The organism is Micromonospora sp. NPDC051543 (assembly GCF_044454415.1).
Classification (GTDB): domain Bacteria; phylum Actinomycetota; class Actinomycetes; order Mycobacteriales; family Micromonosporaceae; genus Micromonospora.
The window spans coordinates 73,409-128,636 of sequence record NZ_JBITDT010000003.1; the positions used below are offsets into that span (position 1 = coordinate 73,409).

At 71.4% G+C, this 55,228-nt stretch carries 54 protein-coding genes (1 of these 54 only partly in view); 17 read left to right on the forward strand and 37 right to left on the reverse strand.

Annotated features, from left to right (window positions below; genetic code table 11):
• Positions 1-289: 289 nt before the first annotated feature.
• Complete coding sequence (locus ACIA3K_RS06045; RefSeq protein ID WP_396799444.1) at positions 290-637, reverse strand: GlsB/YeaQ/YmgE family stress response membrane protein; 348 nt, start codon at positions 635-637, stop codon at positions 290-292.
• A gap of 112 nt (positions 638-749) precedes the next feature.
• On the opposite strand from ACIA3K_RS06045, the gene ACIA3K_RS06050 reads away from it, so the two are divergent.
• Positions 750-1,403 carry a hypothetical protein gene (locus tag ACIA3K_RS06050; protein ID WP_396799445.1) on the forward strand — a complete coding sequence of 218 codons (654 nt, stop codon included), beginning with the start codon at positions 750-752 and terminating at the stop codon, positions 1,401-1,403.
• 27 nt (positions 1,404-1,430) lie between these two features.
• Here the strand turns inward: ACIA3K_RS06050 and ACIA3K_RS06055 are convergent, their stop codons facing one another.
• From ACIA3K_RS06055 to ACIA3K_RS06070, 4 genes are all read right to left on the reverse strand, one after another.
• Positions 1,431-1,796: a VOC family protein gene (locus ACIA3K_RS06055; RefSeq protein WP_396799446.1), complete on the reverse strand. Its 366-nt coding sequence runs from the start codon at positions 1,794-1,796 to the stop codon at positions 1,431-1,433.
• Between the two features lie 130 nt (positions 1,797-1,926).
• Complete coding sequence (locus ACIA3K_RS06060; RefSeq protein ID WP_396799447.1) at positions 1,927-2,499, reverse strand: TetR/AcrR family transcriptional regulator; 573 nt, start codon at positions 2,497-2,499, stop codon at positions 1,927-1,929.
• A 157-nt stretch (positions 2,500-2,656) separates the two neighbouring features.
• Positions 2,657-3,559 carry a hypothetical protein gene (locus ACIA3K_RS06065; RefSeq protein ID WP_396799448.1) on the reverse strand — a complete coding sequence of 301 codons (903 nt, stop codon included), beginning with the start codon at positions 3,557-3,559 and terminating at the stop codon, positions 2,657-2,659.
• A complete protein-coding gene (locus ACIA3K_RS06070) occupies positions 3,556-3,957 on the reverse strand; it encodes a hypothetical protein (protein ID WP_396799449.1) in 402 nt (133 codons plus the stop codon). Before ACIA3K_RS06070 ends, ACIA3K_RS06065 begins: the two co-directional genes overlap by 4 nt.
• Before the next feature lie 73 nt (positions 3,958-4,030).
• Between ACIA3K_RS06070 and ACIA3K_RS06075 the strand changes: the two genes are divergently transcribed.
• Positions 4,031-6,829 carry a CHAT domain-containing protein gene (locus ACIA3K_RS06075; protein ID WP_396799450.1) on the forward strand — a complete coding sequence of 933 codons (2,799 nt, stop codon included), beginning with the start codon at positions 4,031-4,033 and terminating at the stop codon, positions 6,827-6,829.
• Positions 6,830-6,833: 4 nt separating this feature from the next.
• Here ACIA3K_RS06075 and ACIA3K_RS06080 read toward each other — a convergent pair whose 3' ends face one another.
• The 3 genes from ACIA3K_RS06080 to ACIA3K_RS06090 all read right to left on the reverse strand — a co-directional run bounded on the left by ACIA3K_RS06080 (position 6,834) and on the right by ACIA3K_RS06090 (position 9,180).
• Complete coding sequence (locus ACIA3K_RS06080) at positions 6,834-7,952, reverse strand: tetratricopeptide repeat protein (RefSeq protein WP_396799451.1); 1,119 nt, start codon at positions 7,950-7,952, stop codon at positions 6,834-6,836.
• 97 nt (positions 7,953-8,049) lie between these two features.
• Complete coding sequence (locus ACIA3K_RS06085) at positions 8,050-8,634, reverse strand: dihydrofolate reductase family protein (RefSeq protein ID WP_396799452.1); 585 nt, start codon at positions 8,632-8,634, stop codon at positions 8,050-8,052.
• A gap of 27 nt (positions 8,635-8,661) precedes the next feature.
• A complete protein-coding gene (locus ACIA3K_RS06090) occupies positions 8,662-9,180 on the reverse strand; it encodes a pyridoxamine 5'-phosphate oxidase family protein (protein ID WP_396799453.1) in 519 nt (172 codons plus the stop codon).
• A 75-nt stretch (positions 9,181-9,255) separates the two neighbouring features.
• On the opposite strand from ACIA3K_RS06090, the gene ACIA3K_RS06095 reads away from it, so the two are divergent.
• Positions 9,256-9,930, forward strand: coding sequence for a winged helix-turn-helix transcriptional regulator (locus ACIA3K_RS06095; RefSeq protein WP_396799454.1), 675 nt, complete (start codon positions 9,256-9,258; stop codon positions 9,928-9,930).
• Between the two features lie 72 nt (positions 9,931-10,002).
• Here ACIA3K_RS06095 and ACIA3K_RS06100 read toward each other — a convergent pair whose 3' ends face one another.
• The 3 genes from ACIA3K_RS06100 to ACIA3K_RS06110 form a co-directional block, all read right to left on the reverse strand.
• Positions 10,003-10,491 carry a DUF3592 domain-containing protein gene (locus ACIA3K_RS06100; protein ID WP_396799455.1) on the reverse strand — a complete coding sequence of 163 codons (489 nt, stop codon included), beginning with the start codon at positions 10,489-10,491 and terminating at the stop codon, positions 10,003-10,005.
• 189 nt (positions 10,492-10,680) lie between these two features.
• The gene (locus tag ACIA3K_RS06105; RefSeq protein WP_396799456.1) at positions 10,681-11,829 is read right to left on the reverse strand and encodes a helix-turn-helix domain-containing protein; all 1,149 of its coding nucleotides are present in this window, start codon (positions 11,827-11,829) and stop codon (positions 10,681-10,683) included.
• Positions 11,816-11,977, reverse strand: coding sequence for a hypothetical protein (locus tag ACIA3K_RS06110; RefSeq protein WP_396799457.1), 162 nt, complete (start codon positions 11,975-11,977; stop codon positions 11,816-11,818). The genes ACIA3K_RS06105 and ACIA3K_RS06110 overlap by 14 nt, the downstream gene beginning before the upstream one ends.
• Positions 11,978-12,455: 478 nt before the next feature.
• Here ACIA3K_RS06110 and ACIA3K_RS06115 point away from each other — a divergent pair, with 478 nt between their 5' ends.
• Complete coding sequence (locus tag ACIA3K_RS06115) at positions 12,456-13,706, forward strand: helix-turn-helix domain-containing protein (RefSeq protein ID WP_396799458.1); 1,251 nt, start codon at positions 12,456-12,458, stop codon at positions 13,704-13,706.
• Here ACIA3K_RS06115 and cutA read toward each other — a convergent pair.
• The 6 genes from cutA to glgX form a co-directional block, all read right to left on the reverse strand.
• Positions 13,627-13,956 carry a divalent-cation tolerance protein CutA gene (cutA, locus tag ACIA3K_RS06120; protein ID WP_396799459.1) on the reverse strand — a complete coding sequence of 110 codons (330 nt, stop codon included), beginning with the start codon at positions 13,954-13,956 and terminating at the stop codon, positions 13,627-13,629. The genes ACIA3K_RS06115 and cutA overlap by 80 nt on opposite strands.
• 425 nt (positions 13,957-14,381) lie before the next feature.
• Positions 14,382-15,701, reverse strand: a complete 1,320-nt coding sequence (locus ACIA3K_RS06125; protein ID WP_396799460.1) for a hypothetical protein — start codon at positions 15,699-15,701, stop codon at positions 14,382-14,384.
• Entirely contained in the window at positions 15,688-16,875 is a 1,188-nt protein-coding gene (locus ACIA3K_RS06130) for an ATP-binding protein (protein ID WP_396799461.1), read from the reverse strand. Before ACIA3K_RS06130 ends, ACIA3K_RS06125 begins: the two co-directional genes overlap by 14 nt.
• Before the next feature lie 338 nt (positions 16,876-17,213).
• Positions 17,214-18,938: a malto-oligosyltrehalose trehalohydrolase gene (gene treZ, locus ACIA3K_RS06135; RefSeq protein ID WP_396799462.1), complete on the reverse strand. Its 1,725-nt coding sequence runs from the start codon at positions 18,936-18,938 to the stop codon at positions 17,214-17,216.
• Entirely contained in the window at positions 18,935-21,241 is a 2,307-nt protein-coding gene (gene treY, locus ACIA3K_RS06140) for a malto-oligosyltrehalose synthase (protein WP_396799463.1), read from the reverse strand. The genes treZ and treY overlap by 4 nt, the downstream gene beginning before the upstream one ends.
• A gap of 1 nt (position 21,242) precedes the next feature.
• Positions 21,243-23,360: a glycogen debranching protein GlgX gene (gene glgX / locus ACIA3K_RS06145; protein ID WP_396799464.1), complete on the reverse strand. Its 2,118-nt coding sequence runs from the start codon at positions 23,358-23,360 to the stop codon at positions 21,243-21,245.
• A 312-nt stretch (positions 23,361-23,672) separates the two neighbouring features.
• Here glgX and ACIA3K_RS06150 point away from each other — a divergent pair, with 312 nt between their 5' ends.
• Both ACIA3K_RS06150 and ACIA3K_RS06155 read left to right on the forward strand, forming a co-directional pair.
• Positions 23,673-25,118 (forward strand): glycosyltransferase family 4 protein, encoded by a 1,446-nt coding sequence (locus tag ACIA3K_RS06150; RefSeq protein WP_396799465.1) that lies wholly within the window; start codon positions 23,673-23,675, stop codon positions 25,116-25,118.
• Positions 25,119-25,266: 148 nt separating this feature from the next.
• Entirely contained in the window at positions 25,267-25,911 is a 645-nt protein-coding gene (locus ACIA3K_RS06155) for a maleylpyruvate isomerase N-terminal domain-containing protein (RefSeq protein ID WP_396799466.1), read from the forward strand.
• 973 nt (positions 25,912-26,884) lie between these two features.
• On the opposite strand, the gene ACIA3K_RS06160 is transcribed toward ACIA3K_RS06155, so the two are convergent.
• From ACIA3K_RS06160 to ACIA3K_RS06175, 4 genes are all read right to left on the reverse strand, one after another.
• Positions 26,885-28,168, reverse strand: coding sequence for a citrate synthase (locus ACIA3K_RS06160; RefSeq protein WP_396799467.1), 1,284 nt, complete (start codon positions 28,166-28,168; stop codon positions 26,885-26,887).
• Between the two features lie 211 nt (positions 28,169-28,379).
• The gene (locus ACIA3K_RS06165) at positions 28,380-30,410 is read right to left on the reverse strand and encodes a sulfatase-like hydrolase/transferase (protein ID WP_396799468.1); all 2,031 of its coding nucleotides are present in this window, start codon (positions 30,408-30,410) and stop codon (positions 28,380-28,382) included.
• Positions 30,403-31,830, reverse strand: coding sequence for a methyltransferase (locus tag ACIA3K_RS06170; protein ID WP_396799469.1), 1,428 nt, complete (start codon positions 31,828-31,830; stop codon positions 30,403-30,405). Before ACIA3K_RS06170 ends, ACIA3K_RS06165 begins: the two co-directional genes overlap by 8 nt.
• A gap of 14 nt (positions 31,831-31,844) precedes the next feature.
• On the reverse strand, positions 31,845-31,994 hold the full coding sequence (locus ACIA3K_RS06175) for a hypothetical protein (protein WP_167517342.1): 150 nt from the start codon (positions 31,992-31,994) through the stop codon (positions 31,845-31,847).
• 190 nt (positions 31,995-32,184) lie between these two features.
• Here ACIA3K_RS06175 and ACIA3K_RS06180 point away from each other — a divergent pair, with 190 nt between their 5' ends.
• Positions 32,185-33,033: an arginase family protein gene (locus ACIA3K_RS06180; RefSeq protein ID WP_396799771.1), complete on the forward strand. Its 849-nt coding sequence runs from the start codon at positions 32,185-32,187 to the stop codon at positions 33,031-33,033.
• Between the two features lie 5 nt (positions 33,034-33,038).
• On the opposite strand, the gene ACIA3K_RS06185 is transcribed toward ACIA3K_RS06180, so the two are convergent.
• From ACIA3K_RS06185 to ACIA3K_RS06205, 5 genes are all read right to left on the reverse strand, one after another.
• The gene (locus ACIA3K_RS06185; RefSeq protein ID WP_396799470.1) at positions 33,039-34,268 is read right to left on the reverse strand and encodes a glycosyltransferase; all 1,230 of its coding nucleotides are present in this window, start codon (positions 34,266-34,268) and stop codon (positions 33,039-33,041) included.
• Positions 34,265-36,424: an ArnT family glycosyltransferase gene (locus tag ACIA3K_RS06190; protein ID WP_396799471.1), complete on the reverse strand. Its 2,160-nt coding sequence runs from the start codon at positions 36,422-36,424 to the stop codon at positions 34,265-34,267. Before ACIA3K_RS06190 ends, ACIA3K_RS06185 begins: the two co-directional genes overlap by 4 nt.
• Before the next feature lie 44 nt (positions 36,425-36,468).
• Positions 36,469-37,980, reverse strand: a complete 1,512-nt coding sequence (locus ACIA3K_RS06195; protein WP_396799472.1) for a sensor histidine kinase — start codon at positions 37,978-37,980, stop codon at positions 36,469-36,471.
• On the reverse strand, positions 37,958-38,704 hold the full coding sequence (locus ACIA3K_RS06200; protein ID WP_396799772.1) for a response regulator transcription factor: 747 nt from the start codon (positions 38,702-38,704) through the stop codon (positions 37,958-37,960). The genes ACIA3K_RS06195 and ACIA3K_RS06200 overlap by 23 nt, the downstream gene beginning before the upstream one ends.
• Before the next feature lie 101 nt (positions 38,705-38,805).
• Entirely contained in the window at positions 38,806-39,036 is a 231-nt protein-coding gene (locus tag ACIA3K_RS06205) for a hypothetical protein (protein WP_396799473.1), read from the reverse strand.
• A gap of 193 nt (positions 39,037-39,229) precedes the next feature.
• Here ACIA3K_RS06205 and ACIA3K_RS06210 point away from each other — a divergent pair, with 193 nt between their 5' ends.
• The 3 genes from ACIA3K_RS06210 (at position 39,230) to ACIA3K_RS06220 (ending at position 41,753) form a co-directional block, all read left to right on the forward strand.
• Positions 39,230-40,162: a serine/threonine-protein kinase gene (locus ACIA3K_RS06210; RefSeq protein ID WP_396799474.1), complete on the forward strand. Its 933-nt coding sequence runs from the start codon at positions 39,230-39,232 to the stop codon at positions 40,160-40,162.
• 61 nt (positions 40,163-40,223) lie between these two features.
• A complete protein-coding gene (locus ACIA3K_RS06215) occupies positions 40,224-40,649 on the forward strand; it encodes an OsmC family protein (RefSeq protein ID WP_396799475.1) in 426 nt (141 codons plus the stop codon).
• 252 nt (positions 40,650-40,901) lie between these two features.
• Positions 40,902-41,753, forward strand: coding sequence for a hypothetical protein (locus ACIA3K_RS06220; protein WP_396799476.1), 852 nt, complete (start codon positions 40,902-40,904; stop codon positions 41,751-41,753).
• Positions 41,754-41,760: 7 nt separating this feature from the next.
• Here the strand turns inward: ACIA3K_RS06220 and ACIA3K_RS06225 are convergent, their stop codons facing one another.
• From ACIA3K_RS06225 to ACIA3K_RS06245, 5 genes are all read right to left on the reverse strand, one after another.
• Positions 41,761-42,294 carry an ATPase gene (locus ACIA3K_RS06225; protein ID WP_396799477.1) on the reverse strand — a complete coding sequence of 178 codons (534 nt, stop codon included), beginning with the start codon at positions 42,292-42,294 and terminating at the stop codon, positions 41,761-41,763.
• 109 nt (positions 42,295-42,403) lie between these two features.
• Positions 42,404-42,847 (reverse strand): response regulator, encoded by a 444-nt coding sequence (locus ACIA3K_RS06230; RefSeq protein WP_354861669.1) that lies wholly within the window; start codon positions 42,845-42,847, stop codon positions 42,404-42,406.
• Between the two features lie 70 nt (positions 42,848-42,917).
• Positions 42,918-43,265 (reverse strand): STAS domain-containing protein, encoded by a 348-nt coding sequence (locus tag ACIA3K_RS06235; RefSeq protein WP_396799478.1) that lies wholly within the window; start codon positions 43,263-43,265, stop codon positions 42,918-42,920.
• 111 nt (positions 43,266-43,376) lie between these two features.
• Positions 43,377-44,423: a B12-binding domain-containing protein gene (locus ACIA3K_RS06240; RefSeq protein WP_396799479.1), complete on the reverse strand. Its 1,047-nt coding sequence runs from the start codon at positions 44,421-44,423 to the stop codon at positions 43,377-43,379.
• Positions 44,420-46,186 (reverse strand): SpoIIE family protein phosphatase, encoded by a 1,767-nt coding sequence (locus ACIA3K_RS06245; RefSeq protein WP_396799480.1) that lies wholly within the window; start codon positions 46,184-46,186, stop codon positions 44,420-44,422. Before ACIA3K_RS06245 ends, ACIA3K_RS06240 begins: the two co-directional genes overlap by 4 nt.
• Positions 46,187-46,413: 227 nt before the next feature.
• On the opposite strand from ACIA3K_RS06245, the gene ACIA3K_RS06250 reads away from it, so the two are divergent.
• Positions 46,414-46,770 (forward strand): STAS domain-containing protein, encoded by a 357-nt coding sequence (locus ACIA3K_RS06250; protein WP_396799481.1) that lies wholly within the window; start codon positions 46,414-46,416, stop codon positions 46,768-46,770.
• A gap of 58 nt (positions 46,771-46,828) precedes the next feature.
• A complete protein-coding gene (locus tag ACIA3K_RS06255; protein WP_396799482.1) occupies positions 46,829-47,158 on the forward strand; it encodes an STAS domain-containing protein in 330 nt (109 codons plus the stop codon).
• Positions 47,159-47,239: 81 nt separating this feature from the next.
• On the opposite strand, the gene ACIA3K_RS06260 is transcribed toward ACIA3K_RS06255, so the two are convergent.
• Positions 47,240-47,554 carry a hypothetical protein gene (locus tag ACIA3K_RS06260; RefSeq protein WP_355052350.1) on the reverse strand — a complete coding sequence of 105 codons (315 nt, stop codon included), beginning with the start codon at positions 47,552-47,554 and terminating at the stop codon, positions 47,240-47,242.
• Between the two features lie 201 nt (positions 47,555-47,755).
• Here ACIA3K_RS06260 and ACIA3K_RS06265 point away from each other — a divergent pair, with 201 nt between their 5' ends.
• From ACIA3K_RS06265 to ACIA3K_RS06275, 3 genes are all read left to right on the forward strand, one after another.
• Positions 47,756-48,730: a DUF2267 domain-containing protein gene (locus ACIA3K_RS06265; protein WP_396799483.1), complete on the forward strand. Its 975-nt coding sequence runs from the start codon at positions 47,756-47,758 to the stop codon at positions 48,728-48,730.
• An 82-nt stretch (positions 48,731-48,812) separates the two neighbouring features.
• The gene (locus ACIA3K_RS06270) at positions 48,813-49,595 is read left to right on the forward strand and encodes a spermidine synthase (protein ID WP_396799484.1); all 783 of its coding nucleotides are present in this window, start codon (positions 48,813-48,815) and stop codon (positions 49,593-49,595) included.
• 60 nt (positions 49,596-49,655) lie between these two features.
• Positions 49,656-50,729, forward strand: coding sequence for an AI-2E family transporter (locus tag ACIA3K_RS06275; RefSeq protein ID WP_396799485.1), 1,074 nt, complete (start codon positions 49,656-49,658; stop codon positions 50,727-50,729).
• Here ACIA3K_RS06275 and ACIA3K_RS06280 read toward each other — a convergent pair.
• From ACIA3K_RS06280 to ACIA3K_RS06290, 3 genes are all read right to left on the reverse strand, one after another.
• A complete protein-coding gene (locus ACIA3K_RS06280) occupies positions 50,700-52,001 on the reverse strand; it encodes an NAD(P)/FAD-dependent oxidoreductase (protein WP_396799486.1) in 1,302 nt (433 codons plus the stop codon). The genes ACIA3K_RS06275 and ACIA3K_RS06280 overlap by 30 nt on opposite strands.
• 127 nt (positions 52,002-52,128) lie before the next feature.
• Positions 52,129-52,680 carry a GNAT family N-acetyltransferase gene (locus ACIA3K_RS06285; RefSeq protein ID WP_396799487.1) on the reverse strand — a complete coding sequence of 184 codons (552 nt, stop codon included), beginning with the start codon at positions 52,678-52,680 and terminating at the stop codon, positions 52,129-52,131.
• Between the two features lie 82 nt (positions 52,681-52,762).
• Entirely contained in the window at positions 52,763-53,479 is a 717-nt protein-coding gene (locus tag ACIA3K_RS06290; RefSeq protein ID WP_396799773.1) for a VOC family protein, read from the reverse strand.
• Between the two features lie 154 nt (positions 53,480-53,633).
• On the opposite strand from ACIA3K_RS06290, the gene ACIA3K_RS06295 reads away from it, so the two are divergent.
• Positions 53,634-53,924, forward strand: a complete 291-nt coding sequence (locus ACIA3K_RS06295; RefSeq protein ID WP_396799488.1) for a hypothetical protein — start codon at positions 53,634-53,636, stop codon at positions 53,922-53,924.
• Here the strand turns inward: ACIA3K_RS06295 and ACIA3K_RS06300 are convergent.
• Together ACIA3K_RS06300 and ACIA3K_RS06305 are read right to left on the reverse strand one after the other, a co-directional pair.
• Positions 53,911-54,099, reverse strand: coding sequence for a DUF397 domain-containing protein (locus ACIA3K_RS06300; protein WP_396799489.1), 189 nt, complete (start codon positions 54,097-54,099; stop codon positions 53,911-53,913). The genes ACIA3K_RS06295 and ACIA3K_RS06300 overlap by 14 nt on opposite strands.
• Positions 54,090-54,875, reverse strand: coding sequence for a Scr1 family TA system antitoxin-like transcriptional regulator (locus tag ACIA3K_RS06305; protein WP_396799490.1), 786 nt, complete (start codon positions 54,873-54,875; stop codon positions 54,090-54,092). The genes ACIA3K_RS06300 and ACIA3K_RS06305 overlap by 10 nt, the downstream gene beginning before the upstream one ends.
• 222 nt (positions 54,876-55,097) lie before the next feature.
• Here ACIA3K_RS06305 and ACIA3K_RS06310 point away from each other — a divergent pair, with 222 nt between their 5' ends.
• Positions 55,098-55,228 carry the 5' end (the start) of a hypothetical protein gene (locus ACIA3K_RS06310; protein WP_357121764.1) on the forward strand. It continues 163 nt past the right edge of the window, so only the first 131 of its 294 coding nucleotides appear in the window; it begins with the start codon at positions 55,098-55,100; the stop codon falls past the right edge of the window.

Here is a 55,228-nt window from a genome sequence, read left to right on the forward strand (position 1 = left end):
GCCAATCTGAAGTCTAGCCACTCCCCACCGACCAGCGAAGGGACCACTCGGGCGAGTGGTCCCTTCGCCGCATCCCGCCGCGGCGCGCCCGCCCGTCCGCTTGCCGATCCGCCCACTCGCACGCCAAGATCCGCGCAATTTCCCTGTTACTGCTGCCTCCGCCACCCGGGAGACAGCAACATCCCTGATGTTGTCCGGATCTTGGGGGCGGATCAGCGTGGCGGGGGCACGCTGATCGGCGAGCGGGGAGTCGCCGACCTGGTCAGCCCGCCTGGCGCAAGGATCGCAATCACGACTCGCGCTTGGCCCTGGTGCGCCGGGGCCGCCGACGAGGGGTTTCGTCGCCGCCGGCAAGCCGGGTGAAGGTCAGCATGTTCGCCAGCGCCACGGCGATGATCGCGAGGCCGACCTGGATCGCGAGCACGATCCAGTCCCAGCGCAGCACCCACACCTTCACGCCGGCGTCGTCGTCGACGTGCAGTGCTCGGGCCACCACGGTGCCCAGCACCGCCGAGCCGACGCCGAGAACAAACGTGGCGAAGATGCCGATCCGCTGCCTCCCCGGCAGGATGAGCCGGCCGAGCAGGCCGACGAGTGCGCCGATGAGCACTGCGCCGAGATAACCGGTTACCAACATTGCTGTCTCTCCCCTTCCAGCAGTGTCGGGATACATGCCCGGATCTCACGTTCGCGGAAACCCGACCCCCGATACGCTGACGGGCCTTTCACCCCTTGAGCGAAGGACGTCCATGGCCCGCCCCTACCGCCCCGGACCGAAGCAGTTCGTCTTCACCGCCGGTGACGGCACCACGCACCAGGTCTCGGTGAGCGACCCGCAGGAGGCCTACGTGGCGTTCTCCGCGTTCTTCCGGGGCCGCGAGTCCGCCACGTACACGATCAGGGACGAGCCGGCGCGGCAAACTCTGGTGCTCCTGCCCCACTTGGGGGTGATCTCCCGGGTCGAGGATGCGGACCCACCCCGCTCGACACACCTGCGGATCGACCGGGCCAACCGCTACCTGCCGAGCGCGATGCTGTTCTTCGAGAACGGCTGTCGCGGCCTCGACCACTTCGGCCAGTGGTTCGCCGACCTCGCCGACCTTGACGCGGCACCGGAGGCCCGCGGTGCCGCCCGTGCCGCCACGATCACGACGGAGGCGGCGGCGCTCGAAGAGGTCGGCCGGATCTGGGCGGACTCGGGCTACGTCGACCCCAGCGACAGGTACTACGTCTTCTTCGACGGGCACGACATCGACGACGACCGCGCCGAGCGGGCCACCCTGCTCCCGCTGATCGGATTCCTCGGCCTCGAACGGGTCGACACCCCGGCCGGGGCCGCCGGCGGCGAGGTCTGGGTACGCACCGACCCACGCCTGGTCGCCGAGTGTGCCCGCTGGTCGTGAACGGTCAGCCCGACCAGCGTCGCCCGGTCAACGGCGTAGACAGAAGGGATGGCCGGCCGGGTCGCGCAGGACGCGATAACGGTCCGGCGCGAACTGCTGCTCTTCCTTGACCGCGCCGAGTTCGATCGCGCGGGCCTCAGCGTCGTCGAGGCTGGCGGGGTCGTCGGCGGCCAGGTCGAAGTGGATCTGCTGCGACCGCTCGCCCGAGGGCCAGGTCGGTGGCTGGTAGTCGTCGACGCGAACAGCCCCGAGCAACAGCGGCCCCGCCTTGACCGCACAGAAGTCCGGTGTCCGGACCGCGACCTCACCATCGAGCATGGCGGCCCAGAAGCGGGCCAGGTCGGCCGGGTCGGGGCAGTCCAGGTTGATCGCGGCGATGTGAGCTACCGGCATGGCTCCTCCAAAGAGCGGGACACTGATCAACCCTAGCACCAAAACGACGGTTCGCTCTTTTTCTAAGCCATCCCGACGAGGCCGCCGCCCGGCACTCCCCGGCGCGGTGATCATGAAGTTATTGCCACTGTCAGCGGCGTGTCGAGGCAATAACTTCATGATCACCGGGGTCGTTGATGATCGCCATCAACCCTGCGGCGTAGGGTGCGGGGTCCACGTCGCCGCGGACCGCCAGTTGCAGGCTGTAGCTGACGCAGAGGGCGACGAACGCTTCGGCGATCTGCCCCGCTCGTGGGCGCTGACGGTCGGGCACCAGCTCGGCGATCGCGGCCCGCATGGCGGAGAGTTGTCGTTGCACAACGGCCGCCAGCAGCGGCGACACCGCCGCCTCGGCGTAGATCTGAGCAACCAGCCGGGCGTGGTGGGTGTCCCGGGCCTGGGTACGCACGTACTCGAGGAAACCCCCCACCGCCTCGGCGCTGAGCGCCCTCGGCAGCGCGTCGGTCCCCTGTTCGCAGACCGCGACGACGATCTCGTCCTTGCTCGTGAAGTACCGGTAGATGGCGCCGTTGGAGAGCCCGGACTCGGCGACGATGTCGGCCATCGACGTGTGGGCGAAGCCGTGGCTGGCGAACCGGGCGCGGGCGGCGTCCACGATCTGCTGGCGGCGAGAGTCGAGATGGGCTTGACTGACCCTGGGCATAAAGAGTGACCCCTCGTTTTTTTGCTACTGTCGAAAGCGTACCTCCTCGCACCGCGACTCAGGAGCCCCGTGCGCTACCGGACCACGTCCTCCCGTTCCCGCCATCTGACGACGCCGCCGAGGATTCGCGCGGACCGCCGGCAGCCGACCCCGGGAGTCACCGGTCCTTGCGCAGCAGGAGGGTCACGGCCTCTCCGTCGGCCGTGCCGAAGGGGCCGTCGGTGGGATGGCCCAGCGCGACGCCGAGGGTGCGCACGTGCAGGTCGACCACCGCCTCCACCAGGTCGGCCAGCACGGACACCGTGCCGCGGCCCTGTCGCCAGCCCGCCACGCACAGGCCGAGGCCGACGACCGCCGCGGGCCACCACAGCAGGCCGAGCGCCAGATACAGCAGCCCCCAGCCCACCCGTCGGGCGGCGGCGGCGAAGTCGGCCTGCGCGAGGGCGAGCGGGCCCCGGTTCTCCTCGGGCAGCAGTAACCACAGCCGGGGCCAGGCGGCGGCCAGGTCCAGGCCGTAGCAGGCCCGCACCCGTACCGCCGTGGCCTGCATCCGGTCACCGATCCACGTCGGGCGGTCCGGCTCGGTCAACGCGATCCGGTCGCAGGCGCGGGCGAGCGCCTGGGTGTCCGGTAGCGGTCCGGCGTCGCCGTCGGCAGACCGCAACCGGCGTGCCTTGTCCCGCAGGGCGTCCTCGTACCGGTCCATGGCAGCGTTCCACCGGTGCCGCCGCCGGCGGGTCACCGCGTCGCCGACCCGACCCCAGTGCTGGGTCCACAGGGCCACGACCAGGCGTTCCAGGCTCTGGGCGGCCATCGCGGCGACGACACCGCCGAGCACGACTCCGAGGACGATCAGCAGCGCGGACCCGGTGCTCCGGGCCGGTGCTCCGAGGACGAGGCGGTCCACCTCCTGCCGCAGCAGCCCCAGGTCCCACCAGTGGGCGTGGCCGAGTCGCGCCGCCGTGGCGACCATCGCCACGAACACCACACCGGGCAGCGCCAGTCCGGCGAGCCACCGCTCTGCCAGCTTGCCGCCGAGCGAGGCGATGAGCGTGTTCACCGGTCCATCCGGAACGTCGGCAGTGGACAGTCCCACACGGCGCAGTGCGGCGGCGGGCCGGCGTCCGGCCGGGGAATCTCGACCCGGTCGCACAGGTCGCCGGGGCACACCTGGACCACTTCCGGGCGGCGGCCGTGGATGCCGGCCAACGGCAGGTAACGATCTCCCCGGACGGTGGTGTCACCACCGACCAGGCCACCGACGCGCATCAACTCGGTCATGTCGGCGAGCACCGCGTCCACGCCCTGGTCGGACAGGGACCGATCCCGCAGTCGCGTCAGGACCCGGGCCGGTTCCGGCCCGAGCAGGTCGCCCACCTGCGCGATGTCCGCGCAGACCCGGGCCAGTCGAGCCGCCCGGTCGTCGTCGAGTCGCCGGTCCGGCGCCGATTGGCTCATCGGCTGATTATCTCCTGTCGATGTGGCGTCCGGCTGGCAGGCTGGGGAGCAACCGTGATGGGGAGGTACGCCGGTGGGTCGCTACGCAAGGGACGCCGTGAACGACTGGCGTCGTGTCGCGGCCGGCCAGCGGCGCGGGGACCGGCGCTGGGCGGAGGCCCAGGTGGAGCTGGGGGCCGCGCTGCTCGACCGCTACCACGCGGACCGGGCGCGGCAGGACCTGATCGAGGCCACCGTCGTGCTGGAGGCCGCGATCCGCACGATGGCCGACTCCTTTCTGGCCGACGAGTTGGGTACGCCGCACGGTGTCCGCGCGCTGGTCACGTACACCGATGTGCTGCTGGCCAGGGCCCGGATCGAGAGTGAGCCGCAGCTCCTGGACGTCGCCGAGCAGTATCTGCAGTTCGCGGAGGACGCCTCGGCCGACCTCGGCAACAGCGCGGTGCTGATGCTCAAGAAGTGCCAGGTCTACCGGGTCCGGCACGACTTCGACGGCTCGGTCGACACGCTCTACCGGCTCACTTCCATCGCCGACATGGCCGAGAACTGGATCAGCGAGGAGCACCGACCCGCGCTGCGGGGCATCCACGCGGAGGCGCTGTTGCGCGCCTACCAGCTCACCGGTGTGGAGGACTACGTCGACGAGGCGCTGGACCTGCTGTCGTCGGTGGACACCACCGGGCCGAACCAGGACCAGATCGTCATGCTGCGAGCCCGGTGCCTGCTGGCCAGGGCGGCCGGGACCACCCACACCGCCGATGTCGAACGGGCCGTGGCGGTGCTGCGGGACCACGCGTCGCAGGGCGTCGACGCGCGTTTCCTGCTCGGGCAGACGCTGCTCACCCTGGTCGACCGCACCGGCCGTGCCGAACTGCTCGGCCAGGCCTGGGAGGAGTTCGCCGGCGCGCTGAGCACCGTCGGAGAGCGCCATCCGCACCATCGCAGGGCGCTCGCCAGCCTGTCCACCGTCGGCATGAAGACGCACCAGCTGACGGGCGACGTCTCCGCCCTGGAGATCGCGATAGGCCTGCTGCGCCGGGCGCTCGCGCTGTCCGTACGCGGCGACGCCAACCACGCGTTGTACCTGGACCAGTTGGGCTACAGCCTGCGGCTGCTCTACGACGCCACCGGGGAGCCCGCCTACCTCCAAGAGTCGCTCGTCCTACTACGCCAGGCGCTGGACGCCCTGCCCGCACGCGATCCGCAGCGGGTCGAGACCGGTTTGTCCATCGCCCAGGCGTTGCGGGCGACGTACCTGCGTACCGGCGAACCCGCCCTGCTCACCGAGGCCGCCGAACGGGCGCTCGCCGCCGGCCGGATCGACTCCGGTGCCGTGCCGGTCCGGATTCAGGCCTTCGACAAGGCGGCCTACACGCTGACCGCGCTGCACCGGTGGGAGGAGGCGGCGGACGCCTTCGACGAGGCCATCACGCTGCTGCCCCGATTGGCCTCGCGAGGGCGTACCCGGCACGACCAGTACGCCGACCTCGGTTCGACGGCCGGGCTGGCGGCGACGGCCGCCTCCTGCGCGATCGGCGCGGGGCAGCCGGAGCGGGCCGTGGAGCTGCTGGAGCGCGGCCGGGGTCTGCTGCTGCACCAACGGTTGACGGCGGACGGCGAGTGGGCGGCGCTCCAACGCGCCGACGGGCGTCTGGCGGCCGACTTCCAACGGATGCGCCGGGACTTCGAAGCGCCCGTCCCCGATTCCCCCCGACCGACCACCTTCGGCCGGGACCGGGAGACCGAGTGGAACGTGCTGCTGACGACGATCCGGGAGCTGCCCGGCCTGGGCGACTTCCTGCGCCCGCCCAGCGCGCGCCAGCTACTCGACCAGGTCGAGGGGACCGTGGTCGTTCCGATCGCGAGCGAGTTGCGCTGCGACGCGCTGATCCTGCGGGAGCACCGCGTCACGGTGCTGCCGCTGCCGGATCTGTCGCTGACCGACGCGATGACGCAGCTGCGGCTGCTCCAGGAGGCCACCAGCACGGCGTCCGACCCGACGGCGGACGCGCGGAGCCGGCTGCGCGCCCAGTCGGCACTCCGGGGCGTACTCGAATGGTTGTGGTCTTCCCTGGTCGGGCCGGTGCTGGACGCGATCGACGCGCCCGGGGCGGGCGGCGAGTTGCCGCGCGTCTGGTGGTGCCCGGTCGGGCCGCTGGCGTTCTTTCCCCTGCACGCCGCGCAGGCCGACGCCGACCGGTCCGCCCTCGACCGGGTGGTCTCCTCCTACACCCCGACGGTGACCGCGCTCGCCCGGCGACGCACCGCGCAGCGGCAGTCCCGCCGCGACGCCCGGTCGTGCGTGGTGGCGATGCGCGCCACCCCCGGTGGTCTGGGCGCGCTGCCCAGCGCGGAACGTGAGGCCGCGTCGGCGGCGCGGGCGCTGCCCGGAGCGTGGACCGGGCTGGACGCGACGGCCACCCGGCAGCAGGTCCTGGAGCGGCTGGCCGACTCGGCGTACGCGCACTTCGCGTGCCACGCCGTGGCCGACCCGCAGGACCCGGCGCAGGGCCGGCTGCTCGTGCACGACCACCAGGACAGCCCGCTCACCGTGGCCGACGTGTCCCGGCTCGACCTGGACGCGGAGTTCGCCTTCCTGTCGGCCTGCGCGACCGCCCAGGCCCCGCCCACCCTCGTCGACGAGGCGCTGCACATCACCGGCGCCTTCCAACTCGCCGGGTTCCGGCACGTCATCGGCACCCTCTGGGAGGTCGACGACGCGATCTCCCTCGCGTTGACCACCGCCTTCTACGAGCACGGCGACGCGACCGGGTCGGCGGCGTACGCGCTGCACTCGGCCGTACGCGGACTGCGGGACCGCTACCCGCTGGCGCCGACGCTGTGGGCGGCGCACATCCACACCGGAGGCTGACCTCTCAACGCCCGTCGACGAGCCGGACCAGCGCCCGGGCCCTCTCCGTGTCGGGGTGACCTGGGCCGTGCACGCGTTCGCACCCGGCCAGCGCGGCCCGCGCCACACTGCCCGCCCGCCGGTCACCCGCCTCGATGAGCAGTTGGGCGAAGAGCGTGCGCATCTCCAGGGTCCCGGGATGGTCGACGCCCCGGCCCCGCTCACTGTCCGGCAGCGTGTCGGTCAGCAGCCGGATCGCCTCGGCCGGCCGCCCCGCCCCGGCGAGCGCTCTGGCCAGGGAGTGCCGGGCATGCAGCGACACCCCGTCGGTGGTGCTGAGCGTGCGCCCCGCGTCGTCGGCGAGCGCCCGGGCCGGGTCGAGCGCCTCGGCCGCCCGGCCGGAGTCGAGCAAAACGACCAGCAGGTTGCTGCGCGCCTGGAGCGTCACCGGGCTGGTAGGCCCCAACGTCCTGGTCATCCGGCGGACCACGTCCCGCAGGGACCGTTCGGCCGGCTGGCTGTCGCCCCGCAGGTGTTGTAGGCCGGCCAGTTTCATCTGGCAGGCCAGGGTGTCCGCGTCGTCCCGGCCCAGCGTCCGCGCCATACCGTCGGCGACCCGCCGCAGCAGCGGCTCGGCCTCGTCCATCCGACGCAGCTCGATCAGCAACCAGCCGAGGTTGTTGCCGCTGCGCAACGTCTCGGCGTCGTCGTCGCCCAGCACCCGGCGGCGTGCCTCGTAGACGTCCCGTTGCACCAGCTCCGCCTCGGCGTGCGAGCCGAGCTGCCAGAGCGCGAAGGCCAGGCTGTGCTTGCTGCGCAGGGTGTCGGGATGCTCCGCCCCCTGCGCCGAGCTGCGCAACCCGACGACCTCCTGATAGACGGCCACGGCCTCGGCGATGTCGTTGGTGCGCATCAACTCCTGCGCGTACCGGGTGCCCGCCGCCAACGTCCGCGGGTCGGTCGCGCCGTACTGCTCGTGGAAGGCGTGGTACTGCAACCCGAAAGCCGTCGGGCCGCCGATCGTCTGCGTCACCGGTGGCCGACCGCCGCCGCTGACGGTGATCTCGATGACCGGGCCGGACGGCTTCGGTTCGCGCGGCGGCTCGTCGTCACGCTTGCGGCTGCGGTTGAACCATCTGCCCACTGCCCGCACCTCCCCCGGCGCCGACGCCCGCACGGCCCGTCCATACAGGAGACCACGTGCGCCGGCTCCTCGCCGACCCCGCCTCGCCACCGGGCGATCACGAAGTGGCGACGGCACCCGTCGGTCGGTACTTCATCAGGACGACCCCGGAGGCGAAGGGTTCGGCGGACACCAGCTCCAGTCGTACGGGCGGCTGACCGCTGGTGAACAGCGCCTTGCCCTGGCGGAGGAGCAGGGGATGCACAAGGAGATGAATCTCGTCGATGAGCCGGAGATCAGCAAGGGACCGGATCACGCTGAGGCTGCCGTAGACCACGATGTCCCCGCCGGACCCGCGCTTGAGCTCGGCGATCTCGTCGGGGTCGAGGTGGGCCAGTTTCCGGGTGTTGTTCCAGGTCGCGGTGTTGCCGGAGGCGGAGACGACGATCTTCTCCAGCGCGTCGACTCGCTGGGCATATTCTCGGACCTCGTCCGGTTCGTCGGGGTTCTGCGCGGCCAGCGGCCAGTAGCTGGCGAAGTCGGCGTGGGTGACCCGACCCAGCAGCAGGCTGCCAGCTGTGTCCACCAGGCTCTGCTCGTACCGCTGAAGGTGCTCGCCGAACAGCAGCCAGTCCATCTCGTCGTCCGGACCGGCGACGAACCCGTCGAGCGTGGTCCACATCGACACGACTATCTTGCGCATACCCTCATCCCTCGTGATGGTCCGGGCTCAGTGACCGCCGCTGAGCGCGGCTCGGACGGGTTCTGGTGTCCGGCTCGGAAACCGCTGCTGGAAATCGACGAGTCCGACCCAGGTGGGGCGCAGGCCGATCCGGACCATCCGCAGGCCCGGCTTGTCGATCGCCTCCAGGTAGGCAGCGCCCGCCTCGTCGCCCATCCCGGCGCGCTGGATGGTGGCGTACTCGGGTAGGACGCCGTCGACCTCCGCCAGGGTGACCTTCCCGCGCAGCATGAGCACCTCCGGAAGCCCGTCCGCCGTGTCGATGCAGATGGCCACGTCCGGCCGGGCGCGCAGGTCACGGATCTTGTAGGTGCCGGCGAACGCGCCGACGACCAGCTCGTCGCCGGTCCACAGGAAGTTCACCGGGATCAGCCGGGGCGTCAGGTCCCGGCTGGTGTAGGCGAGGCGTGCCACGGGCGCGCCGAGCAGTCGCTGCGCCAGGGCAGTGTCCAGCAGCTTCAGATCCCCTTGCGGCAGGTCCGCCGCCTCGGCGTTGGGCAGGCTCATGAGAGTCAACGTAGAGGGTCAACTCCTACAGAACAAGTACAACTCCTAAATTAGGATCGAGGTAGGCTGACAGTCATGAGCGGCGTGCGTAGCTATGGGGATCCGTGCGGTGTCGCGCGTGGCCTGGACGTCATCGGGGAGCGGTGGGCGCTGCTGGTGGTCCGCGACCTCCTGCTCGGCCCCAGGCGTTTCAACGATCTGCTCGGCGGCCTGCCCGGCGTGAGCCCCAACGTGCTGAGCCAGCGGCTGCGCCAGCTCACCGAGCAGGGCGTCGTGCGACGGCGGGACCTCGGGCCGCCAACGCGGGTCCACCTCTACGAGCTCACCGAGTGGGGCCGCGCCCTGGAGCCCATCCTCCTGCAGTTCGGACGCTGGGGAAGCCAGTCCCCGCAGATGCCCGAGGGCGCCCTGGGCATCGACTCCCTGCTACTCAGCGTCAAGGCGTCCTTCGATCCGGCGCGGGCCCCGGAACTCGCCGGCACCTACGCGTTCCACATCGACGCCGACACGATCCTCACCGAGGTCACCGAGGACGCGGTGCAGATCCGTCGCGGCACGGTGCCCGCCCCCGATGCGACGCTCACCACCGACATCGACACCCTCCGGGCCGTCTGCGGCTCCGTGATCACCCTCTCGGCGGCGGTGGAGTCGGGCGAGTTGCGCCTCACCGGCAACGAGGACGCCCAGCGGCGCCTCACCGTCCTTCTCCTGACCCCGTTCACACCCGCACCCCAGCCAGCCACGCCCTGACGTCCGGCAGCGGCTGGATCGTGCGCGGTGGGAGGCGGCACCCAACCAGGCCGTCATCCGGTCAGTTGTTCGTCAACCCCGGGTCGCCAGCTCGCTGAGCGACGCGCCGTCGCGCCGTCGGCGGCGTCGTTTGCGAAGCTCATGGATGACGCCCCACAGCCCGACGAAAGCGAGCGCTATCCCGCCGAGCGCGACCAGATACTCCGCCCCGTCTCGGGACACCCACAGCCGGCCCCGCTCCGGGGCATCCGGCGAGTAGAGGACCGTGACGGAGTCACCGTCGCGGTTGGGGGAGCCGCTGCGGGTGACCAACTCCCAGAGGAGCACCTGCCGTCCATCGGGTACGGCGTACTGGTATTCGTAGTACGTGCCATGGCGACTTGCGCGTGGTGGCGTCTCAGAGGTGCTGATCAGCGTGGCGCTGGTGGAGACCTCCCCCGGCCAACCTCGATGATCCCAAACGATGGTGACGCCGAGACCGGTCACCAGGATTCCGCAGATGATTGCCGTCAGTGAAGCCCGCAGCGCCGACACACCAGTGGGATTGCGGTACTCAGCCATGGCCGAGAGGTTATCCGCGCCACGCAAGGGGTTGCGGGGTGGGCACGGTCCTCAGTCCACCGGCTGGCTGATCGTCGGCGGGTCGCAGTTTCCGCGCAACTTCACGGAAACTGCTGCCTCGCACGCGCGGGAGACAGCAGTTTCCCTGATGTTGGGCGGATCTTGAGGCCGATCAGCTCGGCGAGGCGTTCAGCAGGTGAGGCCGACCAGCGTCGCCAGTCGCGCCACGCCGGCCGGCGCCGGCCGCGCCCGCGCACAATCGGCGATGAGGGTACGCGCCAGAGGCCGCCCCCGAACCTCGGCCGGCGCGACACGGTCCGCGTCGACAAGCGCCCGCGCCGCCCCGCGCAGGTCCCCGGCGTGCACGTACACCCGCGCGGCGTCGAGCAGGTAAGCGCCCCGATACTCGACCGGCAACCACCGCCAGCCCTCGCGCCGCACCACCATGGAGTGTCGTCGTAGCGCCTCCACCGAGTTGTCCCGCGCGGCGGCCAGCAGCACCCGTACCAGCTCGACGGTGACCGGGCCGAAGCTGGTGCGGTGCTGATCGTCGTACCCCCGAAGGTTTGCGGCGACGCCCGCGGCCCGGTCGGTCAGCGCGGCGGCGTGCCGGTGCTCGCCGCAGCCGGCGGCGGCGAGGGCGGCCTGGAGCAGCAGCGTCCCGCCCACGGCCCACTCCCCCGCCGACCGCTGTGGCCGGACGTGGTTCGCGGCGGCGAGCGTCGCGGCCAGGGCCAGGCGGTCACGGCCCGACGCGCGCAGCGCCTGCCCGACCGACACGGCCGCCGTCGCCGCGAGGACGGGGTCGTCACCGGCGGCACCCATCGCCCGGTCGGCGGCCAACCAGGCAAGATCGGCCTCGCCGAGCTTGACCAGCAGCGACGAGGTGATCCGGTACGCCGACACCAGCAGCTCCGCCGAGCGCGCGCCCTGGGCGGCGTCGAGCAGACCCGGCAGCACCCGCAGCAACTCGCCGTAGTGCGCGTGCTGGTAGGTCAACCAGGCGTGCCCGACCTGCCCTCTTGCCTCTTCCGGCGTCTGCTGGGTGGCCTCCGGGGTGTCGTAGCGGGCGAGCGCGGCCCGGATGTCGTCCACCCCGTCCGGCGTGCCCGCCGGAGTGCCGCGCGGCTGGCCGAGCAGCGCCTCCGGCTCGACCCGCAGGACGTGGGCCACCTCCTGAATGACCGAGTACCGGTCCAGGGGGCGGACACCCCGCTCGATCTTGTCGACCCAGCTCTTCGACCTGCGCAGCCGGTCGGCCAGCACCTGCTGGGTCATCTGCCGCCGTACCCGCCAGCTCGCCACCCGACGCCCGATCGGGACGTCATCGCTGCTCACGCCGCCACCGCCGGTCCGGGACCGCACGGGTCGTGTCCTCCACGGGTACGCGCTCCGCCTCGGCCTGAGCCAGGATGCGCTGCTTGGCAGCCTCCCGCTCGGCAGCTTCAGCCTGTTCACCCTTGCTCGACTGCTCGTCGCCTCGCACGCCACCTCCATCGACCAGTGGGCACAGCATCAGCCATCCAACGCCGCCACCCACCGTCATCGTCGATGCGGCATTCGGTGCCTTACCAGGCGAAACGCGTCCGTTACGGCGTAGCGGACAGGCGAAGGTGGTGGACCGTCTCGGCCACCTCACAGGCGAGTTCCCGGGAGGCTGCGGCAATGGCGTCTGCTGCCGCGAGGGTTTCGCGAGCCGCCGCCGCGTCCCCGGCCTGCGCCTGCACCACGGCGAGGTGCGGCTCAGAAGCCGAGTCGCCCGCTTCGGTCGACTACGCAGTCACGTCCGATCAATAGGACGCCAAGTAACGACCTCAGGTATACGGCTGCTTCCGCCCGTCCGCGGACGACAATGCCGATAGTTCAGACGTGACGGCGACAGTCGGCAGCGTTAGCGTGACGGATGGCAATCCTTGACCCGCAGGGGTTAGAGAGCTGCCACCAGCCGACCTGGGGTGATCGCGATGACTGAAGTGTCGTTCTCGGAGCGCATGCGCCAGCTTCGCGGCCAGCGTGGTCTGTCACTGCGTGAGCTTGCGAAGCTCACGTACTACGGCAAGTCCTACTTGCACGAGCTTGAGACCGGCGCGAAGCCACCCACCGCTCAGGTCGCCCGACACGTCGACGAGGCTCTTCACGCCGGTGGTGAGCTGTCCGCACTGGCCGCAACGCGTCAGGGCATCCGCCGTCGCGTTATCGTCGCCGCCGCCGGCCTTACTGCCGCGCTCCCACAAACCCTGCTCGCCCACGGTCGACATGTCGGGAGTGGCACGCCTGGGCAGTTGGCTGAGCGCACGGCGAGATTACGCCGGCTCGACAACTATCTCGGTGGCGCTGACACCCGTCAGATCTACGCGGCCGAGGTGGAGACGACAACGCGACTGATCCAGAACGGCGTGTACGCAGAGCGCACGGGCCGCCGACTGCTGGCGGTCCTCGCCGAGCAAGCGCAGTTGGCCGGTTGGGCGGCGTTCGACGCGGGTGACCATCCCGACGCGGATGGCAAGTTCCGAATCAGCATTGCCGCCGCACGGGAAGCCGACGACAACGCGCTAATGGCGAACGCGATGGCATTCCTTGCGTACCAGCAACTCGCCACCGGGCGTCGGGGTGCGGACGTGGCCAACGCGGCCTGCGAGACCGCCGGCACCACGGCGACACCACGGGTACGGACGTTGCTGCACCTGCGGGCCGCCTGGGCATCCGCTGTCGCCGGCGATGCGCCGACCGCCGACCGGCATCTCGGAACCGGTACGACCCTTCTTGCCGAGCGCGACAACCGGCCCGAGCCCGACTGGGTGTACTGGGTGGACGGCACAGAAGGCGAGATCATGACCGGCCGCTGCCAGACCGTGCTCCACCGGCCGCTTCGCGCAATTCCGGTGTTGGAGCGCGCCCTGGCAACCTTCTGCGACACGCAGGCCCGCGACAAGGCGCTCTACCTGTCCTGGCTTGCTGACGCCTACCTGGACGCGAACGAGATCGAGCAGGCGTGCAAGGCTGCGACAAGCGCCGTCCGCCTTGCCTCCGGCGTCGGTTCCGTCCGGCCACAGCAGCGAATTGACGCATTCCTACGTCGCGTGGAGCCGCACGCCGGGCTAACGTGCGTCGCCGATCTTCGGGCCCTCGTCGCGGCTATGCCTCCGCGCCCTCGACAGAACGACTCAACCACACCAGGTACTCGGTCGAACCCTGCACGATCGGAACCGCACTGACCTGCGGATTGGTCCACGGATGCTCGTCCAAGACGAACCGCTCCAACTGCGGATACCGCTCTGCCGTGGTGTAGAGCAGCACCTGCCACTCCTCGCCCGAGCCCTGTGCGCCGTGATGCCAGAACACACTGGTGACGGGACCGATCACCTGGCCGCTCGCGGCAAGCCGGGCAGCGACAGCCCCCTCCGCGAGCCGGACGCCGACCTCGCGCGTCTCGGTGGCCGTTGACACCTGGAGGTAGTCGCTCATCCGTTACACCCTAGCGGCATCGCGACACGACTCAGACCATCCAGAAATGACAAACAGAAGCATTGTCGGGCGTGGGCTGTTAGGAGACAGCCCGGCTGCGGACAAGCCCTGCCGGCCGAGGCGCTGAGAGCCACCACCCGAGGGATCGTCTGGGACACTCGTCGCCATCACTGTTTGCGCCGTGAATCTCGTGATCGATAAGAGCAGTCGCCAGGTACGCGAGTTCGTGTGCCAGTGCTGCGACACGCGGGCGGACCGGACCTGGGAAAACATCTACGAGGGTGACATCGCCTTCGCAGTGGCATCCTCGAAGACGAATGCCTAGATAGAGTGCCCGCACGGCTTCCGGATCTGCGAGAAAAGCGCATGGGAGAATGCTCTGGCAAGATTTTTGATAGCACAACTTCGCTGGACGGTCCCAACATTCACCAATAGATTGCTACAAACTCAACTTCCAGCTTACGCCCCAAATCCTTCACCCGATCAGGCGGCGGCAAACTGGACAGGCTATTTCGGCACTCGAGAGCGGAAACGATATTCGCAGTGGCCTCTTCGCGTAGACGTCGAACGACCTCACGGTCGGCGGTGGGGTCGATTGCGTTGGCTACGATGTCGAACGTGCGTCGTCGCACGTCCACGTCTTCTAGGTCAACTACAAGAATGCCTGGGGCCGTTGCGCTGGCGATCTTTGCAGGATCGAATTCGATATTCAGCTCGTCAGCCAAGCGCCTTCCGAAGGCATAGAGGTGCTCGTTGAAGTCCAAAGAGTCTTGGCTCGGGGACGCGGGCTGGCTCAAGGCAGTTTCGAAACTATCGGGCAGTTCATCGATCAGGCTCCCGATGTCGACCGACATGCCTCGGAGCACATCCGCGAGCTTAACCGGGTTCCAGTCATCGGAAAGTGCCGGCGACTCAATGCGCATATATGCGGTGTAGATGGCGTCATTGAAAAGGATTCGCCGGAGGTCCTTTGAATAAGATCTAAAATCAGTTACGCCGACCACCTCCAGCGGCCGCAGGATTTGGGTGATCTCGCTCTGCGCGCCGAGTAGGTTGCGATCGACGATCCAATCGGAGCCATCGACTTCAACTACGCCAAATCTGGTACTGACTCCGCGAATGGGAACCAGGCCAATCAGAAGTCGATCGATGATCTCAACGATTGGCACGACCTGTTCGTATACGGTGTCATCGAAGCCAAAGAGCGACTCGCGACCCTTTACGATCTCCATAATCGAGGAGATTCCGCTCACGAGCCGGTAGGTCTTATCTGCCCTGATTTCGAGTTCAAGCTCAAGGACCTCGCCACGCTTCATTTCATCGGCGCAGAGAAGGTAGCCATTCTTGCTTAACTTTCTTTTGGCCCGCTTCAGTTCCTGGACGTTTCTAATTTTCTGCGGCCGAAATTTGCGGATTCGCTTGCCATCTCTGGCGAGATGAATATCGTTCTCTCCGCCTGTGCGTAGATCCCGAAATGTGCTTTGAATGACAGAGCGGCGCACAACCTCTCTGGCGGATGTGTCTGTGCCGCGAACCCGCGACTCAGTACCTAGCTTTGCGCTTTTGAAGGACAAGCCCAATGTCGACTTTGACTCAACCTCGCTAGATTGAGTGAGGGTGTCCTTAACGGTTTCCGCAATGGATCCGTCTCGCGCAGCGACCAGACTGGTTACGCTGACCTCGTCAAGGTAAACAAACTCGCGCCGCTGCTTGCGCCACGCCCGGTCACGGCTACGGAAGATCACGGTCTCGCTCGCTTGTCTCGTGACGGGTGGAAATTCTTTGCACTCTTGGCAGCGCCTCGCGCACATCTTCGAGGCATAGCGCCTTTCGGCGGTCAAGCGCTGCGAGGATGGCAGCTTCAGTCCAAATTGCGGTTAGATCAGCCGCAGTCCAACCGTTGGTCAATCCGGCAATCTCATGCAAGTCTGGAGCCTCGGAGAATCTAAGACGTCTCGAGGACGCCTTAAGAATTGCAACCCTACTATCCGTGTCGGAAGGAGCAAACTCTAGCTTGTGCGCTAGCCGGCCAGGGCGCAACAGGGCGTCGTCTAGCGCGCTAGGCAGGTTTGTGGTGGCGATGACGATTACCTGATCGAATGACGTGAAGCCATCAAGCAATGACAGAAATTGCCCTACCAGCCGGTTCGTTGCCTCATGGTTGCCCGAGCCTCTACGTGTGTATAGACTGTCGACCTCGTCAAAGAAGAGGATAGCTGGACGGTTGCGACCGGCGTGTTCAAATATATCTCGGAGCCTTTTTTCGCTTTGACCTACGAATTGATCGACAATGGCAGGGCCGCTAATGTTATAGAAAGCCGCCTTCGTGGCATTGGCGAGCGCTTTTGCCAAGAACGTTTTTCCGGTACCGGCTGGCCCCGTAAATAGCATCCCCTTGATCGGCTTGGCTCCAATCTCTTTGATCAAGTCTGCTGGGTCGAGTGCCACGCTTACGAGATCAACTGCCCGTTTGACTATCCGAGTTGACCCTCCGAAGTCATCAAGCGTGACCTCGTTATCCTCTGGGCGGACAACGAGACTTTCGATATCGAAGATGTCGCGATCCAGGACGCCAAGACGATCAATTGGTTTATTAGACAGAACTCCCCGCGGGCGTCCGAGATGGTCGATCTCTACTGTCTGACCCTCGACCAAAGGCGAACTGTCCCGCTGTGCAAATGAACGAAGTTTCCCATCAACTTCAATGACGACTCGAGTGGGAGTAGTGTGCTTGATGGTGCCTACTTCAGTTCCTGCATCCCACAGTTCGCCGGTAACTTTTTCGGGGGGTTTTCCGTCTTCACAGAAGAGGACATCGCCAATTGTCCAGCCTTCGTCGTTAGTAGATGAAATGTACCCAGATAGTCCACCTAGGAAGTCAACCCAGATGCGCGACGAATCGGAGTCAATCTTGCGCACCTTTGCTATGCGACCTTCGGTTGCCATTGAGCCCCTGTAGCAGCTGTTCGGGAATCCTTGCGAGGAGTGGACAGCTTAGCTGACGGGGATGATGTCTCGCCGCCCCGCCGTTCGGCCGAGGGTGGTGTCGTGCCCACCAACACCTCTTGTCGTCCTTTGGTAATGCGTCATCGGTTCAGCCACGCAGTCTCCGGCGAGCCTCGGCACCCGTACACCTGCTGTGTGCCGACGATGCGACGCGTGGTGGATGACGCGCAATGCCGAGATAGTTCCGCCCGGGCCGCACACTCCTCTGCAGCGATCCGCGTACATCCCCCTTACGCGATTCGCCATCGACGTCACAACGCCACGATCGCCGCTGTCTCCGCCGGGAGCTCGATCCGGTCCCGCATCACCGTGACTCCCTCGCCGGTAGCCAACAGCACCCGCCGAGCCACCCCAGGCAGCGACACCCCCTGACCCCGCCCCGCGAAGTTGGCGACAACCAACGTGTCCCCCCGCCGCATCAGCAAAAACTGGTCCCCGTGCTGCACAGACACCGCGTGCATCCGAGGATCCGACAGGTCCGCCACCGACCGCCGAAGCGCGATCAACCGCTGATAAAACGACAACATCGACGCGTGCTCGGGCTTGTCCAGCTCGGCCCAGTCCAACCGGGACCGTACGAACGTCTCCGGGTCCTGCGGATCAGGCACGTCCCCCTCGGGCCACCCGTGCGAGGCGAACTCCCGCCGCCGCCCGGTCCGCACGGCGGTAGCCAACTCCGGCTCCGGATGCGACGTGAAGAACTGCCACGGCGTGGACGCCGCCCACTCCTCCCCCATGAACAGCATGGGAGTGAACGGTGCCGTCAACAGCAGCATCGCCCCGACCCGTACGAGCGCGGACGACAACGAGGCCGAGATCCGATCCCCGGTGGCCCGGTTGCCGATCTGGTCGTGGTTCTGCAAGTAGGCGACCAGCCGGTGACCGGGGACGCGCGAGTCGAGGGGCCGCCCGTGATGGCGGTTGCGGAAGCTCGACCAGGTGCCCGCGTGGAAGAACCCACCGGTAAGAACGTCCGACAGCGTCTCCAGCGAGCCGAAGTCGCCGTAGTAGCCCTGCCGCTCCCCCGTCAGCAGCGTGTGCAGCGCGTGGTGGGCGTCGTCGTTCCACTGGGCGTGCAGCCCGAACCCGCCCGCCTCCCGGGGCGTGATGAGCCGTGGATCGTTGAGGTCGGACTCCGCGATCAATGACAGCGGCCGGCCCAGATGAGTCGACAAGGATTCAACGGAAACCGCCAGCTCCTCCAAGATCGGAACAGCCCGCGAGTCCGGCAGCGCGTGCACGGCGTCCAGGCGCAGGCCGTCGACGTGGTAGTCGCGCAACCACATGAGCACGCTGTCGATGATGTAGCGGCGTACCTCGTCCGAGTGTGGGCCGTCGAGGTTGATCGAGCGGCCCCAACTGTTGCTCTGCTCGGCGAGGTAGGGACCGAACCGTGGCGCGTAGGCCCCGGAGGGCCCGAAATGGTTGTAGACGACGTCGAGGATCACCCCCAACCCGCGAGAGTGGGCGGCGTCGACGAACCGTTTCAGGCCGTCCGGGCCGCCGTAGGGCTCGTGCGGGGCGTACCAGCAGACCCCGTCGTACCCCCAGTTGTGTTCGCCGTTGAAGGCGTTGACCGGGAGCAGTTCGATCATGTCGACGCCCAGGTCGACCAGGTGGTCGAGGCGCTCGATGGCCGCGTCGAAGGTGCCCTCGGGGGTGAAGGTGCCGATGTGCAGCTCGTAGAGGACGCTGCCGGGCAGCTGCCGACCCGTCCAGGAGGAATCAGTCCACTGGAACGCAAGATGGTCGTAGCGGCGGCTCGGCCCGTGCACACCCGCAGGCTGCCACGGCGAGCGGGGGTCGGGCAGCGCGGTTTCGTCGTCGTTCAGCAGAAAGGAGTAGTCGAGGCCGGCGTCGGGCACCTCGACGGTCCACCAGCCGTCGGCGGCGGCGCGCATGTCGTGGTCGGTGTCGCCAGCCAGGCGCAGGCGCACCCGGCTGGCGTCCGGCGCCCAGACGGAGAATTGGGTCATGACGAGGCCTCCTCGGCAGCGGTGGGAGGAGCCAGCAGAGCAACGGGGTAGTCCGCGAGAAGATTGTCCAACGGGACCTCCCCGCCACTGTAGACCCGGCCGGTGAACAGGTCCTTCACTTCGTTAACGCCAAGCGACAGGGCTGTGTCACACCAGCCACCGGCCCGTGCCAGGCCGAGCGGCAGCCGGGTCGCCACGGCGATCACGCCACCCCGGTCGAACGCCACCACGTGCCGGCCGACCGGGCCGTGCGCCGGCACCGGCCGGTAGCCGGTGAACAGCTCCGGGTGCGCCCGCCGCAGGCGCAGCGTCCGCGACACGACGAGCAGCTTCGCCGCTCCGTCGGTGTCGACCGGGGGACGCCAGCCGCCGTCGAGCCGCGCCAGCATCTCCCGGCGTACGTCGAAGTCGACCGGCCGCCGATTGTCCGGGTCGACCAGGGAGTTGTCCCACAGCTCGGTGCCCTGGTACGTGTCCGGCACGCCGGGCATGGTGAGCTGGATCAGCTTCTGCCCGAGGGAGTTGCACCAGCCGGCCGGGGTGATCGCGGCGGCGAGTTCGGTCAGCTCGTCGTGCAGCGCCGGGTCGTCGTACATGCGGTCGATGACCGCGTGCATGGCCTGCTCGAAGCCCGGGTCGGGGTCCGCCCAACTGGTCGAGGCCGCGGCCTCCCGGGCGGCCTTCTCGGCGTACGCGTGCAGTCGCTCCCGCTCGATCGGCCACGCCCCGACGGCCGTCTGCCAGAGCAGGTGGGCGAACGCCGGGTCGGGCAGCGGCGCGTACTCCATCCAGGTCTTGACCTGCTCCGCCCAGCGGCCCGGCAGCTCGCTGAGTACGGCGAGGCGGGCCCGCACGTCCTCGCCGCGCTTGGTGTCGTGGGTGGAGAGGGTGGTCATGCTGGCGGGCCAGCGGACCTGCTGCGCGGAGGCGTAGCGGTGGAACTCGGCCGGCGGCACCCCGAAGTGGGCGGGGCTGCCGCCCACCTCGTTGAGCGCCACGAACCGGGTCCACCGGTAGAACGCGGTGTCCTCCACGCCCTTGGCCATCACCGCGCCGGTGAGCTGCGGGAAGCGCTTCGCCAGCTCGTCGTCGGGGTCGCGCAGCCGGCGGGTGATCGCGTCCAGGGCACCGGTCAGGTCGGGCCGGCGACGACCCGCCTCGGAGCGGGCGGCGGCGAGGTGCCGGGCGCCCTGCGGTGGGTAGCCCCGGTAGACCGGGAACACCGCGGCCAGCTCGGCGAGCGCCGCGCGGGCCTGCTCGGTCGGCACCTCGGGCGCGAGCGCGGCGAGCCGGGTCAGCTCGGCGGCGAGCAGGTTGGTGGCGGCGGCCAGCTTGGTCGAGTGGGTCAGGTCCTCCCACGAGGTGCGCTGCCCGGTCAGCCGGGTGTCCAGCACGGTGAAGTCGCCCTCGGCGTCGGTGTCGACGAAGAGGCCGTTCACGGCGGCGAGAGCCTCGTACCCGGTGGTGCCGTCCACCGGCCAGTCCGGCAGCTCCTCGCCGTACTCCAGGATCTTCTCCACCACGAGCCAGGCGTCCGGCGCGGCCTCGCGCAGCCGCGCGAGGTAGCCGGCCGGGTCGCGCAGGCCGTCCGGGTGGTCGACGCGGATGCCGTCGACCTCGCCGTCGGCCGCCCAGCGCAGGATCAGCTCGTGCACGGCCGCGAACACCGCCGGGTCCTCCACCCGCAGGCCCGCGAGGCCCGCGATGGCGAAGAACCGGCGGTACGTCAGCTCGGCGTCCCCGCGTCGCCAGGAGACCAGCTCGTAACGCTGCCGGTCGTGCACCTCCCGGGCGCTGCCGTCGCCCGTGCCGTCGGCGATCGGGAAGCGGTGCTCGTGGTAGCGCAGCTCCCCGTCGACGACCTTGAGGTCGTCCAGGGCGGCCGGGTCGTCGGCCAGGACCGGGAGCAGCAGCCGGCCCCGGTCCCAGTCGATGTCGAACCAGTCGGCGTACGACGAGTCGCGGCCCCGGCGCAGCACGTCCCACCAGGCCGGGTTGGCCGGCGGGACGGCGACTCCGGCGTGGTTGGGCACGATGTCGACGACCAGGCCGAGCTGCTTGTCACGCAGGGCGCGCACCAGCCGCTGCCGGGCGGCCTCCCCGCCCAGCTCCGGGTTGACGGCGCGGTGGTCGACGACGTCGTAGCCGTGCTGCGAGCCGGGCGTGGCGGCCAGCAGCGGGGCGGTGTAGAGGTGGCTGACGCCGAGGTCGTCCAGGTAGTCGACGATCGCGGCGGTGGCGTCCAGGTCGAAACCGGGGCGGACCTGGACGCGGTAGGTGGCCTTGGGAGGGGTGGCCGGCATGTCAGATCATCCTCTCCAACACGACGAGGGACCGGTCCGGCACCCGGATGGTGCCGCCCGCGCTGATCACCGTGGCGTCGGCCGGGTCGGGGTCGGCGGTGCTGATGACCCGTTCCCACTTCTGCCCGTACTCGCTGCCCGGCATCGTGAAGTCCAGCGGCGCGTCGTGGGCGTTGAAGCACAGCAGGAACGAGGCGTCGTGGTGCTTCTGGCCGTACTGGCCGCGCTCGCGGATGCCCTCGCCGTTGACGAACAGCGCCACCGAGCGGCCGAAGTCGTTGCCCCAGTCGTCGCCGGTCATCTCCCGCCCGTCCGGGGTGTGCCACGCCAGGTCCGGCAGCGGCGCGTCGACGTCCCGCCCGCCCACCGGCAGGCCGGTGAAGAACCGGCGGCGACGGAACACCTGGTGGCGCTTGCGGAAGTCGGTGAGCGTCCGGACGAAGTCCAGCAACTGCTCGTCGGCGTTGTCCCAGTCGATCCAGGCCAGCTCGCTGTCCTGGCAGTAGGCGTTGTTGTTGCCGTGCTGGGTACGCCCCAACTCGTCGCCGTGGCCGATCATCGGCACGCCCTGCGACAGCATCATCGTGGCCAGGAAGTTCCGCCGCTGCTTGGCCCGCAGCGCGAGCACCGCCTCGTCGTCGGTGTCGCCCTCCACGCCGCAGTTCCACGACCGGTTGTGGCTCTCGCCGTCCCGGTTGTCCTCGCCGTTCGCCTCGTTGTGCTTGTCGTTGTACGACACCAGGTCGTTGAGGGTGAACCCGTCGTGCACCGTCACGAAGTTGATGCTGTGGAAGGGGCGGCGGCCGTCGTCCTGGTAGAGGTCGGCCGAGCCGGAGATCCGCGACGCGAACTCGGCCAGGGTGGCCGGCTCGCCGCGCCAGAAGTCCCGCACGGTGTCCCGGTACTTGCCGTTCCACTCCGTCCACAGCGGCGGGAAGTTGCCCACCTGGTAGCCGCCGGGGCCGACGTCCCACGGCTCGGCGATCAACTTCACCTGGCTGACCACCGGGTCCTGCTGCACCACCTCGAAGAACGTGGACAACCGGTCCACCTCGTAGAACTCGCGGGCCAGGGTGGCCGCCAGGTCGAAGCGGAACCCGTCGACGTGCATCTCGGTCACCCAGTACCGCAACGAATCCATGATCAGTTGCAGGGAGTGCGGGCTGCGCACGTTCAGGCTGTTGCCGGTGCCCGTGTAGTCGACGAAGTAGCGGCGGTCCTCCTCGCTGAGCCGGTAGTAGCTCGGCGCGTCCACGCCCTTGAAGCTCAGCGTCGGCCCGAGGTGGTTGCCCTCTGCGGTGTGGTTGTAGACCACGTCCAGGATGACCTCGATGCCCGCCGCGTGCAGCGCCTTGACCATGCCCCGGAACTCCTGCACCTGCTGCCCCAGGCGGCCCAGCGCCGAGTAGCCGTGGTGCGGGGCGAAGAAGCCGATCGTGTTGTAACCCCAGTAGTTGCGCAGGCCCAGGTCGACGAGGCGGTGGTCGTGCACGAACTCGTGCACCGGCATCAGCTCGATCGCCGTCACCCCGAGCCGGGTCAGATACTCGATCATCGGCGGGGAGGCGATCCCCGCGTACGTGCCGCGCAGCTCCTCGGGGATGTCCGGGTGCCGCATGGTCAGCCCGCGCACGTGGGCCTCGTAGATCACCGAGTGGTGGTACGGGGTGCGCGGCGGCTTGTCGTTGCCCCAGTCGAAGTACGGGTTCACCACCACCGACTTCGGCATGAACGGCGCCGAGTCGGTCTCGTTCATCCGCTCCGGGTCGCCCAGCTCGTAGTCGTACACCGCCGGGTCCCACGTGACGTCACCGTCGATGGCCTTGGCGTACGGGTCGAGCAGCAGCTTGTGCGGGTTGCAGCGCAGCCCGTTCGCCGGCTCGTACGGCCCGTACACCCGGTAGCCGTAGCGCTGCCCCGGCTCGATGCCCGGCAGGTACGCGTGCCAGACGTACGCGTCGACCTCCCGCAGCTCCACGCGGCGCTCGGCGCCGGTGTCCCACTCGTCGAACAGGCACAGCTCGATCCGCTCGGCCACCTCGGAGAAGATGGCGAAGTTGGTGCCCATCCCGTCGTAGGTGGCGCCCAGGGGATACCGCTCGCCCGGCCAGACCTGCATGTCGCTCCCTCAAGCCATGGTGATGTGCGCGCCGGCTCAGCCGCCCGCGCGCAAGCGGGTAGTGCCCCCGCCCCGGGCGCGCCAATCCATCCTTTCAGGCGGTGACCGGAATCCACCTGTCTGATGCTCGCTACACCCTCAGGTGTCTTCCGTCACCATGGCCGATTTGAAGGTGCGAACCGGCGTCCGATGGCCTTTGCTTGTCGGGGGACACGCGCCTGTGTGTGCCCTTCGGCCCTCGGCCGCCCTCTTTCCACCCTCTCCGCCGCCACTGACGCCGGCGCGCCCCACCATGCCTGGACGGAGACAGATGTGACGACCCTGCGGGTCGATGAGCAGCTCGCTGCCACCAAGGACCGGACCCACCGACCCACCGTGACCTCCCGGCCCCAGCCTTCGACCTCGCCCGGTCCGTCCGCGCAGCCCGGCTCCGCCGTGCCGGCGCAGCGCGGTCCCGGTGTGCCGCCGCAGACCCGTCGCATCCTCATGCTGTCGTGGGAGTACCCGCCGGTACTCGTCGGCGGCCTCGGCCGCCACGTCCACGCCCTCTCCGTCGCCCTGGCCGCCGCCGGACACGAGGTCACCGTCGTCACCCGCCACACCGAGGGCGCACCCCTTGAGGAGTACGCCGACGGCGTGCGCATCCTGCGCGCCCCCGAAGACCCGGTGACGTTCCCCCTCGCCACCGGCTCGCTGCTGGCGTGGACCATGGCCTTCAACCACACCCTCACCCGCACCGCCCTGCGCGCCACCCAGGCCGGCGCCTACGACGTCATCCACGCCCACGACTGGCTCGTCGCGCACACCGCGATGACGTTGCGCGACCACCTGGACATCCCGCTCGTCAGCACGATCCACGCCACCGAGGCCGGCCGGCACCAGGGCTGGCTGCCGGAGGAGATGAACCGCACCATCCACGGCGTGGAGCAGTGGCTCAGCAGCGAGTCCAACCGGGTCATCGTCTGCTCCGGCTACATGCGCGACGAGGTCAACGCCCTGTTCGGCGTACCGGCCGGCCGGGTCGACGTGGTCGCCAACGGCGTCGAGTCGTACCGCTGGAAGGTGCCGGCACGCGACGTGGCGGCGGCCCGCGCCCGGTTCGCCGGCGACGGCCCGCTGGTCACCTTCGCCGGCCGCCTCGTGTACGAGAAGGGCGTCCAGCACCTCGTCGCCGCTCTCCCCCGGCTGCGCGAGCGGCACCCCGGGCTGCGCGCCGTGATCGCCGGCGACGGCCCGTACCGCGCCGAACTGGAGGCCGAGGTGCACCGCCGTGGCCTCGGCGGCATGGTCACCATGCCCGGCTTCCTCGGCGGCACCGACCTGCCGGCACTGATGGCCGCGTCCGACTGCTTCGCCGTGCCGAGCATCTACGAGCCGTTCGGCATGGTCGCCCTCGAAGGGGCCGCCGCCGGTGCGCCCCTGGCCGTCGCCGCCACCGGTGGCCTCGCCGAGATCGTCGAGTCGGGAACGACCGGCATGACGTTCCGCCCGCACGACCCGGACAGCCTCGCCGACGCCGTCGACGCGCTGCTGTCCGACCGTGAGCGCGCCCGCGCCATGGCCCGCCGAGCCCGTCGGATGGTCACCGAGCAGTACGGCTGGACGGCGATCGCCCAGCGCACCGCCGCCAGCTACGGCGCCGCCATCGACAACGACGCCGCGTTCACGACCGAGCGCGCCGAACAGCGCATGTCGCAGGGCCGGGCGCTTCCGGCGCTGCCCGAGGGTAACCTCCTCGCCGCCGCCGGCCTCCGCTGAGACGCCTCGGCTGATCAACCCGGGTTTCGTGAAGTCGGGGTGTCTGACGTCCTTGGACACCCCGACTTCAGGTAAGGCGGGTCCATCACCGGCGGCGGTCCGGCATCGCCGCCCGGCGGCGGGCGGACGGGGCTGCCAGACTGTGCGGATGTCTCGTCCTGTCGACTCCCTGGATTCGGCCTTCCCGGTCGCCGCTTCGATCGCGCTGGACCTGATCCGGCACCCCGAGGTCGCCGCGCGGTGGTCGCGCCCGAGCGCCCTGCCGCACCTGTCCGTGGGTGGTCTGGCATGTCACCTCGGACGGCAGGCGATCCGTGCGGCGGAGTTGCTGTCGACATCCGCCGACCTACCCGTGCTCGACTCCGCTGACAGTCACTACGAGCGGGCCGCCTGGGTCACCGAAGGCACACCCGACGAGGACGCGGTCGCCGAGGGCCCGGACGAGGCTGACGCGCGCCGCGGACCGGACGACCTGCACGCCCGCTGCGGCGAGGCCCTCGCGCAGGTGCACGACCTGCTCGCCCGGGGAACGGCCCTCGACGTGGTGCCGATCCCGTGGCAGGGCTGGTCACTGCGCCGCGCCGACTTCCTGCTCACCCGGCAGTTGGAGATCGTCGTGCACTCAGACGACTTGGCGGTGAGCGTCGGCGTGCCCACCCCGGTCTTCCCGCCGGAGGTCTTCGACCCCGTACGCGACCTGCTGGTCCGGCTGGCCGTCCGCCGACACGGTCAGTCCGCGCTGATCGGCGCGCTCAGCCGCAGCGAACGAGCCCGCGACATCGCCGCCTTCTGACCCCCGGGTTGCCGACCGTTCCGCTGACCGCTGTGTTCCGCCGACCCCCGGTGTCCCGCCGACCCCCGGTGCCCCGCCGACCCCCGGTGCCCCGCCGACCCCCGGTGCCCCGCCGACCCCCGGAGTCGCAGCGGCGCGGTGCCCGGATCCCAACCCCGAGTGTCTGGTTCGGGCCCTGTCGAGGTGCCCCAGATATGGACCGGCCCTTGGAACCACCGGCCAGGCCCCCAGCCGATCACCAGAAGCTCCGAGACCAGTAGCCCTCGGACCTGAAGGCCCGGGTCCAGAAGCCCCTTGATCGACTCCAGTTCCCAGATATCGGGGTGTCCAAGAGCGGCGGATGCCGCGATGTCGGGGAACTGGAGTCGATCATCGGCGGGTGCGGCCCGGCCGACTTAACGGTTACGCGACGGCCAGAGGGGGAGGGCGGGCAGAACGCTAGAAAAAGAAACCAGGGCCGCTTGAACCCACTAACGCCTCGCAGCCCCACCAACGCCTCGCAGCCCCACCAGCGCCTCGCACCCCCACCAACGCCTCGCAGCCCCACCAACGCCTCGCACCCCCACCACACCTCTCCCGCCCTCCACACCCACCGCCCCATCAACGCCTCGCCCCATATCTGGGGCAGCTCGACAGGGGTGGGACCAGGCACTTGGGGTACCGGCCGGAGCAGACCCGCCGGGGCGAAGCTGCCGGGGGCAGAGCTGCCCGGGGGCAAAGCTGCCCGGGGGGGCAAAGCTGCCGGGGGGCAAAGCTGCCAGCCTGTCAATCCGGAAGGCCGGAGAGAGGCCGCAGACGGCCCGAGGAAGGCCGCCGACTACCCGGAGAAGGGCCGCCGTCTACTCGGAGAGAAGCCGCCGACCACCCGGAGAGCCGCCGACCACCCGGCGGCACGCGGACCGAAGCGACGCAGGCCGCCGACCCCGAGTGGGGTCGACGGCCTGCGGTCGTGCGGTCGTGCGAGGAGCGGAGGTCAGCGCTCCTTGAACGGGACGTAGTCCCGCTCGGCGGCGCCGACGTAGACCTGCCGCGGACGGCCGATCTTCGTCTCCGGGTCGCTGATCATCTCGCGCCACTGGGCGATCCAGCCGGGGAGCCGGCCGAGCGCGAAGAGCACGGTGAACATCTTCGTGGGGAAGCCCATGGCCTTGTAGATCAGGCCGGTGTAGAAGTCCACGTTCGGGTAGAGCCGCCGGGACACGAAGAAGTCGTCGGCGAGGGCGATCTCCTCCAGCTCCATGGCGATGTCCAGCAGCGGGTCCGGCTTTGCCATGCGGCCCAGCACGTCCTGCGCGGCCTTCTTGACGATCGCCGCCCGCGGGTCGTAGTTCTTGTAGACCCGGTGGCCGAAGCCCATCAGCTTGACGCCGTCCTGCTTGTCCTTGACCTTGCGGACGAAGGACCGGACGTCGTCGTCACCGGCGTGGATCTGCTGGAGCATCTCCAGCACCGCCTGGTTCGCGCCGCCGTGCAGCGGGCCGAACAGCGCGTTCACGCCCGCCGAGACGGAGGCGAACAGGTTGGCGTTGCTGGAGCCGACCAGCCGGACGGTCGACGTGGAGCAGTTCTGCTCGTGGTCGGCGTGCAGGACGAAGAGCATGTCCAGCACCTTCGACATGACCGGGTCGACCTCGTACGGCTCCGCCGGCACGCCGAACGTCATGCGCAGCAGGTTGTCCACGTACCCGAGGGAGTTGTCCGGGTACAGCAGCGGCTGCCCGATGGACTTCTTGTACGCGTACGAGGCGATGGTGGGGACCTTCGCCATGAGCCGGACCGTGGAGATCTCCACGTGCTCGGAGTCGAACGGGTCCAGGCTGTCCTGGTAGAAGGTCGACAGCGCGCTCACGGCGGACGACAGCACCGCCATCGGGTGGGCGTCGCGGGGGAAGCCGTCGAAGAACCGACGCATCTCCTCGTGCAGCAGCGAGTGCCGCCGGATCCACTCGGTGAACTCGGTCAGCTGCTGCTCGGTGGGCAGCTCACCGTAGATGAGCAGGTACGAGACCTCCAGGAAGGAGGACTTCTCGGCCAGCTGCTCGATCGGGTACCCCCGGTAACGCAGGATCCCCGCGTCGCCGTCGATGTAGGTGATCGCGGATGAGGCAGCCGCGGTGTTGACGAAACCGGGGTCGTACGTCGTCATCCCGGTTTCCTTCAACAACTTGCTCACCCCGATGCCAGCGGGGCCCTCGACCGCGGAATGCACCGGCATCGACAGCTGCCCGCCGGGGTGGTCGAGCTTGACTTCCGTCATGTGGTTCCTCGCTTCGCCGGCAGATCTACGTTGAATTGCCTTCGCTTCTACCGTAATTGCGGCTCGGGGGACACTGCCCGCCGTGGTTCGGCGGTGAGGTATGCGTCACCCGATTCCCGACCAGCAGGCCGGGAAACCCGCAATCCCGGCAGGCGGGAAGCCCACGAAAGCCGCATACGACCTGTCCCGGCAGTCCGACGGACAGCCGGTTTCAGGACAGCGCCAGGCGGCGCAGCGTACCCGTGGCCGTGACCTGGTAGACGTCGAGCTGGTTGGTGCCGGCGCGAAACAGCCGGTCGTCGGTGAGCAGCGCGGCGAAGCGACGCCCGCCCGGGTCGGCCGGCACCACCGGGACGACCGCGCCGATCCTGCCGTTGACGGCGACGGCCAGCAGCGTGCCGTCCGGAATGGCGTCGGGCACGTCACCCCAGACGAGCGCCGGGAGGGTTCCGGTGTCCGGGTCGGTGGCCCGGAACGCGGCCAGGTCGGCGACGCGGGCGCTGCCGCCGCTGGGGCCGGGGCGCACCTCGGTGCCGACCAGCCGGTGCGGTGTCGGCAGCGGCGGTGGGGTGGGTACCCCGCCGGGGAAGGTGACCGCCTCGCCGGGGGTGTCGTAGAAGTGTTTCGTGGCGTCGGCGCGCGGGCTCTGGCGGGCGGAGCGGCCGTCGACCCGCCAGGGCAGGCGGATGCCGGCCTCGTCGGCGACGGTCGGCAGCAGGTCGACGTGTTCCCAGTTGCGGTCGTCCACCCGGCCGGTCTGCTGCCGTGGCTCCTTGACGAACATCGGCACCCAGGCGACCTCGCCGGCGGCGGCCTTGATGGCGTCCATCCCCCGGCCCTGCGCGCCGGGTCGGAAGCTCACCCCGTGGTCGGCGGTGACGACGACGAGGGCCTGGTCGTAGAGGCCGCTGGCGCGCAGTGTGCGCAGCGTCTCGCCGATCAGCCGGTCGGTGTAGCCGAGTTGGGCGAGGTGCCGCTGCCGGGCCAGGTCGATCCAGCCGGCGCCGTCGTTGGGCAGGTCCTCGGGTGCGTCGTAGCGCGCGCCGGACGGCAGGTACGCCCACGGGGAGTGCGGCATCAGCAGGTGCAGGAAGTGCAGGGTGGGCCGGGGCTGCGGCTTCAGCCCGGCGAGGAAGCTGCTGAACCGGGCGGGTTGGTTGTCGTCGAGGCTGTCCCAGCGGAACTTGGGGTCGGCCGGCACCGGCTCGGCGGCGTCCAGGCCGGCCTCGGCGCGCGTCCGCTCCCGGTACGAGTCCTCCGGATCGACCGCGCTCTCCGTCGGCCCGGCGATCCGGCCGAGGAGCTTGCCGGTCTCCTTCACCAGCACGCCGAGGCCCTGGTCGGGGGCGACCGGCTGTTCGCAGCGGCTGGGTGGGCAGAGCCGGGTGATGCTCTCCTCGGCCTGGATGTCGTACAGGCCGCCGAAGGCGGTGAAGAGGTTGTCCGGGTACTGCGAGTAGTGCGGTGCCACCGACCGCGCCGGGTAGCGGCCGGTGAGCATCGCCGGCAGCGCGTTGGGCGTCCAGCCGCTGACCCCGGTGGCGTTGCGGTACCAGGTCGACGCTCCGGCCAACTCGGCGAAGTGCGGGAACCGGGCCGCGTCGATCCGGCCGTCGCCGCCGAGCAGGCTGACCAGCGGCAGCTCGTCGAGGATCAGCATGACCACCGGCGGGTGCACGGCGGTGCCCTGCGCGGTGCCGACCGCGCCGCCGTCGCCGCGCGGCAGCACGACCGCCGAGGTGGGCGACACGAACAGGAACAGCGCCACGAACGCCACCGGCCCGGCGGCGGCCAGTCGCAGCGCGCGGCCCGGGGCCCGCCACCGCCGGTGCGCCGCCGCGCCGGCCACACCGGCCAGACCGGCAAGCCCCAGCAGGGGTACGCCCCGAAGCGTCGTCACGTGCCGACCCACCTGCACGGCGAGGGCGGCGACCAGCAGGCCCACCAGCACGGTGTGGGTGAGCGCGCGGGGGGTCCGCCCGGCCAGTCGACTGAGCGCGCCCAGCGCCGCCACGGGCAGGGTGGGTACGAGCGCCACCAGCGCGACGAGCAGCAGGATCTGGCCGGTGTCGGCGCGGTGGAACAGGAAGAAGTCGGGGCTGCGGCCGAGCACGTCCAGCAGCGGCTGGGTGACGACCAGCCCGACCAGCGCGACGATCTCCAGCGCCCGGCCCAGCTCCCCGCGCCACCCCCGCTCCCACCGCCCGCGTTCGGGTGGGGACTCGACGGGCGGGTCAGCCACCCATCACCGTCCGATAGAGCGTGCGGGTGCCCGAGGGCAGTTCCAGCCGGTCGGTGATCCGGCCCCGGGCGGCGAGGAGCCGTTCGAAGGTGTCCCGCCGGTAGTCGGGGAAGAGTCCGTCGGGCTTGTTGGCCAGCAGCCGGGCGGCCATCGGGTCGTCCGGGTGGACGAACTCCACCACCACGGCCCCGCCGGGCGCGGTCAGCCCGGCCAGCCAGTCGACGACCTCCGGCAGCGGCACGTTGCGGCCGATCGCCAGGTGGTGCGCGAGGGCCAGGGCGAGCACGACGTCCGCCGACGCCCGCTGGGCGAAGCCGGCCCGCTCGACGCCGCGCCAGCCGCCGCCCGGGGACGGGTCGGCCAGGTCGACCACCAGCGGCAGGATCCGTTGCTGCCCCTCGGAGCGCAGTGCCCGGTACAGCTCGTCGACCACCGCCGGGTCCTGCTCGACGGCGACCACGTAGTCGGCGTGCCCGGCCGCGAGTCGGGAGTACCGGCCGTCGTTGGCCCCGAGGTCGAGCACCAGGCGGGGACGGCCGGCGGCGGCCACGGCGGCGACCACGAACTGCTCCTTGGCGACCCGGTCGCGGGCCGAGTAGCCGCAGGTGCGCTGGTAGTCCGACCAGTGGCTGCCGGAGGGGCGGTGTTCCAGGCGGCGGACCAGCTTCTCGATGCCACGTACGGTGGCCGCCTGCAACTGGCGCGAGTAGCCGGCGGCCCGGAGCTGGGCCTTGACGTCGGTGGTGCTGGCGGCGGCGTTGCGCTGCTGCATGGCGCCGTGCAGGTGCAGGTGGGTCAGGACGCCGGGGCGCAGCCGACGGGTCCCGCCGAAGAGGGGGCGCAACTGCTCGGCCTCGATGCCGTCCACCTGGGCGCGTAGCCAGGGTTGGAAGTCCACGCCCAGGTGCGCGGTGAGCAGCAGCGGATAGAGCAGGGTCTGACAGAACTGGCGGTAGCCGGCCCACGGTTCGCCGTCGCGGACCGGCGTGAAGGAGCCGATGTCGATGAAGACGGGTTTCGCGCCGCGCCACTGGAGGTTGTAGGCGGAGCCGTCCTTGGTGGTGAATTCCTCGGCGAGGGCGGTACGCAGGATCTCGAGGTGCAGCAGCGCGGCGTCGCGCAGCATGGCGAAGGACCACTCGTACGGGTGCGAGACGAACGGGATGCGTTCGTGGCGCAGCACCGCCGCCCATTCGGGGCCGGCGGCGGGCGCCAGCGTCGCGGGGGCGTCCTCGGTGGCGCAGACCTTGCCCGCCGAGACGAGGGTGGGAAAGAACGGGCTGGCCGCGAGGGTGCGCCAGTGCGCGGCGGCCTGGGCGTCGAGCCCGCGCAGCACCTCGTCGCCGACGTGGAAGACCCGGTTGGCGGGGTCGCGGAAGGAGGCGGGCTCGGGGCGTACCCCGGTGGGTGTGCTCGTCATGGTCGCCGCGGCCGTTACCGCTGGTCGGTGGGCTGCCGGCGGAACCGGTCGACCAGCCGCCGCCAGTATAGCTTGGCGGCGACCGCGACGCCGGCCACCCCGCCGACCACGGCCTGCACGATCAGGCTGCCCGATCCCGCGTCCAGGTAGGCCAGATGGATCACCGACCGCTCCTTCCCCTCGCCCGTCTCGACACCGGCGTCCCGGGGCGACAGCAATGAGGCTTTTGACCCAGTAAGCCGGACTTGTCCCTCACCGTACGCTGCTCGTCCGCGCCGCCGCGCCCACATCCGAGGACTCCCAGCCCGGCCACAGGAAGCGGCTCGCCTCGGTAGGCTGCGAAGCGTGCGCTGGATGGTCGTGGACGCGCCACTGGACTCCTCCGGCGCTCGGCGCGGCGAGGAACGGGCGCCGGCCGCCCTGCGTCGGGCCGGCCTGCTGGATGCCCTGGCCGCCGACGACGACGGGCAGATCGACGAGGCCCGGTTGCGGGACCCGCACCGGGAGCCGGCGAGCGGGGTGATCGACTCCGCCGGCCTGGTCCGGGCCGGCGCCGCGATCAGCGCGCGGATCGGTGGGCTGATAGCGGACGGCCACCGACCGCTGGTGCTCGGCGGCGACTGCGCGATCCTGCCCGGCATCTGCCGCGCGCTGCCCCGCACGACCGAGCTGTGGTTCGTCGACGCGCATCCCGACTTCCTGGACGGCGCGACGTCGCCGACCGGCGAGGCCGCCGACATGGACCTGTCGGTGGTCACCGGGCACGGCCCGGCCGCCGCGATCGGCGTCGACGACGCGCTGCTCGACCCCGCCCGGGTGCACCTGCTCGGCCACCGACCGCCCACCGACGAGGACAGCCGCGTCGAGGCGGCCCGGATCGACCCGGCGATCCACCAGGTGCCCGCCGCCGACCTGCTGCGCCTGGGCGCCGGCGCGGTCGGAGCGGGCCTGGCCGGCGGCGACGACGGGCCGGCCTGGCTGCACCTCGACCTGGACGTGGTGGACCCGCGCGACCTGCCGGCGGTGACCTACCCGGAGCCGGACGGGCCACGGTGGGCGGACCTCGTCGCACTGGTCACGCCGTTGGCGCGCGCCGACCGGCTGCTCGGGATGAGCGTGACCGACCTGAACCCCGACGAGGACCCCGACGGGCGGCACACGCGGCGCGTCGTCGAGGTCCTCGCACAGATGCTGACCGGCTGACCGGCCTAGCCGCGCCGGTGGTGCATGCCCAGGCGCAGCAGCACGAAGCGCAGCACGGTGGCCGCCAGGTTCGCGACGACCAGCACGGCCAGTTCCACCGATCGGGCGGGTACGGCGGCGACCGCGTGCAGCGCCGCCAGCGCCCCACTGGTCAACGCCAGGCCGAGGCCGAACGCCAGCAGCCCCTGCGCGTGGTGCCGACCGGCATTGCGGCTACCGGTGATCCCGAACGTCAGCCGCCGGTTCGCGGCCGTGTTCGCCACCGCCGTCAGGAACAGCGCCAGCAGGTTCGCCGGCTGCGCGCCGAGCGCGCCCCGGGTGGCCACGAACAGCAGCAGGTACGCCAGCGTGCTGGCCACCCCGACGGCGGCGAACCGGACCAGCTGCCCGGGCAGCCCGACCGGCACCTGCGCCGGTGGCGCGGCCAGCGGCGCCCGACCGAGCTGCGCACGTAGCTCGGCCAGGGGCAGCGCGCCGGTCACCAGGGACCGCCCGAGCCGACCCATCCCCCGCAGGTCGGCCAGGGCGGTGGCGACGATGTCGACGCGACTGTCCGGGTCGTCGACCCAGTCCACCGGCACCTCGTGGATGCGCAGCCCGGCCCGCTGCGCCAGCACCAGCAGCTCGGTGTCGAAGAACCACCCGGTGTCCTGCACGAGGGGCAGCAGCTCACCGGCCACGTCCGCGCGGATCGCCTTGAACCCGCACTGCGCGTCGGAGAACCGCGCGAACAGCGCGCCGCGCAGCAGCAGGTTGTAGGCCCGGGAGATGACCTCCCGCTTGGCGCCACGCACCACCCGGGACGTACGCGCCAGCCGGGTGCCGATCGCCAGGTCGGAGTGGCCGGAGATGAGCGGCGCGACCAGCGGTAGCAGCGCCGCGAGATCGGTGGACAGGTCCACGTCCATGTACGCCAGCACCGGCGCGGACGAGGCCGACCACGCGGCGGACAGCGCTCGCCCCCGACCCTTGGCGTCCAGGTGCAGCACCTCGACGCCGGCCAGTTCGGCGCGGAGGCCCTCGGCGACCGTCAGGGTGCCGTCCACGCTGGCGTTGTCGGCGACGGTGATCTGGAACGGGTACGGGAAGTGCTCGGTGAGGTGGGCGTGCAGCCGGCGTACGCACGGCCCGAGGTCGATCTCCTCGTTGTAGACGGGGATCACCACGTCCAGCACCGCCCCGGTGGTGGTGGACCGGGTCCGGACGGCGGGACGCGGGCCGCTGAGCGCGGTCACGACGCGTCCGCGCCGGTGCTCAGGTCGTAGACGGTGACCCCGTCCACGGTCTGTGCCGTGAAGGTCTCCTCGACCCAGGTGGAGATCTCCTGCGAGGCCGAGCTGCCACCGTTGGCACGGAAGCCGCCACCGCCCAGGAAGTAGTGGATCCTGTGATCGGCGACGTAGCGCTGGAACTGGGCGAGGGTCGGTGACGGGTCGCTGCCGTTGAACCCGCCGATCGGCATCACCGGGTCGCCGGTGGCCAACTGATAGCCGGAGGCGTTGTTGGAACCGATGGTGGCCGCCACCCAGGTGTAGTCATCGCTGTCGCGCTCGAGCAACTCGCGCATCGCGGCGCTGGGCTCGCGGGCGTCGAGCAGACCTCCCATGCCGCCGCGAGCACCGGGCACCTGCCCTCCGCCCGGAGCGCCCGGGAACCGCCCACCGTCCTGGTTGCCGTTGCGGTTCTCGCCGCCCGGCACCGACGCGCCGTTGCGGCCGTCGCCGGGGAACTGGCCACGGCCGGGGAACGCCATGCCGCCCGGCGGTCGTCCGCCGGGGAAGCCACCGCGGCCGAATCCGCCCGCCACCGCGGGGCCGGCGCTCGGGATCGAACCGGTGTGCGGGGTCGCGGCGGTCTGCGCCGCGTACGCCGCCGGCCCCGCGAGGGCCGCCGCAGCGCCGACGCCCAGTGCCACGGCCCCCAGCCACCGGGGAAGTCGGACGGTCAGCAGGAGGAGGGCCGCGCCGAGCAGGCCGGCGACCAGCACGACGGTACGCAGCCACGGGTACCAGTCGGGGCTGCGCCCGAGCAGCACCCACGCCCACCAGACGGTGACCGCGAGGGTGGCGGCGAGGGTCGCCGTGGCGGCCAGTGGACGCCACCGCTGCCACCGGGACACCACCACCGGTTCCTCGTGCGCGTCGGCGGCCGGGGCGGGCCGCGGTCGGCGCTGCCGCCAGAGCAGGGTGACGCCGATGCCGACCAGCGCGCCGACGGCCGGCGCGAGCGCCACGGTGTAGTACGCGTGGAAGATCCCGGACATGAAGCTGAAGATCAGTCCGGTGACCAGCAGCCAGCCGCCCCACAGCAGCAGACCGGCCCGGGTGCGGTCGGTACGCGCGGCCCGACCGGCCACCAGCAGGCCCGCGACCAGCAGGATCAACGCGGCCGGCAGCAGCCAGGAGATCTGACCGCCGACCTCGCCGTCGAACATCCGCAGCAGGCCCGTCCGCCCCGAGAACGGCCCACCGCCACCGCCCATCCGTCCGGCGCCGCCGCCGACGCTGCCCACCTCGTCGCCGGTGATCCGGCCGAGACCGTTGTAGCCGAGGGTCAACTCCAGGATGCTGTTGCCCTGCGAGCCGCCGACGTACGGACGCGCGCTGGCCGGGACGAGTTCGACGACGGCCACCCACCAGCCGGCGGACACCACCACCGCGAGGCCGGCGAGCAGGAGTTGCCGCACCCGCCGCCACAGCCCGGTCGGGGCGGCCAGCAGGTAGACGCCGGCGAACACCGGCACCAGCAGGAAGGCCTGGAGCATCTTGGTCAGGAAGCCGAAGCCGACCAGCGCGCCGACCAGCACGATCCACCGGGTACTGGCCGTCTCCAACGCGCGAACGGTGGCGTACGCGCCGCCGATCAGCAGGAGCACGAGCAGGGCGTCGGGGTTGTTGAAGCGGAACATGAGCGTCGCCACCGGGGTGAGGGCGAGGACCGCTCCGGCGATCAGGCCGGCGACCGGCCCGTACCAGCGCTTCACGCTCGCGTACAGCACGCCGACGGAGGCGACCCCGCACAGCGCCTGCGGGACGAGCATCGCCCAGCTGTTCAACCCGAAGATCCGCACCGACAGGGCCATCAGCCAGAGCGAGGCGGGGGTCTTGTCCACGGTGATCGAGTTGGCCGCGTCGGACGAGCCGTAGAAGAACGCCTTACCGCTCACCGAGCCGGCCTGCGCGGCGGCCGCGTAGAACGAGTTGGCCCAGCCGGAGGCGCCCAGGCCCCAGAGGTAGAGCAGGCCGGTGCCCAGGAGCAGGGCCAGCAGAGCGGGGCGGGTCCAGGTCGCCGCACAGCCCGCCGGAGGCGGGTGTTCCTCGGGGCGCGTGCGCGGGTGGGGCGGCCCGACCGGGTTGCCGGGCGTCGTCGACAGCGTGTCTGTTCGGTCCATGCCGCCAGCCTCGGCGGCCGAACTGGCGGGACCCCGTGCGTCGCCTATGCGTCAGCTGTGGGATCCGGCAGGCGGACGGCGAACACCGTCCGGCCCGGACGGCTGTCGACGCCGACCGTGCCGCCGTGCGCCTCGACGACGGCCGCCACGATCGCCAGGCCGAGTCCGGTGCTGCCGTGCGCCCGGGAACGGGAGCTGTCACCCCGGGCGAACCGCTCGAACATCTCCGGTCGTACCTGAGCCGGTACGCCCGGCCCGTCGTCGGCGACGGTCAGGACGGCGACGTCCGCCTCCACGGCGAGGGTGGTGGTGACCGTCGTGCCGGGCGGGGTGTGCACGCGGGCGTTGGCCAGCAGGTTCGCCACCACCTGGTGCAGGCGGGCGGCGTCGCCGGGCACGCGGATGACGACCTCGGGCAGGTCGAGCCGCCAGTGGTGCTCGGGGCCGGCGACGTGCGCGTCGCTGACCGCGTCGACCACGAGGGCGGACAGGTCGACCGGGTCCGCCGCGAGCGGGCGGCCGGCGTCGAGCCGGGCCAGCAGCAGCAGGTCGTCGACGAGGCTGGTCATCCGGGCGCTCTCGGACTCGACGCGGCGCAGGGCGTGCGCCACGTCGGCGGGCACCTCGTCGCGGCCCCGCCGGGCCACCTCGGCGTACCCACGGATCGCCGCGAGCGGGGTGCGCAGCTCGTGGCTGGCGTCGGCGACGAACTGGCGTACCCGGGTCTCGCTGGCCTGCCGCGCGGCCAGCGCGTCGGCGACGTGGCCCAGCATCCGGTTCAACGCCGCGCCGACCTGGCCGACCTCGGTACGCGGGTCGGTGTCGGCGGCCGGCACCCGGACGGCGAGCGCCACCTCGCCCCGGTCCAGCGGCAGCTCGGTGACCCGGGCGGCGGTCGCGGCCACCCGGTTCAGCGGTCGCAGCGTGGCGCGCACGATCAGCGCGGCCGCGCCACCGGCCAGGAACAGGCCGAGGCCGACGACCCCGGCCTGCGCGGCGACCAGCGCCCAGACGGTGTCCCGCACGCCGCTGAGCGGAATGCCCACGGCGACCACGACCCCGTTGGGCAGTTGCCGGGCCACCGCCCGCACGTCCCCCTGGTCGAGGGTGACGGTGCGGGGCCGGCCGTCGGTGGGCAGCGCGACCAGCCGTTCGGCGTCGGCGGCGGGAACGTCGGCGAGGCTGCCGCTCGTGGTGCTCCGCGTCGCCGTGGTGACGCCGTCGGCCCGGCGTACGGCGAGCGAGCCCGGCGGGAAGCCGCGCGGAGGCTCCGGCGGGGTCGGTGCGGCCGCGCCCGGCCGCGGGGCGGGCCGCCCGGGGTCGCCACCCGGGCGGAACCACGGTGGCACGTCGCGCGGCCGGTCCCCCATCGTCAACTGGGTGTCGACCTGGGCGACCAGCACGTGCCGCAGGGCCAGCGTGGTGAGCCCGCCGATGGCGACGCTGACCAGGGCGAGGAGCGCGACCAGGGCGAGCACCAGCCGGGTCCGCAGCGGTCGGCCGGCCCACCAGCGCCGCAGCCGGGCGAGTGCCCTAGTCGGCGGGTTTGAGGACATAGCCCGCGCCGCGCAGCGTGTGGATCATCGGCGGTCGCCCCGCGTCGATCTTCTTGCGCAGGTACGAGATGTACAGCTCCACCACGTTGGCCTGGCCGCCGAAGTCGTAGTTCCACACCCGGTCGAGGATCTGTGCCTTGCTGAGCACCCGGCGCGGGTTGCGCATCAGGTAGCGCAGCAGCTCGAACTCGGTCGCGGTAAGCGTGACGAGCTGGCCGGCACGGCGGACCTCGTGACTGTCCTCGTCGAGGCTGAGATCGCCGACGGTCAGCAGCGCCTCCTCGTGGGCGGCGACCGCGAAGCCCGAGCGGCGCAGCAGCGCGCGGAGCCGGGCGATCACCTCCTCCAGGCTGAACGGCTTGGTCACGTAGTCGTCGCCGCCCACGGTCAGCCCGGCGATGCGCTCCTCGACGGCGTCCCGGGCGGTCAGGAAGAGCACCGGCACGGTCGGGGCGTGCTCGCGCAGCCGACGCAGCACCTGGAAGCCGTCGAGGTCGGGCAGCATGACGTCGAGGACGACGGCGTCCGGCTGGAACTGCCGAGCGGCGCTCAACGCCGCCATGCCGTTGGCGGCGCTGCGCACCTGCCAACCCTCGTAGCGCAGCGCCATCGAGAGCAGATCGGTAAGCGTCGCCTCGTCGTCCACCACCAGCACGCGGACCGGTTCGCCGTCCGGGCGGCGCAACTCGATCCGGCCCGGCACGGTCTGCCCCTGGATGACCATGCCCCCCATCGTGGACACCTCCGCTGTGTCGCGCCTCTGCGCCGCCTGTGTGCCAGCTGTGCGGCCGGGCCGCCGGGCCACCGCTCAGCCTCCGACCGTGGTCACTCGGACACCCCGTACGCGTCGGTCCGGACGAAGCGCATGCTCCACCCGCCGTGGCCGTCGGGCTGGTCGCGCTCGTAGAGGTGGTCGGGGCCGGGCTGCGTCGGGCCGGTGCCGCCCGGATGCCGCATGATCCACCGCTGCGGAGGGGCGCCGTCCGGCTCGGCCGGTACCGCGCGGACCAGCCCGTCCGCGGGACCGCCGAGGAAGCGTACGGTGACCTCGCCCATCGAGGCGCTCCTTTGCGTGACGATGCCGCCACGCTCGGTGCGTGCGGCCCTGGGTCGCAAGCTACCGCACCGGGAGGCGACCCCGGCCGAGGTACGGGCTGATCGGCGGCCGTCGCGGTTTGCCCAGCTCGGCCCCCGGGTACCGCGATTCCCAGGCCCCGCCACCGGGCGGGACGAGGACGAGGAGCTGACGATGCGGACGCTGGACGGGCGGTACCAGCTCGAACAGCGCATCGGCGTCGGCGGGATGTCCGAGGTGTGGCGGGCCCACGATCGGGTGCTGGACCGGCCGGTCGCCGTGAAGCTGATCGCGCCCGGCCCGGACGGCCACCACGACACGGTGGACCGGATCCGCACGGAGGCCCGCTCGGCGGCCCGGCTGGTGCATCCGAACGTCGCGAGCGTGCACGACTTCGGCACCTCCTCGACGCTGCCCGGCCGCCGGATCCCCTACATCGTCATGGAGTTGGCCGAGGGCGAGACCCTCGCCGCGCACCTGCGGGCCGGGCCGCTGGACTGGCGCATCTCGGTACGGGTCTGCGCGGAGGTCGCCGCCGCGCTGTCCGCCGCGCACGCGAGCGGCATCGTGCACCGCGACGTCAAGCCGGCCAACGTCATGCTCACTCCGGCGGGGGTGAAGGTCCTCGACTTCGGCATCGCCACCCCGACCGGCACGGCGGACCCGATGCCCGCCGGCATGCTGCTCGGCACCCCGGCGTACCTGGCGCCCGAACAGCTCGACGGCGCCCCCGCCACGCCGGCCGCCGACATGTACGCCCTCGGCGTGCTGCTCTACTACTGCCTCACCGGCCGTCTCCCCTACCGGGCCCAGACCCCGGCCGAGCTGCTGGCCGCGCGCCGGTCCCGGCCGCCCGAGCCGCTGCCGGAGGTCGACGGCCTCCCGCCCGAGGTGTCCGAGTTGTGCCGCTCGTGCCTGGACGACGACCCCGCCGGGCGTCCGACCAGTCTGGTCGCGGCGCTGCTGCTGGCCGAGGTCGTGGACGCCCGGGTGTACGTGCCGATGGCGATCCCCACGCAGCGGCCGCCGTCGCCGTCGCCGTCGCCGTGGACCGAGCGGGCGGCGGCGCAGCCCACCGAGGCGCTGTCGGTCGTCGACGGGAACTGACCTGGGCGTTTCACCCGCCCCCGGCCGGGTAGCCGGGCGGGTGAGCGACGGGAGGAACGCGATGCCGAGTCCGAGTTCCTGGCTGCACGAGGCCACCGCCACCGCCGAGGGTGGCCACGTCCGAACCGATGACGGCGGGCTCTCCACGCCGCTCGCGTCGCCACTGGCGGCGCACTGCACCGGCCTGAGACCGGAGCAGTTGCTGGCGGCGGCCTTCGCCTCCTGCCTGCACCACGCCGCCGTGGAGGCGGCCGGGGAGATCACCGACGAGGCGCACACGGTCCAGGTGCGCGCCGAGGCGAAGCTGGGGCGCGACGACGACGGCCGGTACCGGGCCGACGTGCACGCCTCGATCTCGTCGGCCGGTCTGAGCCGGGCGCAGTTGGCCGACCTGGTCGAGTACGCCGATCGGCTCTGGCCCTTCTCCAGCAGCGACAACACGCGGCACCGGCTGACGGTCAGCCCGGCGGAGAACGGCCGACACTGAGGCCCACCTTTCGGCGGATACGGCCATCGACCGATCGGACGATGGCCGGAGCGCCAGCCACAGCGACGTACGCGCATGTCCCGGTGACCGGTCTGACCAGGCGAATCGGGAATACCCGGCTCGCCTGATCGGCGAGGTTATGCCGGTATAAGTGGACTTCACCCGATCCCACACCATGGATTCGGGCAAATTGTGGCGCATGCCACTCTTGGGGCCGATGGCAGCGGGCAGCCGACTATCTAGCCTCGGCGGGTGCATCCCGACGACCCCACCGCCCAGAAGCTGACCGACGCGCCCTCGACCACCCGCACGAGGGACGCCGCATCAACCGAACGGACGACCGGCCGTCACCGGGCCCCCGAACCGCCACCGCGCCGCGCCCTACTCGGCTCCACCCCGGTCCGGGTCGCCCTGGTCACCGGCGTCACCTGCTGCCTCGGCCTGGGCGCGTTCGCCGCCACCCGTGACACCCAGGAAGCCCCGCAGCCCGTCCGGCCGATCGCCGACGCGCTGGCCGACCGTGCCGCCATCGCCGACGAGCGCGCCTCCCGGTCGCTGGACCGCGACCTCGCCCCGGCCCGGGTCACCCCCACCCCCACGGCCTCGCCCACCCCCGTACCCACCGTCACCCGCAAGGCGCCCAAGAAGCCGGTCAAGCCCCGCCGGCCGCGCCCGGTCGCCGGGCTCGACCAGCAGCAGATGGACAACGCGAAGATCATCGTGGACGTGGGCGTGGGGCTGAAGATGCCGCGTCGCGCCCTGGTCGTGGCGCTCGCCACCGCGATGCAGGAGAGCAACCTCTACAACCTGGCCAGCGACGTGCTGCCGGAGTCGAGCGAGTACCCGCACCAGGGCAGCGGCTCCGACCACGACTCGGTCGGGCTGTTCCAGCAGCGGCCCAGCAGCGGGTGGGGCACGGTCGCCGAGCTGATGCGCCCGTCGTACGCCGCCCGGGCCTTCTACACCGCCCTCGCCGAGATTCCCGGCTGGGAGGACATGAGCCTCACCGCCGCCGCCCAGGCCGTGCAGGTCTCGGCGTACCCCGACGCGTACGCCCCGCACGAGGACCGCGCCACCACCGTGGCGGCGGCACTGCTCGCCTGAGGCCCTCTCAGCGGGCCGTCCGCCCGGTGGGCGGCTGCGCCCCGCTGTCCCGGCCGCCGGCCGCCGCCCGGGTCGCGGGTACGCCCGTGCCGGCCGCCGCCGTGGGGGTGTCGGCGGGCACCGGCTCGACCGTCACGCCGATGAGGATCTCGTCCACCAGGGCCTCGCGGCGGCGGCGCGCGTGCAGCGCCTCTTCGAAGTCACGCCGGGCCTGCACGGCATCCGCGTACGCCTGCTCCCGGACCCGACGGGCCTCCTCGCGGGCCTCGTCCAGCGTGCGGCGGGCCTGTGCCAGGATCTCGTCCGCCTCCTGACGCACCGCGTCGCCGGCCCCGCGGGTGGCGGCGGCGGCGTCCAGGTCCAGTCGCTGGAGCAGCCCGCTGAGCCAGGTCGCCTCCTGGCGGATCTCGTCCCACTCCCGGGTCGCCCCGGCCGCGCCCTCCGCCCGCGCCGCGAGCCGGGACAACCTGATCCCCAGCTCATCCAGGCAGGAATCCACCTGTCGCTGGTCGTAGCCGGTCTTCACGACGGAGAACCTCATACTGTCGCCCCCAGGCAGCCGCTGTTACTTCCCCACCTGGATCCTCGGGCGCGACGACACCTACCGAGGCGGTTCGGGAAAATTGTTCAGCATGCGCGGGACGGGCGGATCAGGGGCGCTTGGGCAGCACGACCACGCGGCCGAAGAACTCGTCGATGCGGCGCACCACGTCGTTGAAGTCGTCCAGGTCGATCGGCTTGGTGACGTACGCGTTGGCCTGCAACGTGTAGCTACCGACGATGTCGGTGTCCGCATTCGAGGTGGTCAGCACCACGATCGGGATGGTCCGCAGATCCTCGTCCTGCTTGACCGCCCCGAGCACCTGACGCCCGTCCATGCGCGGCATGTTGAGGTCGAGCAGGATCACGTCCGGCCGACGGGCCTGCACGTGGCGACCCTCGGCCCGGAGGAACTCCATCGCCTCCTCGCCGTCGCTCACCACGTCGATGATCTTCTCGACGTCGGAGTCGGCCAACGCCTCCTCGATCATCAGCACGTCGCCGGGATCGTCGTCGACCACCAGGATGCGTACCGGCTGCGGGCTGTCGCCCATCACTACCTGCCTCGGGTCGGCGGAGAATGGAAACCGGACGGTCACCATGCTGGCGGGGAAATCTAGCCCATCAGAGGGCGCTGTGGGACGCCGGGTCGGCCGTGTCGGGCACGTAGCGGAGCACGTCGGCCAGACCGGTGATCCGCAACACGCGCTCGACCCGACCGGCGGCGCCGGTGATCCTCAGCCAGCCCCCGTCGGCGGCGGCCCGGTTGTCGCCCCGGACGAAAACGGCCATCCCGGTGGAGTCGCAGAAGGTCAGGTCGGTGAGGTCGAGCAGCACCCGGCGCTCACCGGCCGCGCTGAGCCGGTCGATGGCGGCGGCCAGCTCGTCGGCGGTGCTCAGGTCCAGCTCACCGGCGAGCCGCAGGCAGGCGACACCGCCGTCGCGCTCGGCGTCGCTGACACTGAACGTCACCGTCTCCCCCTCGCTCGCTCCACCGGCAGGTGGGACGTTTGCAGTGCGGCAAGTATACGCAGGGGGGGTACGACGCTCCGCAGCGCGTGGTGATCGTCTGACCGACCCGGGTCAGCCGGCGGAACGGGACGCGGAGGCCAGCCCGGCACGCCCCAACTCCAGCGCGTGCGCCGCCCGGGGGTAGTCCCGCAACTCGGCGGCGAAGTGTTCCAGGGTCAGGGCGACGGCGCTGGCCGGCACCCGCCGGCTCGTCAGGATCTCCGCCAGCCAGTCGACGAACTCGGTGAACAGCGAGGCGTCGTCGACGTACAGCGCGGCGGCCAGCGAATCCAGGATGTGGCCCAGGTCGCTCACCGTCGAGTCGAGCTGGGTGGCCGTGTACTCGCGCGTCGCCGGCGCCTTCGCGCGCAGATCGGTCAGCGCGCTGTCGATCAGATCGCCACGGCGGCGGACCAGGCTCGCGTACTCGTCGTCGGCCAGGTGCGCGAGTCGCGCCGCCGGCGCCCGCCGCAGCGCCCGCTCGTCGGCGATCAACTCGGCCGCCGCCGGCGCGCTCGGGGCCCAGGCCGCGCCGAGCCGGGCCGCCCACCGACCGTCCGCGCCGAAGCCCCGCCCGCCGACCACGACCGGCACGTCCGAACGCCGGCACGCCTCGATCATCCGGTGGGCGTGCGGCAGCCGCATCGGCAGCGCGCAGGCCAGCGCGACCGCCTGCGCGTCGTTGCGGTGCAGGTACGACACGAGGTGCGCGGCCGGCACGCTGGCGCCCAGGAAGGTCACCTGCCAACCGCGCAGCCGCAGCACCTCGGCCACCAGCCGGGGCGGCAGAGCGTGCCACTCGCCGTCCATGCAGGCCACCACGACATGACCGCCGGTCGGACGCGGTTTGGCGTGCGCCGCCACGGCGGCCACCACCCGCTCGCTGATGTGGGTGGCCGCGTGCTCCTGCGCCACGCTCCACTCGTTGCGGGCCCACCGCTCGCCCACCTCGGCCTGCGCCGGCGCGACCAGGTCGAGCAGCACCCGCTCCGCCGGCACGCCCGCCTCCAGCAGGCCGATCGCCACGTCGATCGCGGCGTACTCGTCGGCGTCGGCGAGGCAGGCCAGATAGTCGGGGTACGCGTCGGTCGGTTCCGTCGTCGCGGCGGGGGCGGTCACGCGGGGCTCATCCTCTGCTCGTCGGCGGTCGTCGGCGTGGGTACGGCGTGCAGGTGCCGCGCGCCACGACCGCCGGGGCTGACCGCGCGCAGCGCCAGGACGGCGATGTCGTCGTGGTCGCCCTGCCCCAGCCAGTCACAGGTGACCTGCTCGACGCGCTCGGCCAGGGCCGGCGCCGGCATGCGTTGGCAACCCGTCACGGCCGTCACCAGCCGCTCCGCGCCGAACTGCTCGTCGCCGCGACGGCCCCCACGGGCCTCGGTGACGCCGTCGCTGTAGAGCAGGCAGGTCTCGCCCGGCGCCAGACGTACGGTCACCTCGCCGACCCGCGGGTCGGGCACCACCCCGATCAGCATGCCGCGCAGCGGCACCGCCTCGACCTCGCCCGAGCCGCGCAGCACCAGCGGCGGCAGGTGCCCGCCCCCGGCCATCGTGAGGGTGACGCCTCCGTCGCGCTGCGGACGGGCCACGCCCAGCACGATGGTGGCGAACCGGCCCTGGCCGTTGGCCTGGGTCGTCTCGAACAGGGCGTCGTTGAGCAGCCGCAGCAGCCGGCCCGGGTGGGACTCGACCCGGTGCAGCGCCTGCAGGCACTGGCGGAGCTGACCGGTGAACACGGCCGCCTCGACGCCCTTGCCGGAGACGTCGCCGAGGAAGAAGACGGATCCGCCGTCGGCGAGCCGGTGCGAGCCGTAGAAGTCGCCGCCGATGCGCAGTCCCGCCTGCGCGGGACGGTACGCGGTGCCCCACTGCACGCCCGCGGTCTCGGTCGGCTCGACCGGCAGCAGGCTGGCCTGCAGGGTGTCGGCGACCTCCGCCTGGTCGCGGTAGAGCTGGGCGGTGGTCAACGCCGCGCCGGCCCGGGCCGCGAACGCACGGATCAACTCGACGTCGTCCTCGTCGTACCAGCGGCTGGAACGCCGGGCGACCAGCAGCACCCCGACGGGGGTGTCGCGGCCGGGCAGTGGGACGACCCGGGCGGTGCTGTCGACGCCCGTGAGGCCGGGCAGCCAGCCGGCGTCGACCGCCTGCTCCACCAGCCAGTCGACCGTGTGCGGCTCGACACCGGTCAGCCCGTCGGCGATGGCCGGAGGAAGGGTGCCGCCGGTCAGGACGCCGCTGTCGACCATCGGAGCCTCGTCGTCGACCCGGGTGGCCCGCCACCAGCGGGCCCGCCCCGCGCGGGGCGCGAGCACCAGCACCGCCACCTCGGCCAGGGTCGGCACGGCGAGGCGGACGACCGCGGCGGCGGCCCGGTCCGGGTGCAGCGGGTTGCCCAGCTTGTCGCCCACCACGGCCAGAAAGGCCGACCGGGCCCGCTCGGCGAGCAACGCGTCGGCACGGCTGACGCTCTCGGTGACGTCCTCGACGTACCAGCAGCAGCGGCCGGCGGACAGCGGCACCTGGCGGGCGGTGAGCCGACGGTCGTGGTGGGTGAAGTTGCCGGGCACGCCCTCGCCCAGCCCCGGCACGCCGGACGCGGCCAGCGGTTCACCGGGTACCACCTCGGGCAACAGCCGCTCGGCCACCGGGCTGACGTGCCGGACGACACCGTCCGCGTCGCAGACCACCAGGCCCTCGCGGAAGTGTTCGACGACCTCGGACCAGTCCCCAGTGGCCTGGTCACGGTCGGGGGCCAGCGGCGGCAGCGCGGGCGCGGGCCAGGACGGCGCGTCGGCGGACCACGCCGGGGCCCGTGTGGTACTCGGCGTGGAGATCCGTCCGTCGCCCGGGTCCCAGTCCCTGACGTCGGAAGCAGTCACCAGCTGAGCCTCACTCCTTGTCGTCCACCCGAACGTGCACCTGTCCACCCACCCTACGCCGGTGCGCCGTGACCGGCATCCGACAGCAGGTCGGGCCCGGGTTCGGGTAGCGAGCGGCCCCGCTCGACGGTTGTTACGATCCCCTCGCACCGGCCAGAGATACCGGCGGGCGAAAGGGCGTGATCGTGCTGTTGGAAGGGCGTAGACCCGACGCGAAGCCACTGATCATGTCGGTCGACAGGTCCGAGCCCGACCTGCCTCTGGTCCGCGTCGGCGGCGAGCTCGCGTACGCGACCTCGGCCCCTCTGCACGCCGAGGTCGACCGGATCCTCGCCGACGCGCCCCGCGCGATCGTGCTGGACTTCGCCGATCTGACCTTCATCGACAGCACCGGTCTCGCCGTGATCGTGCACGCCTGGCGGGAGGGCCAGGCGGTCGGCGCCGGGCTGCGGCTGCGCTCGGTTCCCCGCTTCCTGGCGACGATCCTGGACATCACCGGGGTGGCGACGCTCATCGGTCGGCCGCTGCCCGCCGCTCATCCGGAGGGCGGCCCCGATCCCGAGACGTCCCCCGCCACGGCGTGATTCGGCGACGCGCGGCCCCGCGGTTTGCGTTCCGCGCGCGGACTGGGAACATGGTGGAATGCCCCACCAGCTGTTGACCATCGAGGTGAGCCGGCCCGACGCCGGTCACGTCCGGCTACGGCTGACCGGCGAGCTCGACTACGACACCGCGCCCGAGCTGGTGGCCGCCGCGGCCGGCCTGCACGGCGAGCAGCGGGTGACGATCGACCTGAGCGGCGTCGGCCTCTGCGACTCGTCCGGGCTCAGCGCCCTGCTGATCGCGCGTCGGAGCGTCGGCGCGATCCAGCTCACCGGGGTCAGCCCGCAGATCCAGCAGTTGCTGGACCGCACCGGCCTCACCGAACTGCTGGCCGTGCAGGGCGACGACGACCTGCGCGCCACCGGCTGACGGTCGCACCGAAGGGACCACCCCGCGCGAAGGGGGGTGGCCCCCGACCCTGGGACCTGGGGCCGGGGGCCGGAGAAATGCCTAGGGCGCGGTCATCGGCTGGAGTCGGGGCCCACCGTCGCGCAGTTCGACGGTCGACGGAGGTTCGATGTCGTCGGGTTCCCCCGAGTCGGGCGTCTGGTACAGGTAGCGGACAAACTCCCCACCCGCCTCGTTGTCGTCCGCACCCGGCCACTGGCCGATGCAGTCCATTCCGACCACTTCCCGGCCGGTTCCGTCGGCCTCCTCCAACAGCGCCCACAGGCTCACCGGGTAGCACCGGGTGGCGTCGGGCGTGAGCTGCCAGCGGGCGTACCAGCCGGGTCGAGCGGGAACGATCTCGACGATCCGTTTCATGACGACACTTCCTTCCGCGTACCTCGGAAGAACTGCCTCCTGCCCCGATCCTGCGGGCCGCACGGGTGAGCGCCCCTCACCCCGGGCGGATGAAGCCCGGCCCACGCTCAGCCCTACTCGGCCGGCAGCGTCCGTTTCGGCTCCCGGGACGGCGGGAACGCGACCGTCGCAGGATCGATCCCCAGCGGAAGGGGCGTCACCATGCGCAAGCAGATGGAGGGCGACAACCAGCGCCGCCGGGCGTTGGCCCGGCAGGCCCGCGAACAGGGCGGCCAGCCCAGCGAATACGGCGCGAGCCTGAGCGCCTCCAAGCAGCTCACCAGCCTGGACCAGAGCAGACGGGCCGGCCCGCCGCCGGCCGGACGGCACAAGGCGGACACCACGCGTGGTGGACCGGCGCCGCCGTCGAGGGGTACCCCGGACAATCCGCGACCGCAGCCGCCTCCCGGCGGTGCGGCCGGTGTGACGAGCGTGGGCTACAAGGACCTGGTCGAGGACGTCGGACGCCGGTCCGGGGTCGACTTCGTGACGGCGAAGGTGGGCGCCGAGGCGACCGTGCTGGTGCTGGCCTTCGCGCTCGACACGGCGGAGCGGCAACGACTGCTCGCCGCCGTGCCGAACTCGCTGCACGACGTGGTGCCCGTGGATGGCATCGAGCGGCACCGGGATCTGCCCGGCTTCCTGGCCGAGGTGGGCCGGATCAGCGGGCGTACGCCGGAGCAGGCCCGCTACCAGGCGGAGGCGACGATCGCCGCGCTCGCCGAGCAGGACGGCGACCTGATCGAGTCCCTGCACGTCCCCGACGGCCTGCGGGAGCTGCTGAACCCGCCAGCGGCCGGCGGCGGCATCGTAGGGGCGTCCACCAGCACGCCCACCCTGGACGAGGAGCAGGTCCAGGCGGCGCTGGACGACCTGCCGTACTGGGCCGGTGACACCGCCGGCCTGTACCGGGTTGTCGCGCTGCCGGCGGACAACCTCGACCGGGTGCTCGCCCGGCTCGACCGGCTGCGCCAGGAGACCGGCCGTGGCCCGAGCATCGGGCGTCCCGGCGACACGGCGGCCGTGCTGACCGTCCGCACGAACCAGGCGGACGGGGTGAGCGCGCTGGACGTGGACCTGGCCCACGCGATCGACGACGCGATCGACGAGGTCGGCGCCGGGATGGCCGGCGGCTGACCACCGCCACGGCGTACGCGGGCCGGCGGACGCGGGTGCTCCCGCGCCGCCGGCCCGTCGGCCGCTCGGTTAGCGTGCCGTCATGAACCGCGCCGCCGACCGTCTGGAGTTGGTCGCCGATCCGGTGCGCAGGACCGGACGGACGTTGCTCTCCGCCGGCGTCGAGCAGTCGTACGTGGACGTCGAGGACCCCCGGCACCTGCACTTCGAGTACGTCCGCCGGATCGCGTCGGCCGTGGAGCTGGCGGCGCCGGCGGGCGTACCCCTGAACGTGTTGCACCTCGGCGGCGGCGCGTTGACGCTGCCCCGCTGGCTGGCCGCCACCCGGCCGGGTTCGCGACAGCGGGTCGTGGAACGGGACCGGGCGGTTGTCGACCTGGTGGCGCGGGAGCTGCCGCCGCCGCCACCCGAGGTGCGGGTGGAGGTCGGCGACGCGCGGGAGGCGGTCACCGCCACCGAGGCGGACGCGTACGACCTGGTGATCGCCGACATCTACCGGGCCGCCCGGATGCCCGGGCACGTCCGCACCGTGGAGTTCGCCGCCGAGGTGGCCCGTGTCCTGCGGCCCGGAGGGCTTTACCTGGTCAACGTGACGGACCTGCCACCGCTGGTCGGCACCCGCGTGCAGGTGGCGACGCTGCGGGCGGCCTTCGGGGACGTCTGCGTGTTCGGCGACCGCCGGATGCTGCGTGGTCGGCGCTACGGCAACCTGGTGCTCGCCGCGACGCACCGCCCCGGCGGGCTGCCGGTCGGTCGGCTCGCCGTGGCCGCGCTGCGCGACCCGATCGCGGGTGGGCTGCTGCACGCCGCCGCCCTCGACACGTTCGTGGCCGGCGCGCACCCGCTTCTCGACACCGACGGCTGATGAGGGCCGACCGGCCGGGATGCCGGGTTTCCTGCGGTCTGGGCGGGGAAGGCCCGGCGGGTGACCAACGCCGACGATCGGGCCACCGCCCGCCGGACCCTGGTCGTGATCGCGCTGGTGCTGGCCACCGCGCTCGCGCTCGCCTTCGTGTACGCGACCCGACGGGTGCTCGTCTGGGCGGTGGTGGCCGCCTTCTTCGCGGTCGCGCTCAAACCGGCCGTGGACCGGCTGCAACGCCGGTTCGTCCGCCGCCGGGCGCTGGCCACGCTGCTCGTCTTCCTCGCCGCGTTCGTCGTGCTGGCGGTCCTGGCCACGGTGATCCTGGTGCCGCTGCTCGACGAGGTGGGCCGGTTCGCCGAGCGGGGGCCCGAGCTGCTGCGCGACGCGCGCGCCGGGCGCGGCCCGCTGGGTCAGTTCCTGGACCGCACCGGGATACGGCGCTACGCCAGCGCGCACGCGGACGAGCTGCGCAACGCCGGGGCCCGGCTGCGGCAACCCGCCGTCGGGGTGCTGCGCGGCGTGGCGGAGGGGGTCGCGGGACTGGTCACGGTCGTCGTGTTGGCGTACCTCATGGTGTTGGAATCGCCGCGGATCACCCGCGGCGTGCTCGCGGTGGCCGGGGACGGTCCGGGCGAGCGGTTGCGCCGCGTCGGCCGGGAGGTGTCCCGCACGGTCACCGGCTATCTCACCGGCAACCTGCTGATCAGCGTGATCTGTGGCGCGTTGACCTTCCTGGTGTTGAGCCTCACGGGGGTGCCGTTCGCCGGGGTGATCGCGCTGCTCGTCGCGGTGGCCGACCTGATACCGCTGGTGGGCGCGACGATCGGCGCGGTGCTCGCCGCCGGGGCGGGGTTCCTGCACTCCCCCACCGCCGGCGTCGTCGTGCTCGTCTTCTTCGTCGTCTACCAGCAGGTGGAGAACCACCTGCTCCAGCCGCTCATCCTGGCCCGCGCGGTACGGCTCAACCCGCTGACCGTGCTGCTGAGCCTGCTGCTCGCGGCGGAGTTGGCCGGGTTGCTCGGCGCGCTGCTGGCCATCCCCGCCGCCGGCATCGTCCAGATCCTGCTGCGCGAGTACGGCCCGCGACGGGCGGACCCGCCCCGCTCAGCGACCGCGCGCCGCGACCTCGGGTGAGGTGCTCTCCAGCGGCACCGCGTTCGCCGGGACCAGCCCCAACTGCACGGCCGAGCGGGTGAGCGCGGCGTCGAGCACCCAGTCGGCCCCCACGCGGGTGCGGTTACCCGGCATCGCCATCAGGTGGTACGCCCGGGTGACCGCCTTGGCGGGCAGCCCGGCCAGGTTGACGTGCAGCGGATTCGCGGCGGCGTCCTTGCCACCCAGGTCGACCACCCAGCCCAGGTCGTGGTGCTTGTACGGCCGGCGCTGGCCGAACCCGTACGACGCGGCGATGTTGTGCGCCACCCGCTTGCCCTGCCGCTCCGCGTGCTGCGCCGTCATGCCACAGATCTGCCCCGGGTTGACCAGGTCGGGCACGGCGGCCGCGTCACCGCAGGCGAAGACCTCCGGATAGCCGGGGACGTTCAGGTACTCGTCGGTGACCAGCCGGCCCCGCTCGGTGCGCAGGCCCAACTCGTTGACGAACGGGTCGGGGCGTACGCCCACGCACCACACCAGCGTGCAGGTGGGGACGTACTCGCCGTCGGTGAGCTTGACCCCGTCGCAGGTCGCCTCGGCCACCGAGGTGCCCATCCGCACGTCCACGCCGCGCTTGTTGAGCACCTTGTGCGAGGTCTCGGACATTCTCTTGTCCAGCTCCGGCAGCACGCGGGGGGCGACGTCGAGCAGCATCCAGCGGGGCCGGACGGTCAGCCGGGGCCGCTGCGCGTGCAGGGCGTCGGTGAACAGTTGGCCGTGCGCGGCGACCTCGGTGCCGGTGTACCCCGCGCCGACCACCACGAAGGTGGAGCGGGCCTGCTGCTCGGCCGGGTCCTCGGCCTGCTCGGCCAACTCCACCTGGCGGACGATGTGGTCGTGCAGGTAGACGGCCTCGGGCAGGCCGCGGAAGCCGTGCGCGTACTCGGTGACGCCCGGGATCGGCAGCAGCTTGTTGACGCTGCCCACGGCGAGGACCAGCCGGTCGTACGCCAGGCGGTTCTTCTCCCCCTCGGGCTGGGTGAAGCCGACCCAGCGGTTCTGCAGGTCGACGTGGTCCGCCTCGCCGATCACCACCCGGACGCCCTTGAGGGTCCCGGTCAGCGGCACGGCGATGCGCGACGGCTCGACCACCCCGGCGGCCACCTCGGGCAGCAGCGGTAGGTACAGGAAGTAGTCGGTGGAGTTCAGCACCACGATCTCGGCCCGGTCCCGGGCGATCCGGCTCAACGTCTTCGCCGCGTGGTAACCGGCGAACCCGGCCCCCACGATCACCACACGAGGTTTCGTCATTGCCGGCCGTTTCCCGTCGCAGCCCAGGACAAACGTCGGCTCCGGCGACGACTCCGCCCTCACCCCGCCCCCGCCCCGTTGATCATGAAGTTATCGTCACCGGCCTCGGCGTGTCGTGGCAATAACTTCATGATCGCGCGGGAGGTGGGGGGTGGGGTGGGGTGGGGGCGGTGATGGCCCAGCGTTCGTGGTCGCGCCAGGCGCCGTCGATGAAGAGGTAGTCGGGGGAGAAGCCCTCCAGGCGGAAGCCGAGCTTGCGGGCGACCCGCCGGGACGGCTCGTTGCCGGGCTGGATGTTCGCCTCCAGCCGGTGCAGTCCGACGCTGGTGAACGCGTGGTCGATGACCAGGGCGATGCCCGCCGAGGCGTGCCCGGTGCCGCTGTACGGTTCGAACGCCGCGTACCCCAGGTATCCGCCGCGCAGCGCACCGAGCACGATGCCGCTGATGTTCACGTAGCCGGCGATCGCTCCGCTGGCCCGGTCGCAGATCAGGTAGCCGGCGCTGTCGCGACGGCGAATCCGGGCCAGGTAACGGTCGTACTCCTCGGGCGTTTCCGGCGCGGCCAGCCACGGATGGTGCAGGTCCCGACTCCGCCGCACGGCCGCCACGAACTCGTCGACGTCGGTCGGCCGGGGTCGCCGGATCGCGGCGGGACCACCGCTGCGCAGGTATCTCACGGCGGACCACTCTGACGACCGGCACGACAGTTGTCCAACCGGCCCGCCGCTCACACCGGCCGCACGCCCAGCTTGCGACGGGCTAGCGGGGAGTCAGCAGCCGGAAGTGGGTGCCGTCGGGGTCGGCCAGCACCACCGCGCCCGCCTGGTCGGCGTCGACGAGGGTGGCGCCGAGGGCGAGCAGACGGTCCACCTCCGCCTGTTGGTCACCGTCGACGGGTGGCGCGAGGTCGAAGCTCACCCGACCCCTGCCCTCGCTCGACATGTAGGGCGGCCCACCCCACGTGATCTTCGTGCCGCCGCGCGGCGACTGGATCGCGGTCTCCTGGTCCTGATCCCAGACCAGCGGCCAACCGAGCGCCTCGGCCCAGAAGTACCCGACCTCCGGCGTGCCGTCGCAGGCCAGCGCGCCGACGAACCCGCAGCCAGCGAGGAAGTTGTTGCCCGGCGCGATGACGTCGAACTCGTTGCCCTCCGGGTCGGCCAGCACCACGTGGTCGACGTCCGGGCCCTGGCCGATGTCGAGGTGCCGTCCACCCAGCTCGATCGCCCTGGCGACCGTCCGCTCCTGATCATCGAGCGAGGTGCTCGTCAGGTCGAAGTGCATGAGGTTCTGGACGACCTTCGGCTGCTCGGTCGGCGGGAAGCGGAGTCGGAACCCGGTGTCGTCGGTGGGCACGAGCCCCACACCCTCGCGCGGATCGTCGACGATCTCCCAGCCGAGGAGCCCGGACCAGAACCGCGCCAGCGGCAGAGGTTCGAGCGCGTCGAAGCTGATCGCGAACAGGTGAGAGGTCATCGGTCTGCTCATCTCCGATCCAAAAGGGCGCGGCCCGCCGTGGAGCGAAAGCGTAGGGATGGGCACGCCGGTCCGCATCCGAGTATTCGACGAAGCCCTTCATCCGGCCCGAATCCCGCTACCGCCGCACCCGCCCGCCGCCTAACCTCGCACCGTGGCCAGGACCCGTAAGCGGACGATCCGCGTCGACGACGTCGACTATCGATGGACGGTCAGCCAGGCCGATCCGGGCCACGTCGTGGTCCGGGTGTGGGACGTCGACGGCGGCCAGGACGTCCGACTGGAGGAGCGGGTCGCCTTCGACGACCCGTGGCTCAACTACGGACCGATCGTCACCACGGATCCCGAGCGGGTGGCCGAGGTGTTCGCCCTGGAGCCGGTCACGCCACGACTGGTCGAGCGGCTGATCCGGGAGGCGCTCGCCGGCCCGGTCAGTGGCGCGTGACGAACGTGACGAAGGCCCGCCAGGCCGCCGGGGTGACGACCAGCGCCGGGCCGCTCGGGTCCTTGCTGTCGCGGACGCCCACCAGGCCCGGCAGGTTGCCCGCGACCTCGACGCAGTCGCCCTGATTGCCGCTGCTGCGGGTGCTCTTACGCCAGATCGCGCCGCTCAGGTCCATGCCGCTGCCGCCTCCGAGATCACGTCGAGGGTCTGCCGGTGCGACAACGCCTCGGCCCGTACCGATTCCCACGACTGTCGCAGCGATAGTACGTCCGCCGGGCGCTCGATTACCGTCCCCTGTAGAGGATTGTCGAGGTAGGCCACGTCCTCCCCGTCGGCGGGCGTGGCGATCACGAAAGCCCCGTTGAGGCCGGGATAGGCGCCCACACTGCGCGGTACGAGGTGCAGGTGCACCCGTGGCCGCCGACCGACCTCAAGCAGGTGCTGTAGTTGCTCGCGCATGACCGCCGGCCCACCCACGGGCCTCTCCAACACGGTGTGATCGAGCACCGCGACGAAGAGCGGTGGCTGCTCGCGAGCCAGGATCTCCTGTCGCCGCAGCCGCGCGGCGACCGGCTGGTCCAACTGATGATCCGCGAGCTGACTCGCCCCGGAATAGAGCGCCCGCGCATAGCCCTCGGTCTGCAACAGCCCCGGCAGCACCAACGGCTGGAACGAGCGCAGCGCCGTCGCCTCCTGCTCGATCGTCACCCACTCGCGGAACCACGGCATCACCGACTCGCGGATCATCGTCTCGCGGATGCGCAGCAGCAGGCCGTCGGCGTCCAACACGCGGTCGCTGCGCTCGGTGAACTCCAGCCGGGGCGGACGCCGGCACTGCTCGACGGCCGCGACGAGCGACGCCGAGTAGTTGATCCGTTCGCTCAGCGCCTCCTGGGACAGACCGGCGACCGTCCGCAGCCGACGCAGCTCGCCGGCGAACAGCTCCAGCATGGGCAAACGATCCACTGCACACCTCTGCACACCGGGGACGTCTGACACGTACATCGGCGCTGGTGGGACTCGCGCGCCTTCCGACAGTAGCGGCCCGGTCAGCAGACTGTCACGTAGCGGAACCGCCCGGCCCGGCCGGCCGACGGGCGGAACCGAACAAGAGGCCGCCGCGAACCCCCGTACCGCGGCGGCCCCTCCCCCACCTGCGAAGGAGCGTGATCCATGGTGACCTCACCGCCCGTGCCGACCGGCACACCGCCGCACACGCCGCTGCGTCCGATGTGGTGCTGCCGGGCGTGCGGTGGCCCGTGGCCCTGCCCGACGGCCCGGCTGGTGCTCAAGGCCGAACACGA

What these genes read in the sequence shown, in the direction of transcription:
- ACIA3K_RS06045 (WP_396799444.1), bottom strand. Translation starts at nt 637, where the DNA reads ATGTTGGTAACCGGTTATCTCGGCGCAGTGCTCATCGGCGCACTCGTC.
- ACIA3K_RS06050 (WP_396799445.1), top strand. Translation starts at nt 750, where the DNA reads ATGGCCCGCCCCTACCGCCCCGGACCGAAGCAGTTCGTCTTCACCGCC.
- ACIA3K_RS06055 (WP_396799446.1), bottom strand. Translation starts at nt 1,796, where the DNA reads ATGCCGGTAGCTCACATCGCCGCGATCAACCTGGACTGCCCCGACCCG.
- ACIA3K_RS06060 (WP_396799447.1), bottom strand. Translation starts at nt 2,499, where the DNA reads ATGCCCAGGGTCAGTCAAGCCCATCTCGACTCTCGCCGCCAGCAGATC.
- ACIA3K_RS06070 (WP_396799449.1), bottom strand. Translation starts at nt 3,957, where the DNA reads ATGAGCCAATCGGCGCCGGACCGGCGACTCGACGACGACCGGGCGGCT.
- ACIA3K_RS06085 (WP_396799452.1), bottom strand. Translation starts at nt 8,634, where the DNA reads ATGCGCAAGATAGTCGTGTCGATGTGGACCACGCTCGACGGGTTCGTC.
- ACIA3K_RS06090 (WP_396799453.1), bottom strand. Translation starts at nt 9,180, where the DNA reads ATGAGCCTGCCCAACGCCGAGGCGGCGGACCTGCCGCAAGGGGATCTG.
- ACIA3K_RS06095 (WP_396799454.1), top strand. Translation starts at nt 9,256, where the DNA reads ATGAGCGGCGTGCGTAGCTATGGGGATCCGTGCGGTGTCGCGCGTGGC.
- ACIA3K_RS06100 (WP_396799455.1), bottom strand. Translation starts at nt 10,491, where the DNA reads ATGGCTGAGTACCGCAATCCCACTGGTGTGTCGGCGCTGCGGGCTTCA.
- ACIA3K_RS06115 (WP_396799458.1), top strand. Translation starts at nt 12,456, where the DNA reads ATGACTGAAGTGTCGTTCTCGGAGCGCATGCGCCAGCTTCGCGGCCAG.
- cutA (WP_396799459.1), bottom strand. Translation starts at nt 13,956, where the DNA reads ATGAGCGACTACCTCCAGGTGTCAACGGCCACCGAGACGCGCGAGGTC.
- treZ (WP_396799462.1), bottom strand. Translation starts at nt 18,938, where the DNA reads ATGACCCAATTCTCCGTCTGGGCGCCGGACGCCAGCCGGGTGCGCCTG.
- treY (WP_396799463.1), bottom strand. Translation starts at nt 21,241, where the DNA reads ATGCCGGCCACCCCTCCCAAGGCCACCTACCGCGTCCAGGTCCGCCCC.
- glgX (WP_396799464.1), bottom strand. Translation starts at nt 23,360, where the DNA reads ATGCAGGTCTGGCCGGGCGAGCGGTATCCCCTGGGCGCCACCTACGAC.
- ACIA3K_RS06155 (WP_396799466.1), top strand. Translation starts at nt 25,267, where the DNA reads ATGTCTCGTCCTGTCGACTCCCTGGATTCGGCCTTCCCGGTCGCCGCT.
- ACIA3K_RS06160 (WP_396799467.1), bottom strand. Translation starts at nt 28,168, where the DNA reads ATGACGGAAGTCAAGCTCGACCACCCCGGCGGGCAGCTGTCGATGCCG.
- ACIA3K_RS06170 (WP_396799469.1), bottom strand. Translation starts at nt 31,830, where the DNA reads ATGACGAGCACACCCACCGGGGTACGCCCCGAGCCCGCCTCCTTCCGC.
- ACIA3K_RS06180 (WP_396799771.1), top strand. Translation starts at nt 32,185, where the DNA reads ATGGTCGTGGACGCGCCACTGGACTCCTCCGGCGCTCGGCGCGGCGAG.
- ACIA3K_RS06190 (WP_396799471.1), bottom strand. Translation starts at nt 36,424, where the DNA reads ATGGACCGAACAGACACGCTGTCGACGACGCCCGGCAACCCGGTCGGG.
- ACIA3K_RS06195 (WP_396799472.1), bottom strand. Translation starts at nt 37,980, where the DNA reads ATGTCCTCAAACCCGCCGACTAGGGCACTCGCCCGGCTGCGGCGCTGG.
- ACIA3K_RS06200 (WP_396799772.1), bottom strand. Translation starts at nt 38,704, where the DNA reads ATGGTCATCCAGGGGCAGACCGTGCCGGGCCGGATCGAGTTGCGCCGC.
- ACIA3K_RS06205 (WP_396799473.1), bottom strand. Translation starts at nt 39,036, where the DNA reads ATGGGCGAGGTCACCGTACGCTTCCTCGGCGGTCCCGCGGACGGGCTG.
- ACIA3K_RS06210 (WP_396799474.1), top strand. Translation starts at nt 39,230, where the DNA reads ATGCGGACGCTGGACGGGCGGTACCAGCTCGAACAGCGCATCGGCGTC.
- ACIA3K_RS06215 (WP_396799475.1), top strand. Translation starts at nt 40,224, where the DNA reads ATGCCGAGTCCGAGTTCCTGGCTGCACGAGGCCACCGCCACCGCCGAG.
- ACIA3K_RS06225 (WP_396799477.1), bottom strand. Translation starts at nt 42,294, where the DNA reads ATGAGGTTCTCCGTCGTGAAGACCGGCTACGACCAGCGACAGGTGGAT.
- ACIA3K_RS06230 (WP_354861669.1), bottom strand. Translation starts at nt 42,847, where the DNA reads ATGGGCGACAGCCCGCAGCCGGTACGCATCCTGGTGGTCGACGACGAT.
- ACIA3K_RS06250 (WP_396799481.1), top strand. Translation starts at nt 46,414, where the DNA reads ATGTCGGTCGACAGGTCCGAGCCCGACCTGCCTCTGGTCCGCGTCGGC.
- ACIA3K_RS06255 (WP_396799482.1), top strand. Translation starts at nt 46,829, where the DNA reads ATGCCCCACCAGCTGTTGACCATCGAGGTGAGCCGGCCCGACGCCGGT.
- ACIA3K_RS06260 (WP_355052350.1), bottom strand. Translation starts at nt 47,554, where the DNA reads ATGAAACGGATCGTCGAGATCGTTCCCGCTCGACCCGGCTGGTACGCC.
- ACIA3K_RS06265 (WP_396799483.1), top strand. Translation starts at nt 47,756, where the DNA reads ATGCGCAAGCAGATGGAGGGCGACAACCAGCGCCGCCGGGCGTTGGCC.
- ACIA3K_RS06270 (WP_396799484.1), top strand. Translation starts at nt 48,813, where the DNA reads ATGAACCGCGCCGCCGACCGTCTGGAGTTGGTCGCCGATCCGGTGCGC.
- ACIA3K_RS06280 (WP_396799486.1), bottom strand. Translation starts at nt 52,001, where the DNA reads ATGACGAAACCTCGTGTGGTGATCGTGGGGGCCGGGTTCGCCGGTTAC.
- ACIA3K_RS06290 (WP_396799773.1), bottom strand. Translation starts at nt 53,479, where the DNA reads ATGACCTCTCACCTGTTCGCGATCAGCTTCGACGCGCTCGAACCTCTG.
- ACIA3K_RS06300 (WP_396799489.1), bottom strand. Translation starts at nt 54,099, where the DNA reads ATGGACCTGAGCGGCGCGATCTGGCGTAAGAGCACCCGCAGCAGCGGC.
- ACIA3K_RS06305 (WP_396799490.1), bottom strand. Translation starts at nt 54,875, where the DNA reads ATGCTGGAGCTGTTCGCCGGCGAGCTGCGTCGGCTGCGGACGGTCGCC.